Genomic DNA, 57,671 nt, shown 5'->3' with positions numbered 1-57,671 from the left:
TCCTGACGAGAGCTTTCACCTTGTATTTGTAAAGCCCAACCTCGTTTGATGAAATCTGAAGATAAAGCTTCCGCGACTTGGTTCATTTGCCAGTAAGAAGAGAATAATACCAAATTGGCTTTATTGTCTTCTAAGTACTTAGGCAAAATTTCAATAAGATATTCAGTAAACTGCGGAGCTGATGGCTCATACTTCATTGCTGGAATGAGTAGTTCCGCTTGGTTCTGATAATCAAATGGAGAAGCCAGTGCAAGAAACTGAGTCCCTGACTCTGGTTTACTGTCTATGCCTGCTTGATGACAAAAGTAGTGGAAAGAGTTTAGAGCTCTAATCGTCGCAGAAACCAGCACGGCACCGATACAGCGGCTCCAGATTTGTTGATCAAGCTGCCAGCCAATTTCTAAAGGGGAGACACTTACAATAAAGTCTCCCTCACGATCTGGATGTTTTTCCAACCATCTCGCAAGTGGCGCTCCTTTTTCGCGTGCTGGTTCCGCCATTAGATTCCAGACTTGAGCGAGATTTTCTAATCGCTGAATATAAAACCCCAACTCTGCTAAAGCTGGTTCGGCTAATCTTGCTGCCAATTCGCCATCTTTCACACGCTCTGCGATAAGATCGGCTATTTTCGCAACACTTTGATTCGCTTTCTTGCTTGCTTGTTTTAGCTCTTTAGATTGATTTTCTAACCAGGATGGCAATTCGCCATGTTCAAAACGATATATCCCTTCTTCAAAGTGCGCCGGGTCGAACTGCTTAGTTAACTGGCTAAGCTCTGGAATCAACGTTTGAACTGACTCCTGTAGATCATTACGGAATCTAGCCACTCGCTTTTCATCAGCTAACGAAGAGAACTTACTAATGGATTGATTTAACTTCTCTAGCCACGCCGCAGCACCTTTCAAGCTAGCCGATGCTGAGGCATGATCGCGGGCAACGTGAGGAAGATGATGCGCCTCGTCGAAGACATAAATGGTGTTTTCCGGCTCAGGCAGGATCACGCCACCACCTAAGTCGGCATCGGCCATGACCAGCGAGTGGTTAGCAATAATCACGTCGTTCTTATCGAGCTCAGAACGGGCTTTCTGAAATGGACATCCGCGATGTCCCGGTAAACTGTTATTGCAACTGTGCTTATCGCTTACGATCAATTGCCACAGTTGGTCATCGATAGGCTTTGGCCATGAGTCGCGGTCACCATCCCACTTTCCTTGAGCAAGAGAGCGGTACATCGTCTCTAATAACTCAATATCTTTCTTTTTAGGCTTAGTTTCAAACATCGCCAACTGGCCGCCATCGACTCCGCTGGCCGTTGCAAGCTTTTCTGCGCAGCAGTAGCGCTGCCGACCTTTCGCCAGAATAAACGAAAACTCTCTATCCGTAATACGACGAAACAGTGGTAAGTCCTTGCTAATGAGCTGCTCTTGTAAGGCCACCGTAGCAGTAGAGATTACCACTTTTCTATTATTGAAAATGGCGACTGGAATCACTGCCATAAGGTAGGAGAGGGACTTCCCGATTCCGGTGCCAGCTTCAGCTACGAGCATTCGATTGGACTTATGATATTGACCACAAAGCGTCTTGGCTATTTCTGCAACGAGATAGTTTTGGGCTCGTCTTGGTACAAAGTTATCAAGCTGAGTCTGCAGGTTTTGATAGCTATTGCGAATCGATTTTTGAATGTTACTGGTCAGCATACGGGCCTCAAGTGCGTTGGAGGCGAATAGTAGCACACATCACTACCTGTAAGTTAGTTCACAAAATGGAATGCTTTTCTTTTGAATATCGATCTTCTTCACAAAAAAATATTGAACCTAAACCAAATGAAATTAATTTCATTATATGAAAAATATAAAACTCCAAAATAGCTGTATGTTTAGTGTTTTATCTTGAATGTTGGTCTGTTTTTTAATCAAATCATTCCAGTTGTTTTTGTTGTTAAGGAATATGTAAATTGAAAAAATTCAAGGCGATTGCTTAGAAGTTGATCGAATAATTGAAATTAAACAAATCAACACATTGAATTTAAAGAATATTTTTATTTTTTTACATTTGGATTTATAAAATTTGACAGGCAGAATAATCTTTTGCACTCTTAGGCACAGATTTTGGGAATGCATTGCGTAACAGCTAGTTATCGCTTTTTCCCAAAAAATATAAAAAAAGGGAATCGGAAAAGGATATCCCAAACTAAGAAAAGGCAGTGGATTAACTATGAAAAAGACTCTTTTAGCATTAGCAGTAGCAACTATTTCTACTTCTGCGCTTGCAGCAGGCAACATCTACGATGACGGCACAACTTCATTCAACGTTAAAGGTGAAATCGATACTTACCTAAGTGCTGCTGAAACAACAGTAACTGACGCTGGTGTAAAGACGAAATCTAAAGCTGATGTTGACGTAGACCTATGGGCAAAAATCCAGATTGATGCACAACACAAGTTGAACGAAACGGTAACTGCATTCGGCTCTTTCGAAATCGAAAACGGTAACGGTTTCAATGGTTGGGAAGGCAAGTTGGATGACGATCAGTCAATGAAAACTGACGACCTTTACTTCGGTGCGTACATCGGTGAAAACTTTGGTATTGCTGTTGGTGAAGTGGGTGATTTCGGTGATTCTCTAGATGCAATCACTATCGATAACACTAACGAAGGCTTCGGTTACATGGATGACTTTGTTAACTCTCTTGAGTCTGCTGGTCACGCAGTTTCAATGAAGTACACAACTGGCGGTCTTAAGTTAATTGCTGACTCTTACCTATCTTCTAATGAAGATGAAGATGTAGCATACGGTTTTTCTGCTCAATACGAAATCAACGAAATGTTCACTGTAGGCGCAACTTACCAAGATCAAGGCAACCGCGGTCTAGGTGATGACCACCAAATCATGGGTGCAGCAGCACGTTTGAACGTAGCTAACTTCGGTGCAGCAGTGAACTACGTATTCGAAGACATCGATGGCGCTACAGACCTAGAAACAGTTTCTGCTGCTCTAGACTACCAAATCGAAAAAGCACGTCTTTACACTTCATTCGGTTTCACTGACGGTGACAACGACGAAGAAATCACTTACTACACTGTAGGTGCAGACTACGCAGTTTCTAGCAACATCGCAGCGTTCATCGAGTACTCTGATTACGAAAACAAAGTAGACAGCGACAACAAAGTTGAAGCTGACGGTGCTGTAGCAGGTATCTACTACACATTCTAATAACTTGGCATCAAGTTGAATGTAATCCAAAGGTCGCATTTATGCGGCCTTTTTGATTATATAGGGAAGTTGTAAGCGTTATACCCAACTGAGCTTAAATTGCATGGTGATATCAAAGCTTCGAGATTATTTGGGTATAAAACTTAATGATAAAAAAGGGTTAAATCATGAAACGTACAATTTGGACTTCGATTTTAATGGCGCTTTCCGCGTTGAGTGTCCCTAATGCGTATGCTAATACCAATTCATTGACGGAACTGGATGCGGCTCAGGGGATTGAGGTGCTATTTATCAATAGCCAAGATGCAAAACAGATGGATAAACCGTTTATGCTTGCGACGGGGCCGAATCAAATCGTATTGCGTATGAATACAATGTTAGGCCGAGGTGAAAAGCGTGGTAACTTCACTTCAGCGCCTTATATTCTTACTTTGGATGTCAATGGTGGCGAATTGGAAATCGATGGCCCGCAACTGAACGAGCTAGTTCAAGCAAAAAAAGTGTTTGATGGCGATAAGATTGATTGGAATGTTAGCCTTAATGACAGCGATATAGACTACGACCAAGTCAAAATGGTGGGAAAAAAGGGCACGTTCCCTTATTCAAACCTTGACGAGCAACTTGCTATTTATAATGCAGCCAACGGTATTACTTTTGCGGGCAGTGCAATCGCACCAGTTGCCGATGCGAGTCTCGTAAACGGTACGCAGCAGGCAGCGAAGTCTGCTGGCCAAGATAGCCTAGAAATGCAAAGAGCAAAAATGCAGTATTTGAAATTGTCGCCAAACGAGCGTAAAGCCTTCCGTAAGTGGTTGGTTGACCAGCAGTAATCGCACTCACTCAACGTAGATGACTGCTTTTAGAAAGCCAGTAGCTAGAGCCGCTGGCTTTTTTCATCAAAGTGGTTAAATCTCTATCTCTTTCCACTCTCCCGGCTGTAGATCACTTAGCTCGATACTCCCCATAGAAAAACGTACTAAGCGTAGAGTAGGGAAGCCAATATGGGCGGTCATACGCCTAACTTGGCGGTTTCTACCCTCTATAATGGTAATTGCCAGCCATGTGGTCGGAATATTTGCGCGAAAACGCACTGGTGGTGTTCTTTCCCAAATTTCTGGTGCTGCCATGACTTCAACTTTTGCTGGCAGTGTCATACCGTCTTTTAGCTCAACACCTTTACGTAATTTATCCAGATCTTCTTCTTTAGGCTCGCCATCGACTTGTACCCAGTAAGTCTTGGGAGATTTAGACGTAGGCTGTGTTAATTTTGCCTGCAAAATACCGTCATTGGTAAGCACCATGAGGCCTTCACTGTCACGATCTAAGCGGCCTGCCGAATAAACATCTTTCACTGGAATATAATCGGCGAGTGTTTTACGTCCCTCACCGTCGGTAAACTGGCTTAGTGTGTCATATGGCTTATTAAAGATGATGACTTTACGATCTTTAAGGTCTATGCGTGGCTTTTGAGTTTGTGTTGCACGGGTAGGGCGGCGTCTTTTAGCTTGCTCTTGTGTAGGGTTTGGCTTTCCTGAACGTTTAAAATGTCCCGCTTTAGATTGATTACTACGACGACCTTTTTCATAACCTGTACGAGATGACATGTTAACTACCCTACAAAAATGTAAATGAACTGTGTTTGAAAGTTTTAAGTTTTATTATGATCAGATATCATTTGCGCGCCTAAATTTAATAAACGCGCACAGAATGATAGACTATTTCGTGTTATTTGTTTAATTATATCAGTGCACTCATGGATTCAGAGCCAAGCGCTTCAAACTATAACAAAGAGTGCACACCGCATGTTGCGTTACGAGGAGAATCTAACTTCTAAAACGTGGCTGTGAGTCAAATAAACCAACTCAGATCTTGAGTTGATCAACCAACAAGTTGATTAAAAAATAGGGAAATTTCATGCCTACAGAAAAGCCAACAATTATCTACACCATCACTGATGAAGCACCGGCGCTAGCAACTTATTCATTACTGCCAATCATCCAATCGTTTACTGCGTCGTCTGGCATCAATGTAGATACTCGTGATATTTCGCTAGCAGGTCGAATTATCGCTAACTTCCCAGAGCATTTAAAAGAAGACCAACGTATTGGTGATGCGTTGACAGAGCTTGGCGCTCTAGCGCAGACACCAGAAGCTAACATTATCAAACTGCCAAACATTTCGGCTTCTGTCCCTCAGTTGAAAGCAGCAATCAAAGAGCTTCAAGGTAAAGGATACGATCTACCGAACTACCCAGAAGAACCAGCAACTTACGAAGAAGAAGCGATTAAAGCTGCGTATGACAAGATTAAAGGTAGTGCGGTAAACCCAGTTCTACGTGAAGGTAACTCAGACCGCCGTGCTCCGCTTTCTGTTAAGAACTATGCGAAGAAAAACCCTCATTCAATGGGTGCATGGTCTGCAGACTCTAAATCACATGTAGCAAGCATGTCTGGTGATGACTTCTTTGGCAGTGAAAAGTCGACTACGATTTCAGGCGCAACAGATGTAAAAATCGAATTCGTCGGCGTTGACGGTGCAGTTAAAGTGCTAAAAGCAGCGTTTCCACTATTAGACAAAGAAGTGATCGACAGCTCAGTACTGAAGAAGAAAGCACTCGTTGAATTCTTCGAAAAAGAGATCGCTGAAGCGAAAGCGCAAGATGTATTGCTATCTCTACATATGAAAGCGACCATGATGAAGGTTTCTGACCCTGTTATCTTCGGTCACGCAGTAAAAGTCTACTATAAAGACGTATTTGCTAAGTACGGCAAGCTATTCGAAGAGCTTGGCGTTGATGTAAATAACGGTCTTGGTGACGTTTACGCAAAAATTGAATCCTTGCCTGCAGCGCAAAAAGAAGAGATCGAAGCGGCAATTCAAGCGGTTTACCAAACTCAGCCTGAGCTAGCAATGGTGGACTCTGACCGCGGTATCACTAACCTACACGTACCAAGTGACATCATTGTTGACGCATCTATGCCAGCAATGCTTCGCTCTTCTGGTCAAATGTGGGGACCAGACGGTAAACAGAAAGATACTAAAGCATTGATCCCTGATCGTTGCTACGCAGGTATTTACCAAGCAGTAATCGATTTCTGCAAAGAGCACGGTGCATTTGATCCAACAACAATGGGCAGTGTGCCAAACGTTGGTCTAATGGCTCAAAAAGCAGAAGAGTACGGCTCCCACGATAAGACATTCATCCTAGATGCAGCAGGTACGGTGCGTGTTGTTGATTCAGCGGGTCAGGTTCTTCTTGAGCAAGCGGTAGAGGAAGGCGATATCTTCCGTATGTGTCAGGTGAAAGATGCGCCTATTCAAGATTGGGTGAAACTAGCAGTGACTCGTGCTCGTGCAACTGGTGTTCCAGCAGTGTTCTGGCTAGATGAAAACCGTGCACACGACGCTGAACTGATCAAAAAGGTGAATGCATACCTGCCTGAGCACGACACTGACGGTCTAGAAATCAAGATCCTATCTCCAGTAGACGCTTGTAAGTATTCGCTTGAGCGCATTAAGGCGGGTCTAGATACGATTTCTGTAACAGGTAACGTACTACGTGATTACCTAACGGACTTGTTCCCAATTCTAGAACTAGGTACATCTGCGAAAATGCTATCGATTGTACCGCTGATGAATGGCGGTGGCCTGTTTGAAACAGGTGCAGGTGGCTCGGCTCCGAAACACGTTCAGCAAGTTGAAAAAGAGAACCACCTTCGTTGGGACTCTCTAGGTGAGTTCCTGGCGCTGGCGGCATCACTTGAGCACCTAAGTGTAGTTACGGGTAACGCTAAAGCACAGGTTCTTGCTGATACTCTGGATAAAGCGACAGGTGAATTCCTGGATAAAAACAAGTCTCCTTCTCGCAAAGTAGGTGAGCTGGACAACCGCGGCAGCCATTTCTACCTGGCTTCATACTGGGCGAAAGCATTGGCGGAGCAAACAGCAGATGCTGATCTTGCTGCTGAGTTTGCGCCGATTGCTAAAGCGCTGTCAGAAAATGAAGAAGAGATTGTTGCTGAACTGAACAACGCACAAGGTGTTAAAGGCGAGCTAGGTGGTTACTACCTACTTGACGATGCATTGACATCTCAGTTAATGCGTCCAAGTGCGATTCTGAACTCAATCATCGACAAGTAATATCGGATAGACACACCATTCGTGGTGTGTTTTTCAGATAATAAAAAACCCGCTCACTTGGCGGGTTTAATTTTCTCTACGCAAAGACAAATAGCCATTACGAGAGTAAAGGTTTTTTCTACAGCGCTCTAATTTATTTCGCTTGGTCTCCGATCGGCACTACGCTGCTTGCGTGACAGCCTTTCGGACCTTTTTCGATCTCGTATGAGACTTGTTGGCCTGCTTTCAGTGTACGATAACCGTCCATCTGGATAGTTGAGTAGTGGGCAAAGATATCTCCTTCTTCTTCGTCTGAACAGATAAACCCAAATCCTTTGGCATTGTTAAACCACTTAACTGTACCTGTAGCCATGCTTTTACATCCCTCATGCATTTTTTACTGATGTTGTTACTATCACCAAGTTATACCTTTAACTTGGTACTACTATTTACGACTGCTAACAAACGACTTTCTCAATGTTTGTCTCGCCGATGTAAACCTTCCTCTCGGCGCTACTGTGTCATGAGTTAGCCAAGATGAGGATTTATGCATCAACACATTCCACTGTAGTCAATGAATCCATACAGTCAATAGTGCATTGCAACAAACAGAAACATTATTGAAAACAAATCACTTTTGAGATTAACAATTTTGCAAACATTTTAGCTGCTGTACGCCGATGTTTAGATATTTTGGCTAAAAAAGGCAGGGGTTGTAGAAAAGCTATACTGCATGCTTTGCATGTAACAGTGAATTCGTCTAATTGAATAAAAAATGATGTTTTCGTGATAAATATCGGATTATGCGGAACGAAATGCGATCTGAAACGGGCAATAATTTTGTAATGGTCTAGCAGATTTGAGAGTAAAAATGTTTTAGAGAATGTGTAAATGATTTGAGTAAAAGCTCATGACATGACGATAAGCATCTTTTATTTGCGCGGCCGCTAGAGGTGCATTAGTCTCTATATAATAAGGTAGCAACTTTTATCGATCAAAGTTCTATTTCGGTGTCACTTCTCACTACACCGCTCGGCATGCTTGTGGTAGATTGTTTTTATAGGTCGAAAACATCAACCCTTTGATACGATATCTTTAAAAGTGCCATGAGTAAAAATTTTGAATGGGTCACTCCGGACTCTGATCTTCTGGAGCGAGAAAGTACAAAAATTCAGCCACCTAAGCTGTATAACGTTGTACTCAACAATGATGATTATACACCTATGGATTTCGTCATAGAGGTACTTGAGCGATTCTTTTCTCACGATATTGATAAAGCGACTCAAATAATGCTCAAGGTACACTATGAAGGAAAGGCAGTCTGCGGAACTTACAGCGCAGAAATTGCCGAGACAAAAGTAGCGCAAGTTACGATGTACGCAAGGGAAAATGAACATCCGTTACTTTGCACTATGGAGCAAGCGTAAAAGAAGACTTGCTCGAACAACCCAAGTTGTCTTTTCGGGAGGTACTTATGCTAAACAAAGAACTAGAGTCAAGCCTTAACAGTGCATTTGCTCGTGCGCGAGACAAACGTCACGAGTTTATGACTGTCGAACACCTCCTACTCGCATTGTTGGAGAATGACGCAGCTAAGGAAGCACTTATCGCCTGCAAAGCAGATCTTGATGCTTTGCGTAACGAGCTCGATATTTTTATCGACCAAACTACGCCGCTCATTCCTGAAAGTGATGAGACGCGCGAAACCCAGCCAACTTTAAGTTTTCAACGAGTACTGCAACGAGCAGTGTTTCATGTTCAATCGTCCGGAAGAAATGAGGTAACGGGTGCTAACGTACTTGTTGCAATTTTTAGTGAGCAGGAATCTCACGCAGCATATCTTCTTAAGAAAAATGACATTTCACGTTTAGATATCGTTAATTTCATCTCACATGGTATTACTAAAGCCTCAGGCGCAAGCGAGGATTCTTCATCATCAGATTCTTTTAGCTCAGACAGTGTTGAGGATTCTAATTCCGACGAACGTTTAGAGAGTTTCGCAACAAACCTCAACCAAGTCGCGAAAGAAGGTAATATCGATCCGCTTATCGGTCGAGATAAAGAACTTGAGCGAACTATCCAGGTACTATGCCGTCGTCGCAAAAATAACCCGTTATTAGTGGGTGAAGCTGGGGTAGGTAAAACAGCAATTGCAGAGGGCCTTGCTTGGAGAATCGTTGAAGGCCAAGTTCCTGAAGTTATTGAAAATAGTGTGATTTACTCTCTTGATATCGGTTCGTTGCTTGCGGGTACCAAATACCGCGGTGACTTCGAGAAGCGTTTCAAAACCATTTTGAGACAACTTGAGAAAGAAAAAGATGCGATTCTTTTCATTGATGAAATTCATACCATCATCGGTGCTGGCGCTGCTTCTGGTGGTCAAGTCGATGCTGCGAATTTGATTAAACCTCTGTTGAGCAGTGGTAAACTCCGCTGTATAGGTTCGACTACGTACCAAGAGTACAGCAATATCTTTGAGAAAGAACGAGCGCTTTCTCGTCGCTTCCAGAAGATTGATGTTGTTGAGCCATCTCTTGATGATACAACCAAGATTCTGATGGGTCTGAAGCCCAAATATGAAGCGCACCACGAAGTTCGTTACACGAACAAAGCTCTGCGAGCGGCAGTTGAGTTGTCCGCCAAGTACATTAATGAACGCCACCTACCAGATAAAGCGATCGATGTTATTGATGAAGCGGGTGCGTGTAGTCGTCTAGCTCCTGCTAGTCGTCGTAAGAAGACAGTGGGCGTTGCCGAGATCGAAGCCATGGTCGCCAAAATGGCACGAATTCCAGAGAAATCAGTGTCCTCTTCAGATAAAGATATCCTGAAGAATCTGGACAAGAAAATGAAGATGCTGGTATTCGGTCAGAACAACGCAATAGATGCGCTGTCCGAAGCAATTAAACTCACGAGAGCGGGTTTAGGTGTAGATAACAAACCTGTTGGCTCTTTCTTGTTTGCAGGGCCTACTGGTGTCGGTAAAACCGAAGTTACTGTTCAGTTGTCTAAGCTACTTGGAATCGAGTTACTACGCTTTGATATGTCTGAATATGGTGAACGTCATTCGGTCAGCCGATTAATCGGTGCTCCTCCGGGTTATGTAGGTTATGACCAAGGTGGTTTGCTTACTGATGCCGTTATCAAACATCCACACTCTGTGGTTTTGTTGGATGAAATCGAAAAAGCGCACCCAGACATCTTTAACTTGTTATTACAAGTGATGGATAACGGGACGCTGACAGATAACAACGGCCGTAAAGCAGATTTTCGTAATGTGATATTAGTGATGACAACTAACGCTGGTGTTGCGGAAACGGAAAGAAAATCGATTGGTTTGATTCAGCAAGACAATAGCTTCGATGCTATGGCGGAGATTAAAAAAGTCTTTACGCCTGAGTTCCGAAACCGTCTTGATAATATTATTTGGTTTAATAGCCTTGATGAGACTGTTATCCATCAAGTCGTCGATAAATTTATCGTTGAACTACAAGTACAGTTAGATGCTCGTGGCGTTTCAATGGAAGTATCGCAAGATGCTCGCCATTGGTTAGCTATCAAGGGTTACGACAAGGCTATGGGTGCTCGTCCGATGAGCCGTGTAATCCAAGAACAGCTTAAGAAACCTTTGGCTAACGAACTATTGTTTGGTTCTTTAGTTGACGGTGGTACCGTGAAGGTCACACTTGTTAACGATGCGCTTGAGTTTGAATACTTAAGTGAAAAAGAAGCAGCGATGCACTAGTTTCAAGCTCACTGATACGACAAAAAGGATGCGATTATTCGCATCCTTTTTTGTTGAGCTACCAAAAGTTTATGGTTCAGTAACGATAACCAAGCGATAAACGGCGTGCTCTGAAAAGACAAATAGCAATATTTCGATCACAAATAAAAAACGGAGCAATGTGCTCCGCTTTTTATTTGCATTCGAAAATCAAAGATTAACGAGCACGGAAGACGATGCGGCCTTTAGATAGGTCGTATGGAGTCATCTCTACAGTTACTTTGTCACCCGTAAGGATACGGATGTAGTTCTTACGCATCTTGCCAGAGATATGAGCAGTCACAACGTGGCCGTTTTCAAGTTCAACACGGAACATAGTGTTTGGTAGAGTGTCAAGGACAGTGCCTTGCATCTCGATTACGTCTTCTTTAGCCATTTAATCCTCTTTAGAAATTAGGCAAATATTAGCGGGCGCTATTGTGCCGCTAAATAGTAATTATGTAAAGTTGGGGCGTATTCTACCCTTGCCAACGCTGATTTACTAGCCTTTGGTGGCGTTGAAAACGTGTTTTATAGTTCATTGCCGGACATTCATCAATCTGATAACCCAAGTATAGCCATTGTTGTTGGTTTTCTTGGCAATATTGGATTTGATACAGTACTGCCAATGTTCCGATGGACAATGGATAGTCTGGGTCGAAGAAAGTATAAAACGCACTGGAGCACTGTTTCATCACGTCAGTCACGCCAACCGCAATCAATTTTTCTGACTCATCATAGACATGTAAGAATAGGGTAGTGAGCCAGTTTGTCTGAGCAAAACGAGCAAACTCATCGCGTTTCGGAGGATACATTGTCCCGCTCTGATGCCTTTTAGAAATATACCTGCTGTATAGGTCAAACCATTCAAAGTCCATTTCAGGTTTCATTTCCCAGCGGAAATGCTGTGCTTTTTTGAGCAATCGTTTCTGACTTTTCGATGGGGCAAAATCGTTAATTGCGATACGTATTGGCTGGCACGAATTACAATGCTCGCAATGCGGTTTGTATATTGTATCTCCGCTGCGACGAAAGCCATTCGCCATCAGGATTTGATAGTTTTGTTCCGTATGTAATTCGTCATCAAGTGCCACGGCAACGCGCTCTTGCCGCTCTGGTAGATAACTACACGGGTGATTATTGGTTAAGCCAATACGAATGTGTTGTAGATCCGAGCTCATGATATTGAATTCCGCAAAATTTGTGGCTCAAAAGTGCCTAAAGCTGTTTGTTTTTCTCTTAAAGATAGTAGCTTTTGCATGAACTCGTCTCGATCAAGCTCAAATGCTCCGAGTGATGCTAAGTGTGGGTTCATCACCTGACAATCAATCAGTTGGCCTTCCTTTGCTTTCAAATGATTACATAAATACCACAAGGCAATCTTTGATGCGTTATCCTTTAAGCTAAACATAGATTCACCGCAAAAAAGTTGACCAATACTTAAACCGTATAAGCCGCCAATTAATTCACCGTCATCCCATACTTCTATTGAATGGCAATGACCGAGTTTAGAAAGCTTTACATATGCTGCTTGCATGTCTTCGTTTAACCAGGTTTCACTTGCAGGACGGGTTGATGAACAGAGTCTGATTACCAGTTCCGTCGCGTAGTTGAGGGTAACCTGGTAGTTATGTTTGCGTTGAAATTTTTTCAGGCTTTTTGAAGGCTTAAAAGTTTGAGGATCAAAGACAGCCCTTGGAGAAGGACTCCACCAGAGTATAGGTTCACCGGGGCCGTACCATGGAAAAATTCCCAGGTGATAACCTTTAAGTATTCTCATGGGAGCCAAGTCGCCACCAAAGGCCAGTAAACCATTAGGGTCGCGAAGCGCCTTATATGGGGATGGAAAAGTGAAGGTGTTATCAAGTTCAGTTAAATAGATTGCCATACAGAATTCATTACCTACATTTGAACCAGAGGAGATTGTGATGTCCCGAACACGAAATACAGTGAAAGCATGGCTTTGGATCATACTGCTTTTGCCATTATTCGCCAATGCAGCTTACGAAAGAAATGTTGCAAAGCCAGTTAATAAAGTGATTTATGGAACCGTCGATTCCGTTCGCTACATCACTCAACAGGAAGTTGTTCAGTCTAAAAGTAATGGTTGGAAAACGTTACTTGGCGCGACGATTGGAGGTTTAATCGGGAATCAATTTGGGGGTGGAACGGGAAGGGAGGTTGCAACGGCGGTCGGTGCATTAACAGGGGCGGCTGTCGCACAAAATCAAGCTAACTACCAATACACAGTAGAATCGAAGTTAGTTGAGCTCTTAATTAAGGTAGACAACGACAAACTTATCAATGTGATTCAAGACGTAGATAAGAACATGCTGTTTAGCCGTGGTGATGAGGTTCGAATCTTGTATTTTGATGATGGTGTACGTGTCGATATTGCCTATTGAAACCATGTTTTCTTACAAAATGGCCAGCTGATTAATTATTCATAAATTAGCGTAGATTTGCTCTGGTTTTGTATTGGTTTTTTCGTTAGTCTGAATCCACGAAGAATTGTTCAGCTCTCATCAAATCGTGAAATGAGAGCACAAAGGATTATCAACTTTCAATGGAAAGCCTAACGTTACAACCAATCAATAAAATCCAAGGGGAAGTAAACCTTCCTGGCTCAAAAAGTGTTTCTAACCGAGCGCTTTTGCTTGCGGCTTTAGCCAAAGGTACCACTCGCCTGACCAACCTTCTTGATAGTGACGATATTCGTCATATGCTTAATGCTCTTACCACGCTTGGTGTTCAGTATCAGTTGTCTGAAGACAAGACTGAGTGTGTTGTTGAAGGGCTTGGCCATCCGTTTTCTGTGTCTGAGCCTGTAGAGCTGTTTTTGGGCAACGCCGGAACGGCAATGCGTCCTCTAGCTGCTGCGCTTTGCCTGGGTGAGGGGGAATACGTATTGACTGGTGAGCCGCGCATGAAAGAGCGTCCAATCGGTCACCTTGTCACCGCGTTACAGCAAGCTGGTGCCAACATCGAGTATCTGGAAAACGAAAACTACCCACCATTAAAAATTGTGGGCACTGGCCTAAAATCGGGTACGGTGTCGATTGATGGTTCCATTTCAAGTCAATTTTTAACCGCTTTCTTGATGTCTGCTCCACTTGCTGAAGGTGAAGTGCGTATTAAGATCGAAGGTGAATTGGTATCCAAGCCATACATTGATATTACTCTTCATATAATGAAGCAGTTTGGTGTAAATGTCGTAAACAATGACTACCAAGAATTTGTCATTCCTGCTGGTCAGCATTACGTTGCGCCTGGTGATTTCCTGGTAGAAGGGGACGCTTCTTCAGCTTCTTACTTCCTTGCTGCTGCTGCAATTAAAGGTGGCGAAGTTAAAGTAACAGGGATTGGTAAAAATAGTATTCAGGGCGATATTCGATTTGCTGATGCGTTAGAGAAAATGGGCGCAGAAATTGAGTGGGGCGAAGATTACGTAATTGCACGTGCGGGTAAGCTAAAAGGGATTGATATGGATTACAACCATATCCCTGACGCAGCAATGACGATTGCTACCACCGCTTTATTTGCTGAAGGCACGACAGCCATTCGCAATGTTTACAACTGGCGCGTAAAAGAAACTGATCGCTTGTCTGCGATGGCAACTGAACTTCGTAAAGTCGGCGCAGAAGTCGAAGAGGGTGAGGATTACATCATCGTTAAGCCGGTTCCTCACCTAAAACATGCGGCGATTGATACTTATGATGATCATCGAATGGCGATGTGTTTTTCATTGGTTGCCTTGAGCGATACACCTGTGACAATTAATGACCCTAAGTGTACATCGAAGACATTCCCAGATTACTTCGACAAGCTTAAGTCACTGAGTTGTTAACTGTTTTTCGAATAATAAAAAAACCAGAGCGGCATGCTCTGGTTTTTTTATTTCACAACGTATTGGCTATTTGTTTAGCGTAAATTCTTTTGAAAGGTGATGTGCCAGATATTTAAACATGTTGAAAACGGCCGTTGTGTTCATTGTTGGCATCCCTTTTTCATCAAGAAAATACTCGCCTTTAAATACTAGAACGTCGTCTTTTTCTTCTACGCTTGTAGCGCGCATACCCTCAATGTAATCATCGTGTTCCTGGATGATTTGGTTAGCGATTAAAAGAAGGTCGAACTCTTCAATAAACTTTCTATCAGACATAACGTTCCCGTCATTCATTACAAATTTAGTACTAAGAAGTATACCTACATTCAACATGGTCTTACAGACCAAATCCACTATGGTTTTCAATGGCAAGCTTGGTTTTGTAGGCTGAAGGTAGAGATTACTTGGCGAATGCGCTTTCGTCATGAGAGCAACCTAAGGTTACGCTCTGTATATAAAAAATATTTTGTGATGGATAACAAAATTTCCTGAATTCGATTAGCAGTAGTAAAGTTTGCCTGCTTAGATATGCCGCTCAAGACCTTTCAGAGACCTGTCTTTTTGAAGTATAAAGACGATGAATTGTCAACCAATCGGATCTGAATTTCAAAAAAGCAGTTGATCTTCTTTTCATCTCGCACAATAGTAAAAAAAGAAGCAATGAAATAGAACATTATGCGGGTGGGCCTCAAGTAGGGGTTGTACCCGCATTATTATGAAGGACGTTAGAGTCAGTTATGGGTAAATCACTCGTTATAGTGGAGTCACCAGCCAAGGCAAAGACAATAAATAAGTACCTTGGAAAAGACTTTGTTGTGAAGTCTAGTGTTGGTCATGTGCGTGATCTGCCTACGGCTGGTCAAAGCACTGGTGAGAAAGCTGCTGCCATTTCTACAAAAGGGATGAGTGCTGAAGAAAAAGCACAAATCAAAAAAGAGAAAGATCGCAAAGCGCTGATCAAAAAAATGGGGATTAACCCATATCATGACTGGGAAGCGAACTATCAGATTCTTCCTGGCAAAGAAAAAGTTGTCAGTGAACTACAAAAATTAGCTAAAGACGCTGATTATGTTTATCTCGCAACCGATTTGGACCGCGAGGGGGAAGCAATCGCATGGCACCTTCGTGAGATCATCGGCGGCGATGAAGAGCGATATAAACGAGTAGTCTTTAACGAAATTACCAAAAATGCTATTCAGCAAGCTTTCCAGACTCCTGGTGAGCTGAATATGGATGGTGTAAACGCGCAACAAGCACGTCGATTCATGGACCGCGTGGTTGGTTTCATGGTTTCTCCACTGCTATGGAAGAAAGTCGCACGTGGTTTGTCTGCAGGTCGTGTTCAGTCGGTAGCGGTTAAGTTACTGGTAGAACGTGAACGTGAAATCAATGCCTTTGTACCGGAAGAGTTTTGGGATATTCACGCGAATACTAAGACCAAAGACAAGTCTGATTTCAAACTGCTAGTTGCACAGAAAGACGGTGTTGCGTTTAAGCCGGTCAATGAGACAGAAGCGAAAGCGGCAGTTTCTGTGCTGGAAAATGCAAGCTACGAAGTGTGTAAACGCGAAGACCGTCCGACGAAAAGTAAACCGTCAGCGCCTTTCATTACGTCAACACTGCAGCAGGCGGCGAGTACGCGTCTAGGCTATGGCGTTAAGAAAACCATGATGCTAGCGCAGCGTTTGTATGAAGCAGGTTACATCACTTACATGCGTACTGACTCGACTAACTTGAGTACAGAAGCGGTTGATGCCGTTCGCGACTACATCGGTTCTGAATTTGGTGACAAGTACCTACCTTCGAAACCATTGACGTACGGCAGTAAAGAAGGCGCGCAAGAAGCTCACGAGGCGATTCGTCCTTCAGATGTGTCTGTGAAGGCAGAAGATCTACAAGGTGTTGATGCTGACGCTCACAAACTTTATTCGTTGATCTGGAATCAGTTCGTTGCGTGTCAAATGACGCCAGCAGAGTATGATTCTACGACCATCAGCGTTAAGGCGGCTGAATACACGCTTAAAGCGAAAGGTCGTATTCTTAAGTTTGACGGCTGGACTCGCGTACAACGTCCAATGGGCAAAAACGAAGACACGATTCTTCCTGCAGTTCAACTTGGTGACAAACTCGATCTTGAATCTCTTGATCCAAAGCAACACTTTACCAAGCCGCCAGCACGTTTCACGGAAGCAGCATTGGTTAAAGAGCTGGAGAAGCGTGGTATTGGTCGTCCGTCTACGTACGCATCCATCATTTCTACGATTCAAGATCGTGGTTACGTAAAGGTTGATCAGCGTCGCTTCTACGCCGAAAAAATGGGCGAAATCGTTACAGACCGTTTAGATGACAGTTTCAACGATTTGATGAACTACGACTTTACTGCTCGCATGGAACAGAAACTGGACCAAATCGCAGAAGGTGAAGTGAACTGGAAATCGGTACTAGATAACTTCTTCGCTGACTTCACCGGCGATCTGGAAAAAGCGGATCTTGATGAGTCAGAAGGTGGTATGAAACTGAACCACATCGTGATGACCGACATCGCGTGTCCGACTTGTGGTCGACCAATGGGGATCCGCACGGCATCTACCGGCGTGTTCCTGGGATGTTCTGGCTACGCGCTTCCACCGAAAGAGCGTTGCAAAACTACGATTAACCTGGGTGATGAAGAGGGCATCATCAATGTCTTAGAAGAAGACGTTGAAACCGCAGCTCTTCGTGCCAAGAAGCGTTGTCCGATTTGCGAAACGGCCATGGATGCTTACCTTATTGACGATAAGCGCAAGATGCATGTTTGTGGTAATAACCCGAACTGTGAAGGCTACATCGTTGAATACGGCGAGTTTAAAGTTAAAGGCTACGATGGCCCGGTTGTTGAGTGTGACAAGTGTGGTTCTGACATGGTGCTTAAGAATGGCCGCTTCGGTAAATACATGGACTGTACGAGTGAAAGTTGTAAAAACACCCGTAAGATTCTTAAAAATGGTGAAGTGGCTCCACCAAAAGAAGAACCGGTACACTTCCCTGAGTTACCTTGTGAAAACTCGGATGCTTATTTTGTACTGCGTGACGGAGCGTCTGGTCTGTTTATGGCCGCGAGTAACTTCCCGAAATCTCGTGAAACCCGAGCACCGCTTGTTGCTGAGTTAGCCCGTTTCGTAGAGCGTTTGCCAGAGAAGTTCAAGTACCTAACAACCGCACCACAGGAAGACCCTGATGGTCGTCCGGCAGTGGTACGTTTCAGCCGTAAAACGAAAGAGAACTACGTTCGCACGGAAGATGACGGCAAGCCTAGCGGTTGGACAGCACTGTATGTCGATGGTAAATGGGAAGTCACCGACAAACGCAAAAAAGCGAAAGCAGAAAGCTAATTTGTAATGGGTATTAGGGCAGCGTATTCGCTGCCCTATTTTTTTATTCAGTTTCGCCCCTGTACCACTTTCACTTCAAATTTTCGGTAACTTAATTTCGGTTTTTTTGAATCTCATTTCTTTAAGTGTCCCGATTTCATTTTATAGTCACATGTATGTCGTAGTCTTAAACGCTGCGCGATTCCATCTTTAGACAAGCAGTCTATCTCGCTGAGCAAGTTTAGAGACGGCATACAGAGCTAAATAAATTAGACGCTATTGTGTAGTTATTCAGTTCGTAAATTGTTTTCAGAATGTAATCCATTACTTGGCCTTGTGTGATCTATATACCGTATTGGGTAACTGGTACCTGTCTTGTACACAGAATGGCGTATTTAAAATTGTAATTAAGATTCTGGTTAGATAATTTACTACATGATAAATGCAACCATATGCATTTTTTAGCGGCGAAAATTAAGAACGATTTTAGGGTGTGTTGATCTGTCATTCAATTAACTGATAAGCCGATCACGATTTAGAATCATCAACTATGTATGGCTCAAAGGAAGCTCGCTGAGTACATATACTGAAAATGTGTTCACTACTTTGATAGTAGGGTAAGTCAGAGAGTACAAGGTTTTCCCTTCACCGAAAAAAGCCTTTGCCTGTATTACCCACGTCAGAAACACGTTGACTGCGAATTACAAAAGTAAGCACACCCTAGATGTTGGGCATAGAGAGAAATGCCATATCTATTATATCCGCACGACAAACGCTCAAAGAAGCTGGTTGCGGATTAAAATGATGTCCACTTGATACCCCAGGTTACATTCAATCAGGTGGACATCCATTCCAAGCTATAACGACATGGAGAACAACAATGGCTGGTGTTTTGGGAATGATTCTTGCTGGCGGTGAAGGCTCTCGTTTGAGACCTTTAACTGAATCACGTAGTAAACCTGCGGTACCGTTTGGCGGTAGCTACCGACTGATTGACTTTGCGCTGAACAACTTCGTGAATGCGGATTTGATGCGCATTTATGTGCTCACTCAATTTAAATCTCAATCTCTGTTTTACCACTTAAAAAAAGGTTGGAATATTAGTGGGATTACGGATCGCTTCATTGATCCAATCCCGGCGCAAATGCGCACTGGTAAGCGCTGGTATGAAGGTACAGCGGATGCCATTTATCAAAATCTACGTTTTATGGAATTATCTGAACCAGACCAGGTATGTATATTCGGTTCTGATCACATTTACAAAATGGACATAAAACAGATGCTGAACTTCCATACGGAGAAGGGCGCCTCTCTTACGGTTTCTGCTTTGCGTATGCCGTTGAGTGAAGCATCTCAGTTTGGTGTTATTGAGGTCGACAGTGAAGGTCGCATGATCGGATTCGAGGAGAAGCCGGCCAACCCAAAATCGATACCAGGAGAACCTGACTTCGCGCTGGTGTCTATGGGGAACTATGTATTTGAAGCCCAGATTCTGTTTTCTGAGCTGATAGAAGATGCGGATAATGAAGACTCTTCTCATGATTTCGGCAAAGATATTATCCCTAAAATGTTCCCTCGCGGAGATGTGTTTGTTTATGACTTCAGCACAAACCACATTACTGGTGAGAAAGAAGAAGTTTATTGGCGTGATGTCGGTACAATTGACTCGTACTGGCAAGCCCATATGGACTTATTAGCAAAAGATGCTCCGTTCTCGCTATATAACCGTAAATGGCCGCTACATACCTATTACCCACCGTTGCCACCTGCAACGTTCACAGATTCCGACAACGGGCGAGTGCAGATTATCAATAGCTTGGTGTGCAGTGGCAGCTATGTTCGAGGCTCTAGAATAGAAAAATCTGTGCTTGGTTTCAGAAGTAATATTGCATCTGCTTGCGATATCAGCGAATGTGTACTCCTTGGTGACGTTAAAATCGGTGAAGGCTGTGTTTTACGTCGAGTAATCGTGGACAAAAACGCTGATATTGCACCTGGCACACAGATTGGGGTGAATCTTCAAGAGGATAAGAAGTTATTCCATGTGTCAGATGACGGTATTGTCGTCATTCCTAAAGGAGCAAGAGTTGGCTACTAACAACTTATCTATTCTGTTTGTAGCGTCTGAAGTCGAAGGATTGATCAAAAGTGGTGGCTTGGCAGACGTTGCCAAGGCACTGCCTGAAGCTCTTCACAAACTTCAGCAAGATGTACGAATTACCATTCCAGCTTACAATGGTATTAAAAATTTGGCTGATGCTGAGGTCATGTTAGAGACGCAACTAACATCGTGGCCGCATACAGAATATCGAGTATTGAGGCTTTTTCTGGGTGATGTGCCGGTTTATTTGATAGATTGCCAGCCATATTTTAACCGTCCATCTATGTATGCGGAAAATAATCAAGCCTATCCAGACAACGGAGAGCGTTTTGCTTTCTTTAGTGCTGCGTGCTTGGATATGTTACCAAAACTGGATTTTAGGCCAGATATCGTGCATGCCAACGACTGGCATACGGGGCTCGTTCCGTTTTTGTTGAAACACCGATATGGTTCAGATCCGTATTTCGTGAATACACACAGTGTGATTTCTATCCATAACGCAGTATTCAAAGGCGTATTCAGCTATGACGATGTGCAATGCCTCCCAGAGTTCCAGAGCCGAAGGGTTCATGACGCAGCAGTAAGTGAAACTCACATCTCAATGTTGAAAGCCGGTGTGATGAATGCAGATAAAATAAACGCCGTTAGCCCTACCTATGCTGAAGAGTTGAAAACAGAGTTAGGTAGTCACGGGATGTCTTGGGAGTTCCAACAGCGAGCGCACGACTTAGTCGGTATTCTCAATGGTTGTGATTACTCGGCGTGGCATCCTGACACAGATACTTATCTGCCTGCAAACTACCAAGCAAATTATGACAGCATGGTGGAAGGAAAAGCAGCTTGTAAAAAAGCACTGCAACAACGGTTAAATCTAGCAGAATCAGATTGTGCGATGTTTGGTATGGTTTGTCGCCTTACTATGCAAAAAGGGCTTCACTATTTGCTGCCTGCATTGGCGGATTTCCTTAAACATGACGTGCAATTGGTGTTGGTCGGCACGGGGGATCCTTCTCTGGCGGCTCAGGTGCATGACGTTGCTGCTGAGTTTCCTAACAAGTTTGTATTTGTCGAAGCCTATGATAATGAGCTTGCTCATTTAGTTGAAGCTGGGTCAGATTTCTTTTTGATGCCTTCTGAATTTGAGCCGTGTGGTTTAAATCAAATTTATAGCATGGCTTATGGTACCTTACCTATCGTACGAGGTGTGGGTGGCCTGAAAGACAGTGTGAATGACTATGATGCCGACCCATCTAATGCTACGGGGTTTGTGTTCTATGAACCAACACCTCAAGCACTGCTGTTAGCCATGCTAAGGGCTCTACTGCTTTATGTTCAAGAAAATGCCGAGTTGAAGCGAGTGCAGTTACATGCGATGCAACAAGACTTCTGCTGGCGAAAGGCAGCTGAAGAATATTTGCAGCTTTACCACTCAGCGTTAAAGCTTTTTATTCCGCATTGATGCCATATAAGCTAACCTAAAAATGTAACAAAAGGCACCAGTTCAGGTGCCTTAGTTATCTAGAGTGGGCGGAGTGTGGTAGGATTGTCTCCCTCAATTGATAAACTTGTTTTTTACTTTGGTATATGACTCAGCCACTACTTTTCCATAAAACCTATTTGCACCCTACCAGTAATGAGTGGGTCGTTTTCGTGCATGGTGCTGGTGGCAGCTCTTCGATTTGGTTTAAGCAAATTAAAGCTTATAAGCAGCACTTTAATTTGTTGTTGATTGATTTAAGAGGGCACGGTAAATCAAACCAGTTGTTAAAAGAGCTGATGACGAGTCGTTATACGTTTACTGAAGTCACACAAGACATTTTAAAAGTATTGGATCATCTGAAAATTCAATCGGCTCACTTTGTCGGGATGTCGTTAGGCACGATCATCGTCCGAAATATTGCAGAGTTGGCATCGGAGCGGGTTAATTCAATGGTATTGGGTGGGGCGGTGACTCGTCTCAACACTCGCTCACAAATACTGGTAAAGCTGGGTAACTTTGGCAAACATATCTTGCCGTACATGTGGTTGTATAAACTGTTCGCCTATATCGTGATGCCACAGCGTAATCAGCGTGAGTCTCGTCACTTGTTTATTCGAGAAGCTAAAAAGCTTTGTCAAAAGGAATTTAAGCGCTGGTTTATTTTGGCGGCAGATGTAAACCCGTTGATGAAGTACTTTAAAGACCGGGAATTAGATATTCCAACGCTCTACCTGATGGGGGACAGGGATTATATGTTCATCCAGCCAGTTAAAGAGATGGTAGCGGCACATAAACTTAGTGTATTGCATGAAATCCCAAACTGCGGTCACGTTTGTAATGTCGAGCGTCCGGAAGACTTCAATCAGCATTCGATTGAGTTCATCAAGCAACAAAGTTTAGTGGTGTAATTTATAAGGTTCTAGGACCTAGGACCTAACCCCTTAATTACTTAGGACCTTTCGTCTATTCGATACCCACATTGCCAGCAAGCGCCAAATTGCCCCTCATTCATCTCTGAACATTCAGGACACTGCCAATCTTGGTAAGTATTTGGCTGAGCCTGTGTTTGGTAAGCCGCAACAATAGCCATTGCTTTGATTTGTTGCTCTGAGTCGAATAGCCAGACATACGGGTCAGTATCATCACTAAATGGCAGTTCTCCTTTTAGACCGAAAATGCCTTCTCCCCTAACTTCGCAATGTATTTGCTCCATTTTAAGTAGCTCACAAACGATATGCGCTTCAGCAGGGTTGTTCGCGATAAATATTTTCATCAAGAACTTCCATTATGTTGAGTGTCTGTGGGTCTTACTTTCTTCATCACCCATTTGGCAATGATAGGAAACAGACCCAGCAAAGCAAATGAAGCTAAAACACTAGGAGAGACGATATCTGATACACTTTCAATGTTTGCCAATTGTGTACCTGCATTGAGATAAACGGCTGTCCCAGGGAGCATACCAATTTGGCTAGTGAGATAAAAACGGCCAACGGTCATCGGAGTTAATCCCATCAATAAATTGATCAGGAAAAAAGGAAAGACGGGAATCAAACGTAATGAGAGCAGATAGGACGAGCCATCTTTTTCGACACCTTCGTTGATCGCAGTGAGCTTTTTTCCGAACTTGGTTTGTACCCAGTCTCTTAATAGGTATCGGCTACTCAGGAAAGCAAGGGTAGCTCCGATTGTACTGGCAAAAGAGACCAAAACTAAGCTTGTCCAAAAACCGAATAGGGCAGCACCTAATAGAGTAACGACTGCTGCACCGGGAATAGAGAACGCTGCGACAGCGATGTAAGCGAAGAAATAGAGGGTCGTTGCAATAATAAAATTTTGTTCGATATAGGCATTCAGTGCCTCTTGTTGAGCTTTAGCGTTCTCCAACGTTAGGTGCTGGCTAAAATTAACGGCTAATAGAGTTACCGTTAAGAGCAGTATTAACCCAAAAATTAGCTTTTTGTTCATGTGCGCACTCCAGTTGGGCTACCCCTAGTTAAAAGTCTTAACAGATGTTCAGGAAAATGTGGTTTTTAATTTGTAGTTAATGGTTGTTGTTCAGACTAATAGACAGGCTATGACCTAAAAATATTTCAAAAAAAAACCGCAGGCTAGGCTTGCGGTTTTTAGAATAATATTTGAATACTTGTTAAGAAAGCGCGTTTTTCAGTTCTTCTCTTCGAGATTGAGGTACGACGCTCCAGTGAGTGCCGTTAATTGCGCCCTCTAAGGCCCAAAGAAGCTCAATACTTACCTTAGCTGAGTGGGAATCACGTATCGCTTTATAAGCGCTTAGTGCTCCTTCCTCTTCTAGCTGTTCTACTGATTCAATACCAGCTTTTTTTAGCATTCGTTCAGTAGCCAGCCTTAGGTTAGGCAAATCTTTCAATCTGTTAGGTTTACTACTGGCTTGTTGCTTTTTTTCTAATTTGGCTTGTGCTAACGACTGCTTTGCTACTTCTATCAAACGCTCGTTTGATTCCCATAAATCGTTGGAAATCGCGTAGTATTTAGTAACGACCGGAAACCCTCGCTTTTTATAAACGTAGGGTTTGAGTCCTTGCGTCTCGAAATTAGATGAAGTTTGTTGGTCTGCTCGTATATGAAGTTGATCATTCACAACTAGTGCAAACATCGTCTCATCAGCGAAAAGTCCAAAGCCACCAAACATTGAGCGCGACTTGATTGTACCAAGTGCCTCAAATAGCTTCATAGAATCTTTGAGTATCGGTTTATCCATGATGTGTTATCTCGGTGTAATTAACATTACGCCACCAAAAGTCAGGTCCGAGAGAATAGCAAATACATGCAGAAACAATGTCATTATAGGGTAAACTCATCATATGCATATTTGCCATCGGTAACCCCGCTACCTTCCATTTAATCAAATGGTTCAGGCCGGAAGCTTTGCGTCCCACCCTTTCGGATGGTTTGCCCTGTGCGTGACATGTCGAGAATACTTCGTCTCTTGAATTAACATCACATTTTAGCTAATAAAGTGTGATATTGGTTCAGGAAAATTCATTAAAATTATGCGTCGTGATGCATTTGTGAGGCAAGGGTTTTTTAATGAAAGGTATGGTTGTAAGAAAAGTATTACGCACAAATAAAACAGCAACTTACCTAATATTTAACTTTTTGATCGCTGATGATATTGAGTATAAGGCTTATGTTGAGACGAAAAATAAGCGCTCCGGAGAGCGCTTAATGTCAATTAATTGAGTTTCTTCACTGTATTTCGAACGACCAGTTCTGGCTGCATTTCAAAAATGCGTTTTTCGTGTTCTTTGTCTTTAATTCGTTCCAGTAGAATTTCGAATGCATTTTTACCGACACGACGTTTCGGTTGGTGAATCGTCGTGAGTGGTGGAGAAAAGTATTCGGCCAACTCGATATTGTCGTAACCAATCACGGAAACATCGTCGGGGATCTTAATGCCATTTTGTTGTAATCGGCTCATTAAGCCCAATGCCATTGTGTCATTGAAACAGAATACTGCTGTTGGACGTTGTTCCATTGCTGTAATTTTGTCTGCAACGAGAACAGCCGTATCGCACTCAAAGTTACCTTCAAGAATCCAATCTTCGTTTACAGGTATGTTCGCTTCTGCCATTGCACGGCGGAAGCCCATAATACGTTCTTGGCACGCTAGCTTTTCAAAGTGACCACTTAAGCAGGCAATATCAGTATGACCGTTGTCAATCAGATACTTGGTTGCGATATAGCCACCTTCTTCTGAGTTATCCATGATTTTGTCTGCTTGAGAGCTTTCTGGACCCCAATCCATGACTACTTTTGGAATGTCAGCGTGACGGTCAAGCATCTCTTTTAGCTCTTCCGTTAGGTCTGAACACATAACCAGGATGCCATCAACACGCTTTTCAGCCAGCATGCGAATGTAATCTCTTTGCTTTTCGTAGATACCGCCGGTATTACATAAAATAAGAGTGTAACCTTGACGATAACAGTAGCTTTCAACACCATCGATGACTTCTGAGAAGAATAGGTTAGTAGATTGAGTTACCAACATACCGATGGTACGAGTTGAGTTACATTTCAAACTACGAGCAACTGCACTCGGCGCGTAATTAAGCTCATCAACAGCTTTCATTACTTTTTCTTGAGTTGCTTCTGCAACAAAACGTGTTTTGTTGATAACGTGCGAGACTGTAGTAGTAGAAACGCCGGCTAATCGAGCAACGTCTTTTATAGTGGCCATAAATGGTGTCCTGTATCGAGCTACTAATATACCGTGGAGTATAAAACCTTTTGCTGAATGCTTTTTGTAAACTTAGCGCAACTAAAACGTTGATGCTGAGTATGATTAGCAGTGATAGCTCCGAAATCGGTAGAAGGTTTGTAGCAATACGGTTGAGTTGTCCTACCTTTTTCGACTGCACGAAGAAGAGATCGTCAACCTATTAAGAAAACACAAAAACCGCTTTATTTCAGCGGTTTACATAAAAATCATATTTAATCGTTTGCGTTCACATTTTAGCCCTATGTAGACTGGCTGGCAATAATTTCAGCAGCAGTTTTGTGTCTTTGAAGTCACATTTTGATTGCAAAAAAAAGCAAGCGATTGGAACTAGATTAGGGGCAAACGAATAAAAATGGGGAGCCTAAAAACAGGCTCCCAATAATTGGCGGCAATTATTCACCAAGAAGGTAAGTACTGTCCAGTTTACAAAATGCAATTAATAGTTGCGCGACGTTCGCGTAGAAGCCGAAATCATCCAGCTGCTTACATTTCGCTGCGAATTGTGGCAGCCACGATAAGAGTTGATGCACAATGAAGTCATTTTGTTTTGAGAAAGCTTCTTCCATATGCTTTTCCTGTTCAAACTCGTTGGAACGGATGATCATGTTTCCTAAAAAATCGAGTTCTACTGCTAAGTGATCGGCAGGTTCGTTGAGTTTGTCGTCCACTTGTACACCGAACTCAGCCATCAACTTCTCCATTTCCTCCGCTGGCTTATCATTAAGCAAACCGGTTTCACCAATGTACATAGAAGCGTAAGGCAGAGCGCCATACTTTTCTGTTTTTAAGAACAGTTCACAAAAGTCAGCAGCGAGTTCGAGCTGAGCGTCTTCACGATCTTGCAAGCGGTTCAGTGCATCTACCAGGGCATCAACGGAAGGTTTTAGCGATTCATTTTCACCTAAGCCAGCTAAAAAGCTACGAATTTCAACACTGTGGTAAGCTTCCAGTTCTTTGTCTGTCAGTTCTTTGGCGAACAAGCTAGAAAACCACCAGTAAATTTCGGCGCGTTTTTCATTAAAAGCTTTCACTTCTTGCATTTTAGGCTCCTGAATGATGCTTTATGTATAGCATCATAAAATCAATAACGGATGTCCTTTAAGTGTAATCAATTAAAATGAACAGCAATAACTACAACTATTATGTTTTATGGCCAAATGTGTCTGTTTATTAACAGTGTTCAGCAAGCTTGTTTTGAATCAACAAAAGCGTGAAATCTTGCTTTTTAATGTGCCAGTGACTAGAAATGTTAATAGTTATGAATAGAATACATCTCGGATAATAAAATGACAGAAAGTGGCGTAAATGAGCTATCACGTATTAGTCGTAGAAGATGATGTTGTAACGCGTAGTAAGCTTGCGGGATATTTCCAAAACGAAGGTTACACAGTGAGTGAAGCAGAGAGTGGCGCAGAAATGCGTGAAGTGCTGCAAGCTGGTGATGTTGACCTTATCATGCTGGATATTAACTTGCCGGGTGAAGATGGCCTGATGCTTACACGTGAATTACGTAGCCAATCGGATATTGGCATCATATTAGTCACAGGACGCACGGATAGCATCGACAAAATTGTTGGCCTGGAAATGGGGGCGGACGATTATGTCACGAAACCTTTTGAGCTCAGAGAGTTATTGGTTCGCGTTAAAAACCTGCTGTGGCGTATTTCAACCGCGCGCAATGGTTCGAGTAAATCGACAAGCGAGACGAATCAACAACACATTGTTCGTTTTGGTGAGTGGACATTTGATATTCAACGTCGCGCCCTAAGCCGCAATGGTGAGCCAGTCAAACTAACCAAAGCTGAGTATGAACTCTTGGTTGCGTTGTCCTCTTACCCGAATCAGGTCCTAAGTCGTGAACGTATTTTGAATATGATTAGTCATCGAGTGGATGCGCCTAACGACCGTACCATTGATGTCTTGATTCGACGTATGCGCGCCAAGATGGAGTTTGATCCCAAGAACCCACAAATTTTTGTCACGGTTCACGGTGAAGGCTACATGTTTGCTGGTGATTAAAACCCAAAAAACAGACTCAAGAAAAAGGAGAGCAGTTGCTCTCCTTTTTTGTTCCGTTAAATTACCTTAAGTAATGCACTCTGCGCATTTAGTTATTGAGGCTCTACCATTGGTGTCTCGCCAACCGTGTCTCTCAGGCGTTGCCAGATACTGCCAAGATACTCATGCCAGAAGAGCTCGGTTTGCTCTAAGTAACGAGCCTTTGGTGAGTATTTTTCCCAAGCTTGATTCACTTCTTCAATCGCCAGGAAGTTTGTAGGGGCTGGGATCGGTCTAATACCTGCTGCATTAAATTCATACAGTGCGCGGCTCATATGGCTGGCAGAGGTAACCAAAACGATTTCCTTTTGCTGGACAAACGCCGCAGCCTGACGTGCCTCTTCCCAGGTATCTTTCGCATCTTCCAATAAAATAATGTCGGATTTCGCAACACCAAGCGCCAGAGCAACGTTCGCCATCATACGCGCATGACTGATTTCGGAACCACCGTCATAGCCAGATAAAATCAACTTTGCGCCAGGGTACATTCGTAAGATACGAATACCTTCGCTTAGACGCATCAGTGCGGCACGACTTAACTGAGAAGTCGGTGGAATTTCGTCATCGATAACGTGGCCATTTCCCAATACCATGACGTAATCGATTGTGCCAGAAACTGGCAGAAATGCTTTGTGCTCACGCTCTAATGGCATAAGAAGCTTGGTTGAAACGGGTTGGAAGGCAACAAGGAAAATGCCAACTAGAGAGAATAATACAACGAAGCAGCCAGTTTTACGTTTAGTGGTAAAACTAATGAGAGCAAGGCCCAAGAAGCCTATCAGCAACAGTGCTGGTAGGGGCATCAGCAAGGCTGACATTACTTTTTTCAGCTCAAACATACACAAATAGTCCGAAAAAACATCAATTGATAATAAAAATGAGGGTACCCCTCTTTATTCCTGCTTTCCTTGTGCCAGAATAGCGGCACAATCCGTTATGATAACTCAGCAGAAGTGACAGAAGACCGCAATTTCGACGATATCGCCCACAAATTTGCAAAAAATATATACGGCTCCGATAAAGGAGAGATCCGCCAAATCATTGTGTGGGAAGATTTTCTACAGATTCTAAGTGAATTAGACGCTGAGCAGCAACCCCTTGAAGTATTGGATGCGGGTGGTGGTTTAGCACAAATGTCTCAAAAGCTTGCTAAGCTCGGACATCGTGTAGCTTTATGTGATCTATCTTCGGAAATGCTGCAACTAGCCAAACAGGATATTGAAAATAATGGTTTGCTTGAGCAGTATCGCCTGATTCATTCACCTGTACAGTCCATTGGCGAGCACATGGAAAGACAGGTGGATCTTGTTATGTTTCATGCCGTGATGGAGTGGCTGGTCGATCCTAAGATCGCACTCGAAACGGTATTGGAACAAGTTAAACCGGGGGGTATTGCATCAGTGATGTTCTACAACCACCATGGTTTAGTCTATAAAAACGTGGTGTGTGGCAACATTCCTCATATTTTGGACGGCATGCCTCACCGAAAAAGATTTAAACTACAGCCGCAAAAAGGATTGAAGCCAGAAGAAGTCTATCAATGGATAGAAGATGCTGGTTTCAGTATTTGTGGAAAGTCTGGTATTCGCTCATTCAGTGATTACATCGGGAATGTGCAAAATATGGGTGATTATCAGTTTGAAGATGTGTTGGCGCTAGAAAAACAACTTTGTAGACAAGAGCCATACCTCTCATTAGGCCGCTATATTCACGTGTGGGCCAAAAAGAAAGAACAACAGGAATAACAATGAGTGAGATGACTCTCAATGCTGCAGAACAACCTATTGATGAATTGGTTGGCTGGGTAAAGCAGCAAGATTTCTCGTTGAACCTGACCACAGAGCGACTGGCGTTTTTGATTGCCATCGCGGTATTAAGTAATGAAAGGTTTGACGATGAATTGGGTGAAGGTGAATTGCACGATGCATTCACTATCGTCACTCGATTTTTTGATGAGACGGGCGAAGCCTCTGCTTTTCGTGCAAACAATGCTATTAACGAGATGGTTAAGCAGCGTCTTATCAGCCGTTTTGTCAGCGAAGTGACCGACGGCGCGAGTATCTATCGTTTGTCTCCTTTAGCGATAGGCATTACTGATTATTACGTACGTCACCGTGAGTTTTCTAAGCTGCGCCTTTCTATTCAGCTATCGATGGTTGCTGACGAAATGGCAAAAGCGATTGAAGCGGCACAAAAAGGTGGCACGCCGGGTCACTGGAAGAAAAACGTGTATGGGGTACTTAAGTATTCTGTCGGCGAAATCTTCGACCAGATTGACCTTAACCAACGTGTTATGGATGAGCAGCAGCAATCTGTGAAACAGCAAATTGCCGATCTGCTCAACAAGGACTGGCGTGAAGCGATTAATAACTGTGAAGCGTTATTGTCCGAAACGTCCAGTACGTTGCGTGAACTTCAAGATACACTGCAAGCGGCCAGTGATGAGCTGCAAACTCAGATCTTAGACATTCAGGAGATTGTCTATGGCGATCCTGAGCTTGAGTTTATTGAAGAAGCACTGTTTGGTCTGCAAATGAAGCTGGACCGAATCACGAGCTGGGGCCAGCAAGCGATCGACCTCTGGATTGGCTACGACCGACACGTACACAAGTTTATCCGTACCGCTATCGATATGGATAAGAACCGTGCGTTCAGTTCTCGTTTGCGTCAATCCATCAAAGATTACTTTGATATGCCTTGGTATCTGACTTATGCAGATGCTGAGCGATTATCCGACCTTCGTGATGAAGCCTTGGTACTACGTGATGACGAAGTAACCGGCCAAGTTCCGATGGAAGTGGAATACGAAGAGTTTCAACAAGTCAATGATGAGTTATCAGAACGTATTGGTGAGATGCTAAAGGCTCATAAAGAGCAGGGCACACCAATCGACTTGAGCGTGGTGCTGAGAGATTACCTAGCACAACATCCATTTACTCATCACTTTGATTTGGCTCGAATTATTGTTGATCAGGCTGTACGTCTTGGCTATTCAGAATCGGATTATCAAGCGATTCAACCAGACTGGAAATCAATCAACGAATTTGGGGCAAAGGTACAAGCGAATGTCATCGACCGATACTAATGAATACATGCCAGATAAACTGGCAAAAGCAATTTCTAACCCTCTGTTCCCAGCGCTAGACAGCATGCTTCGAGCAGGGCGTCATATCTCAAGTGAAGATCTAGACAACCACGCATTGCTGTGTGATTTCGAAGTTGAGTTGTCTTCTTTCTATCAGCGTTACAACACCGAACTGGTGAAAGCGCCTGAAGGTTTCTTCTACCTTCGTCCACGTTCCACTTCTCTGATTGGCCGTAGTGTCCTGTCTGAGCTGGACATGCTGGTGGGTAAGGTATTGTGTTTCCTATACCTCAGTCCGGAACGCCTGGCGCATGAAGGCATCTTCACCAATCAGGAACTTTACGACGAGATGCTTGCACTCGCGGATGAGAAGAAGCTGATGAAGCTGGTGACCAACCGGGCAACAGGCTCAGATCTAGATAAAGAGAAGTTATTCGAAAAAGTTCGTACCTCGCTGCGCCGTCTGCGCCGCCTTGGCATGATCATCAATATTGGTGAAACCGGTAAATTTAGTATCAGTGAAGCCGTATTTCGTTTCGGTGCTGACGTCCGTGTTGGTGATGATATGCGTGAAGCGCAGTTGCGTCTGATCCGTGATGGTGAAGCTGTGGTTCATACCAAAGAGCCAAGTCAGGGTAGCCTGCTGTCTGAAGAAGACCAAGAAGATCAAACTGAAGAAGAAATGACAGAAGAGGGCGAAGCATGAGCATGATTGAACGCGGTAAATATCAATCGCTGACCATGGTCAACTGGAACGGCTTCTTTGCCCGTACGTTTGATATCGATGGTCTGGTTACCACGCTTTCTGGTGGTAACGGTGCAGGTAAATCAACCACAATGGCGGCATTTATCACCGCTCTGATTCCTGACCAAACACTACTTCATTTCCGTAACACCACAGAAGCGGGCAGTAGCCAATCGTCTCGCGACAAAGGTCTTTACGGTAAGTTGCAACCGGGCGCGTGTTACGCTGCGCTGGATGTGGTGAACTCTCGTAACCAACGTCTGCTGTTTGTGGTAAAACTGCAGCAGGTTGCTGGCCGTGATAAAAAAGTCGATATCAAACCGTTCGTTATCCAAGGTCTTCCAAGTCATGTAAAACCAACGGATGTGCTTGTTGAAAGCGTCTCTGCGACACAAGCCCGCGTGCGTCAGATCAACGAAGTTAAAGACGTTATCTCTGAATTGGAAGGCGTACAATTTAAAGCCTTCCCATCGATCGTCGATTATCACGCACAAATGTTTGAGTTCGGTATGATTCCGAAGAAACTGCGTAATTCAGGTGACCGTTCTAAATTCTACCGTTTGATTGAAGCATCACTTTACGGTGGTATCTCAAGTGCGATTACCCGCTCTCTACGTGACTACCTTCTGCCACAAAACGGTGGCGTGAAGAAAGCCTTCCAGGATATGGAATCCGCACTGCGCGAAAACCGTATGACGCTGGAAGCCATCAAAACCACGCAGGCAGACCGTGATTTGTTCAAACACTTGATCACCGAGTCAACCAACTACGTGGCAGCCGACTACATGCGTCACGCGAACGATCGCCGTAACAAGCTAGAGCAAACGCTGTCGCTGCGTTCTGAGCTATTTGGCTCTCGCGAGACCTTGATTGAGCAAAACAATCTGCTCAACAGAGTACAAGAAGAGCTTGAGCTGCTGATTGAATCTGAATCAGCGTTAGAGCAAGACTACCAAGCGGCTTCGGATCACTTGCAACTGGTGCAAAACGCACTGCGCCAACAAGAGAAGATTGAACGTTACCAAGAAGATCTTGAAGAACTCAGCGAGCGTCTTGAAGAACAAATGATGGTCGTTGAAGAAGCGCAAGAACGCGTGATGACGGCCGAAGAACAGGCGACGGTTTCTGAAGAAGAGGTCGACAGCCTTAAGACGCAGCTTGCCGATTACCAGCAGGCGCTGGATGTTCAGCAAACTCGAGCCCTTCAGTACCAGCAAGCGGTTCAGGCACTTGATAAAGCGAAACAGTTACTCGGTGATGACACTCTGACAGCAGAATCCGCGCAAGCGCTGGTGTCTGAACTGAAGAACAAAGAGTCTGAAAGTACCAACGCACTGTTGTCTGTTAAGCATAAGCTGGACATGTCGTCTGCGGCGGCTGAGCAATTTGAAACGGCATTGAAGCTGGTTCAAAGCATCGTCGGACAGGTTGAGCGTAAAGACGCTTCTGAACAGGCGAAAACGGCGATGACTAAAGCGCGCGAGTCACAGCAAATTGCTCAGAATGAGCAGCAGTGGCGAGCACAGCATCGTGATCTTGAGCGCAGCCTAAACCAACAGCGTCAGGCTCGCGAACAGGTAAACGAATACCAAAAGCAGTTCCATGTTGAGCTAACGGACGAAATCACTTTCGAGCAGGAACGTGAACGTCACGCGATGCAGATTGAATCGCTGGAAATGACGCAGGAAGAAGTGCGTGAACAACGCAGCGAACAGCGTCGTTTAGAGCAAGATGCAGCAGCGGAAATTAACAAACTTGAAGCGATTGCCCCAAGCTGGATTGCGGCAAACGATGCGTTAGAAAAACTGCGTGAGCAAAGCGGCGCAGAATTAGAAGATCGCCATGCTGTGATGAGCCACATGCAAGTGGTTCTTGAGCAAGAGAAAGAACTGTCTCTGGCTAAAGACAAACTGGCAGAACGTCGCACCCAACTGGAAAGCGAAATTGAACGTCTGGCATCGCCGGGTGGTTCAAATGATCCACGTCTGAAAGGCCTTGCGGACACGCTGGGCGGTGTATTGCTATCAGAAATCTACGACGATATCACCATCGATGACGCGCCATACTTCAGTGCGATGTACGGGCCGGCTCGACATGCGATCGTGGTTTCTGATCTGACTGGCATCGAAGAAAAGTTGGTTGAGCTGGATGACTGTCCTGAAGATTTGTACATCATTGAAGGTGACATTGATGCCTTTGATGACAGCTCATTCAATGCGGAAGAACTGGAAGGCGCAGTATGCGTTCGCATGAATGATCGTCAAATGCGTTACTCGCGCTTGCCAGAAATTCCATTGTTTGGCCGTGCGGCGAGAGAACAACGTTTAGAACTGCTACGCAATGAGCGTGAAGAAGTGGTTGAGAAGCACGCGAAAGCGGCATTTGACTCACAAAAAATGCAGCGTCTGTACCAGGCGTTTAACCAGTTTGTAGCTCACCACATTCAAGTGGCGTTTGAAGCAGATCCAGAACAGGCGCTGGCAAACGTGCGTGAAAAACGCAACCAAACTGCGCGTGTACTGGCTGATTTGGAAGCGAAAGAACAGCAACATCGTTCACAGCTGCAAGCCAGCAAGCAAGCTTTATCGTCACTCGACAAGCTTGCTCCAAACATGGCATTGATTGAAGATGATACACTGCAAGCGCGTTTTGATGAGTTGGAAGAGAAAATCGCCCAACTGTCAGAAGCGAAAGCGTTTCTGACCAATCATGCGAAAGCTGTGGCGGAACTTGAAAAGATTGCTTCAGCACTGGATGCGGATCCAGAGCAGTTCGACGCACTAGAAGCCGAGTACAAAGCAGCAGATGAGCAACTGCAAGAGCTTAAGAAGCAAATTTTTGCTTTGGCTGACCTGGTGGAACGTCGACACTACTTTACGTACTCAGATTCGGTGGATCTGCTGAACCAGAGCAGTGAATTAAGTGAGCAGCTTAAATCTAAGTTGGTTCAGGCGGAGCAAATGCGTTCTCGCTCTCGTGAAGAACTGAAACAAGCGCAAGGTCAGATGAACCAATACAACCAGGTATTGGCGTCTCTGAAAAGTTCACACCAAGCGAAACTGGAAACGGTTCAGGAGTTCAAACAAGAGCTGCAAGAGTTCGGTGTTAACGCGGATGAAGGTGCAGAAGAACGCGCAATGCGTCGCCGTGATGAACTGCACGAACGTCTGCACACGTCTCGCAGCCGTAAGAGCGAATACGAACGTACGATCACTGCTACTGACCTGGAGATGAAAGGCTTAGCGAAACGTCTGAAGAAAGTTCAGAAAGACTACGTAGAGCTTCGTACCTTTGTGGTCGCTGCAAAAGCAGGCTGGTGCTCAGTACTTCGTCTTGCACGTGAAAACGATGTTGAGCGTCGTCTTCATAAGCGTGAGCTGGCGTACATGTCTGCAGATGAACTGCGTTCGATGTCGGATAAATCATTGGGTGCGCTGCGTTTAGCGGTTGCGAACAATGATGATCTGCGTGACGCACTGCGCCTGTCGGAAGATAACTCTCGTCCTGAGCGTAAGGTTCTGTTCTACATTGCTGTTTACCAGCACCTGCGTGAGCGTATTCGTCAGGACATTATCCGTACTGATGACCCGGTGGAAGCGATCGAAGAGATGGAAGTGGAGCTGGCGCGTCTGACAGAAGAGCTGACTCAACGCGAAAACCGTCTGGCAATCAGTTCTGAGTCGGCTGCAAGCATCATCAAGAAAACGATTCAACGTGAACAAAACCGTATTCGTATGCTGAACCAAGGTTTGTCGAACATTTCGTTTGGTCAGGTTAAAGGTGTGCGTCTGAATGTGAAAATCCGTGAAAGCCATGAAGTGCTACTGCACGGTTTGTCTGCTCAGCAGGAACAACACAAAGACTTGTTTGAGTCTACACGCTTTACCTTCTCAGAAGCGATGGCGAAGCTGTTCCAGCGTGTGAACCCACATATCGACATGGGCCAACGTTCTCCTCAGGTTCTGGGTGAAGAGCTACTGGATTACCGTAACTACTTAGAACTGAGCGTAGAAGTAAATCGTGGTTCTGATGGTTGGTTGCAAGCGGAATCCGGCGCGCTATCAACAGGTGAGGCGATCGGTACTGGTCAGTCAATCCTACTGATGGTCGTTCAAAGCTGGGAAGAAGAGTCGCGTCGTCTGCGTAGTAAAGACATTATTCCATGTCGTCTGTTGTTCCTTGATGAAGCGGCACGTTTGGATGCGAAATCTATCTCGACGCTATTCGAATTGTGTGACCGTCTGGACATGCAACTTCTGATTGCCGCACCAGAGAACATCAGCCCAGAGAAAGGTACAACCTACAAACTGGTACGTAAGGTGTTTAAAGATCACGAACACGTACATGTTGTAGGCCTGCGTGGTTTTGGCCAAAGCAAGAAAGCAAAGAGCGAAGCTCAGGAAATGGTTGAAGAGCTGGAATCCTAATTTCTAAAACAGACAAACGCCCACTAACTTTAGTGGGCGTTTTTTTAGTGTTGGATTTACCTTCAGTTTAAATCATAGAGCTTTCTGTCGATTTTGTTTGGCGGTATTGCCTTGGTGAACAGCCACTCCACTTGCGAAATGCGTGACGAAAGTTTGCACTGTCCGAAAAGCCAACCCGTTCGGAAATTTCCTCAATACTAATCTGGGTTGAAGCAAGATAATGGCGCGCTAAGCGAAAACGTACCTGATCGAGAATCTGCTGATAGCTGGTACCTTCTGACTTGAGGTGACGGCTTAACGTTCTCGAGGACATTCCCAGCTCTGCCGATAAAGATTCAATAGACGGGTAGCACCCCAGACGTTCGACAAGTATCTGAGTTATCTTGTCTTTTAAGCTGACGCTGCCACTGACTTTCGCCAGCATCTCATCACAAGATTTCAGGCACAGTTGTAACGTAATAGGATTCGCTGCCGGTAGTGGCTCGTATATGCTTTTTGCGTCAAATTGCCACTCAAGACGCTCACTATTGAATTCAATCTCACAGTGAAACACCTCTTTATACAAGTCACCGTATTCCGGCTCGGGATAAGGGAAACGAATGACCGTCGAAGGGAAGGGATGCTGCATCACTTCTTCACACAAGTTCTGAATGACAGAAAACCAGTATTCACAGCAAAAAGGCAACAGAGACTGAAGGTCAATTAACTGCTCAGCACGGAAATATCCCAAGTTATCCTCAACCCACATTTTCTTTTTCAGAACAGGGCCTGCGAGACGCAGATACTTAAATCCCATCACTAAGGCATCAAGTAAGGTGTTGCTACTTAAAACCGCATAGCCAAGTACGCCGAAATCACTGAATTTTGCCTGTTGCCCTACCTTAAGCCCTAATCCAGGCTCTTTTGCGTGGGCAAGCGCGTTATTAAAAATGACCAGCTTTTGAGTGAGGGTGATATGGGTATCCGGTGCGTAGAGCTGAGAGGCATTGATGCCACTACTATCGAGTAATGCCTCAACACTTACATTAGGCTCTAAATATCGTTTAAGCAGTTGTAAATCTAAAATGCCAAAAGCCTGTTTGTCTGGCTCGTACACTGCGGTGTATTCCATCGTGTTCCCCTCTCACATTCTGCATCATCCTAACGCTTATTAGAGCGATGTTCTGTCACTACCTTCTCAAAGTTGTCCGAATATCACCGGTTTTTGTCAGTTTGTAACCTGTGTTTAATGTTATCAATATGTTGTAATTTAATAAATTGTACATTGGGAGACAGATATGAGTGTATTGGAATCGCACGCAGATGAAATCGTGTGCAACCAAAACATAGAGGCGGAATCCGTTCCGGCAACGAGTGAACTTGCTACTTGGTTTGCTGAGCTGCAATCAGCCTATCAGGCGGAACCATTAGCAACGCTGGAAGTTCGAAAGCAACGTTTGCTGGCACTTAAAAAACAGCTTTCTCGCTATCAGGATCGGTTAGCGGAAGCGATGAGTGCGGACTTCGGTGGTCGCAGCCATACTGAGTCGCTAATGGCAGACGTACTCGCCCCGATTCTCGATATCAATCACGTCTTGCGCCATTTAAAGGGTTGGATGAAACCGAGCAAAAGACCAACCGAGTGGTTATTCAAAGGCAACAAACTGGAAGTAAGGTACCAACCGAAAGGGGTGGTTGGCATCATCTGTCCCTGGAATTTCCCAGTCTACCTTTCCATTGGCCCTCTGATCACATCTTTGGCCGCAGGGAATCGCTGCATGATAAAAATGCCACCTAATTGTCCCGCTACGACAATTCAACTGCGCCAAATGTTAGCGGAGATCTACTCGGAGAATCTGGTTCGTGTGGTTGATGGTTGTCACCCTGAAGCGATGGAAATATCCCATCTCCCATTTGATCATCTGATCTTTACTGGTTCGCCCAAAAGTGGCAGAACCATCATGGCGAATGCTGCGGCAAACTTAACCCCCGTGACGCTTGAGCTTGGTGGTAAATCTCCGGCTATTGTGTTTGAAGACTACGACATTAATAAAGCTGCGGAGAGTATCGCACATGGTAAGGGGATGAACTCAGGCCAGATATGCATCGCACCGGATTACGCCTTTGTGCCAGAAAGTAAGCAGCAGGCTTTTGTGGATGCATTGCAGAAAGCCCATCAAGCTATGTATAAGAAAATCGTTTTGAACAAGGATTACACTGCTTTGGTGGATGAGGCGCAGCACAAGCGTTTTCATGCTTTGCTTGATGACGCACGTAATAAGGGCGCTGTCATTACTCAATGTCTGGATGCGGGGGAAGGGCGTAAAACACCGCTCTATATTGCCACCAAACTGACACCTGATATGCGAATTTGCCGAGAAGAGATTTTTGGTCCTTTGTTGCCAGTTCATACCTACTGCTCAGTGGATGAGGTGATCGGATATATCAATGACAGGCCTCGTCCGCTCGCTTGCTACCTGTATAGCAACAACGACGTTCAACGTGAGACCGTGCTTACGCAAACTCATAGCGGCGGAGTCACAATCAATGACTGGGGGTGGCATGTTCTGAATCACTCTGCGCCTTTTGGCGGTGTGGGGAATTCAGGAATAGGCAACTACCACGGTGAAGAAGGTTTCAGAGAATTGAGCCACGCTCGCACTGTCCTGAAAGTACGTAACTGGTTCCCAACTCGGCTTTTCGCCCCTCCTTACGGAAGTTTGGTGCAAAAACTGATCTTACGATTTTTTGTCGGTAAGCCAGATCCTCAATTAAAAAATCAAAACTAATTACGCAACGCATCTTTGTTGCCAGGGAAGACGTCTGCTCATTACATCTGGAGCTGAGGCCTTCTTCCCTTTGATTGTCGCCACGGCGCATGTTGTCGCGTCGTACTAATGCTTACCATATTGATTCAAAGGATGAAAAATGACGAAGTCAGCGAAAGGAACACGCATTCACACGTCATATGTTTTTTCGAATGGCGCTACGGGCGGGTGCAAGTGGAATGAGATAAAGAATAGAGCGTTATCTTGGGGAGACGTTGATGGAAAGCTATGATTATATTGTCGTGGGTGGTGGCTCTGCAGGTTGTGTTCTAGCCTCCCGTTTATCAGAAGATCCGAATGTTTCCGTTTGTTTGCTCGAAGCTGGTGGTAAGGACAATAGTGCCTTCATTCATACACCTATCGGCACCGTTGCAATGATGCCGACCAAATTACATAACTGGGGATTCGAAACGGTACCCCAGCCCGGATTAAATGGTCGAAAAGGCTATCAGCCAAGAGGTAAGACGTTAGGCGGGTCGAGTTCTATAAACGCCATGATGTACTCAAGAGGGCACCGCTTTGACTATGATTTATGGGCAAGTCTTGGCAATACCGGATGGAGCTATGACGAATGCTTGCCTTACTTCAAAAAAGCGGAAAATAACGAGGTTCACTACAATGAATATCACGGTCAGGGTGGGCCTTTGAATGTTGCGGACTTGCGCTCTCCGAGTAAGCTTCTCGAACGATATCTATCAGCTTGTGAATCTATCGGCGTGCCGCGTAGTGATGATATCAATGGCGCACAGCAGTTGGGAGCGACTTACACTCAAGTGACTCAACGTGACGGGGAGAGATACAGTGCTGCGAAAGCCTATCTGACACCACATTTGAGCCGGGCAAACCTGACCGTGTTGACTAAAGCCACCACGCACAAAATTTTGTTTGAAGGGAAACGTGCCATTGGGGTCGAATACGGTTTTAAAGGAAAGCGTTTCCAGATCAGATGTAATCGGGAAGTGATTCTCTCCGCGGGAGCCTTTGGTTCACCTCAAATCTTGCTTTTGTCCGGAGTCGGAGCGAAACAAGACTTGGATAAGCATGGGATTAAGCAAGTGCATGAGTTGCCAGGTGTTGGTGAAAATTTGCAAGACCATATTGATTTGGTACACAGCTATAAATGCATGGATAAGAGAGAGACCTTTGGTGTGTCGTTACAGATGGTTGCCGAAATCGGTAAAGCACTGCCCCAGTGGATGAAGGATCGTAGCGGTAAAATAAGCAGTAACTTCGCCGAGGGCATCGGCTTTCTATGCTCTGATGATAATGTCGATGTACCTGACCTTGAATTTGTCTTTGTGGTTGCTGCTGTTGATGACCACGCCCGCAAGCTTCACGTCAGTCATGGTTATAGCTCTCATGTCACGTTACTAAGACCAAAGAGTGTTGGTACAGTAAAACTCAACAGTGCTGATCCGTACGATTGTCCGCGTATTGACCCCGCATTCTTTAGTCATCCAGACGATATGGGAGTCATGATCAAAGCGTGGAAGAAACAACATCAAATGATGGAAAGTCAGGCATTCGATGATATTCGCGGTGAAAACTTCTATCCGGTCGATGCGAGCGATGATAAGGCAATAGAGCAGGACATTCGTAACCGCGCCGATACCCAATACCATCCTGTAGGCACATGTAAAATGGGGACTGCAGATGATCCGTTTGCTGTGGTGGACAGCGATTTGGCTGTCCACGGCTTAGAAGGGCTCAGAGTGGTTGACGCGTCGATAATGCCGATGTTGATAGGCGGGAATACCAATGCACCAACCATTATGATTGCGGAAAAAATCGCTGACCGCATTAAATCGGAGTACGCACTTTATGTTTATGCTGAACCGGAATCTGTAGCCTCTTCAGTTGTGTAATCAACGTATCTCCCGTATCGCGAATTCTTCCCCCAAGAAAAAGCCGAGACTGTAGGACGACAGCCTCGGCTTTTGCGCGCTAAGATGAAGCTAAAGTGCTATTCCTCTGAAACGTCTTTTGTAACTTCGATCATTTCAGCTAGCTCTTCAAGTGCTTGGATAGAGATCTCAGACAGACGCTGTAAATGCTGATCTAGGGTCTCGTTATCTACAAGCGATGGTTCTTTATTTTTTATTTCTTTTGTTAACATTTCTCAACCTCATAAGTTGAGTAAGGGGAGCCCTAATGATACTCAAAAGATTGAGTATAAATAAAACCATTGGTGCTTAATTGTTAGGCAGATCATCGAATTCGACAAGATTAGGGCAGGTTTACTTAGCAAATGTGGGATTGTCCCCAAATATGAAAACTAAGCTAGCAATCACGGGAATGAATGCTAGCTAGAGGTTATTTGGGCATATTTAGAACAGAGGTTTAACGCCGAATTTCTCTGCTGCGTAAGCAACTCGTTCATGTGGTTTAGGGTATTCTGCCGGAGTGCCAAGACTCTCGATATGTTTTAAGCGAGGAAGCAGACCCGCGCCATTGGCAATTTGGATTGCCAGACCCGGACGAGCATTGAGCTCCAATACCATTGGGCCTTCATCTTTATCCAGCACCATGTCTGTACCCATATAGCCTAACCCAGTCATTTCCCATGCACTGGAAGCCAGTTCCAGCAGGCGTTGCCAATGGGGAACCTGTAGCGTTGAAAGGTCTTTTCCTGTATCTGGATGATGAGTGACAGGCTGGTCGAATTGCACAGCGCGAATCGCTTTACCCGTGGCAATATCAATGCCTACTCCCACCGCACCTTGGTGAAGGTTCGCTTTACCATCAGAAGCGGCCGTTGAACAACGCATCATCGCCATAACAGGGTAGCCTTTGAACACGATGATACGGACATCTGGCACACCTTCGTAGCTAAAGCCATCGAAGCAATCATCAAACTTAATAAGGTTCTCAACAACAGCCACATCGTTTTTCCCACCCAAAGAAAACAGGCCGGCAAGTGCGTTACTGATATGACGTTCGACTTCTTCTTTGCCTATGGTTGCGCCCGAAGGTTTGGTGTATACCCCATTTTTGTGAGAGGTGATAACCAAGATACCCTTGCCACCACTGCCTTGAGCTGGCTTTATCACAAAGCCAGGCCAGTCAATGACCATATCGTGGATAGTTTTAACTTCAGCTTGGTTATGAATAACACCGATTAGGGCAGGAACGGTTGCCCCTGCAGCTTGTGCGATGATTTTTGTTTTCAGCTTGTCATCAACCAACGGGTATTTAGAACGATCATTGTAACGACCAATATAGCTGTGGTTACGTTTGTTCATTCCCATAATGCCTTTATGGCGAAGTTTTGCTGGCGTAGTATAACGTTCGAACATCGTTTAATCCTCCGCTAGCGGTTTGAAACGACGAAGCTCTGTCAAGCGGTAGCCAGTGTAAGTACCGAGTAGGAGAATCCCTGCCAGTACGATTAACTGCAGACCGATAAAATTAAACGTCAGGTGCTGGATGTACGAGTTGGTCATTGCCAGATAAACCAACACTGCTGTTAGTAGCGAGCCGCCACCTTGAAGCGCCACTTCTTTTGCACCTTCTTCTTCCCATAGAATCGACATACGTTCGATGGTCCATGACAAGATGATCATCGGGAAGAAGGTGATTGTCAGGCCTTCCGTCAGACCGATCTTGAATGCAACAACGGTAAATACCGAGATAATCATAATTACAGTGATAATTACCGCGGATATCCTCGCAATCAGTAGTAAGTTAAGTCGCGATAGATAGCTTCTGATAATCAATCCGGTACCGACAATAAGCAAGAAGCCGATAATACCCGTGACGAGTTGTGTTTGTACGAAAGCTACCGCAATCAGGACTGGCATGAAGGTACCTGACGTTTTAAGACCGATGATCACACGCAGGAACACAACAATCAGTGCACCAATTGGGATCAGCATGATGGTCTTAAACATAGCTTGCTCTTCAAGTGGCAAACTATGAATAGAAATATTCATCAGACCATCCGCTTCTATTTTATTGTTGGTTGCTTGCTGAGGCGTCATCTCTTGTTTGATCATCGAGAAATGAACCTGGCTATTTTTACCACCGACCAAATCTAGCAGCGATACGTTAGATTCATCCCATACCAGAAGGTTAGGCTGCACCGCTTGTCGTTCAGAATTCGGTGAGAACAGAACCCAATCTTTACCCGACCAAACTTGTACCATGGGCTGAATCGCTTGACGTCGACGTCCGTCTTCAAGTTCGATAACACCTACGATTTTGCTTTGTACATTAGCTGTCAGGAGAATGTTGTGTAATGCATCGGTGCGATCAAAGTCGTTCAATAACAGCGCAGAGTTTTGGCTGTCTGGATCGTTTAATGCCTTGATCAGTTCTCGTGCAAAGGTCTCGTTATCCGCTGAACGACTCATTGCGTGCTCGATCAATGCGTTTGCCGCAGCTTGTTGTGGAGCAGACAGTGTCGGAGGCGTGATTTCATCAGTTGGTGGGGTAGGCGTTACCTGTGCGTGAGGGTCCACCAGGAATTGTGCTTTGTAGTAGATGGTTTGCGGTCCGCGAGCTTGGCGGATTGACCACTCTGCGCGACGTCCAGAGTCTGTATTGATGTAAGAGACGCCGTAACCTGAAGAAGAAGCGGATTCGCCGATAAGAGTGTAGCCGCTTTGAGTATGGGGAGCTGCCAGTGAAGCTTTGACTTCATTACCGTTCGCACTAAATTCAATACGAGCTTCTACATCCCATACCTGACGTGTCTCACCTGGTGTCCATGACACGCCATAATTTTGGTGTCGAAAAACACTCAAAGCAATGCCCGCAACCACTAACAAGATGACTGAAAGGTAAAACGGTATTTTTGACGTCATAATCTACCTTATTATTTTTAATTTTCTTCTGTTTGGATATATGTACGGCTAACATCAACTAACGCGATGTCGCGCATAAATTCTCTACCTAGTAAAATAGGATGGTTCATGTGGGAACGATCTGCCAACGTAAATTGCGCTTTTTCATGGATTTTCCCAACTTTGACCCAAAGCTCAACGACTGCACGACGATCAAGTTCTTCATTCGCTGTTTGACGAATTTTCACGTAACGTAGTACCGGAGCTTCAATCCATATATTTTTCTCTTCTTCGGACTTGGTGTTGTCCGCAAGGTGGAAGCGAACCCAGTCCTTACCGTTTCGCTCAAACTCTTTGATGTCGATGGCATTTAAAGAAGAGGTGGCTGCGCCAGTATCGACACGGGCATCAAAGCTTTGTTTGATGGAATCGATAGTGACTTTCTCAATTGAGCCCAGAACGATGTCATGAGTGGGTGTAGGTTCAACAGGAGGTGGCGCCTGAACAATAATAGGCTCTTTTGGTTTTTGCACTTCGGCCATCACTTCATCACGAAAAATGAGCAGTTCACCCTTTAGTTTATCGACCTGGCCTTCAAGGTTATCAATATGGTTTGATTGATTATTAAGCTGCTGTTCCAGAGTGGCGATTCGATTATTGACATTCGCTTCTGATGAGTGGATAGCAGCTAACGTTTCTTGGTGGTACTGTTCGCCTTTGGTAAGTGTACATCCAGATAACAAGACGATAGCCACAACCGGAGTCAATCGTAATAACATTGAAGACCTTGGAATGGATTAAGTTGTTTGATTTTTTAAGAGTTTAGCTTAGATCGACAAACCCTCACAAGTAAGAATCTTTCTCTATCTCTTATAGAGTGAGGAATAGTGACGAAAAGCTTAGAATCAAGGATGCGAAGCACACGCACCCTTGATGAGAACAGAAGAAAGGGTAATGTCTTAAGAGAGGCAGTAAGTTAAGACAATGTCAGAAATCTCAGTTAATTAAGGTTTGCGAGCAACGAGTACGGCACGGCGTGGTGCTGGATAACCTTCAACGGTTTTACTTGGGTCGTTCGGGTCTAAATAGTCAGGCAATGAATTGTGCGTCATCCAATCTGTTGAGCGCTGCTCACCGACTGAAGTGACGTTCTCATCAACGATACGGACATCTTCAAATCCAACCAATTCCAGCCACACTTTTAGTGCCTTCGCTGATGGGAAGAAATACACGTTACGCATCTGAGCATAGCGAGATGTCGGCACCAGTACGGCATTTTCATCGCCTTCGATCACCAAAGTTTCTAACAAAAGCTCACCACCCGAAACCAACTGGTCTTTCAGTTGAATCAGGTGATCCAGCGGAGAACGACGGTGATACAGTACTCCCATGCTGAATACCGTATCGAACGCTTCTAGTTTTGGAAGCTGTTCAATACCCAATGGCAATAGGTGCGCACGTTGGTCGCCACCCATCAGTTTACGAATGGCTTCAAACTGAATCAGGAACAGGTGAGAAGGATCTATACCGACACAAAGACGCGCCCCTTCACCTAACATACGCCACATGTGGTAGCCATTACCGCAGCCAACATCTAGCACACTGCGGTTTTTTAATGGTGAAATATGCGGAAGTACGCGATCCCACTTCCAGTCACTTCGCCACTCGGTATCAATGTGAATACCGTGAACCGTATATGGACCTTTTCGCCAAGGATGGAAAGTGCGCAGCAAGTTCTCTAACTTTTTCAGCTCACCTTCATGGAATGGAGTGTCATTGCTGATGGTGACAGAGTTCTTAATATCTACCTGATTCGGAGACCCTTCCGGAATTTTATTCAGTGCTTTCAACCAGCGACCAAAGTCACCGTGCTCTGCATTTTGCCAGTCCGTTAGCTGTTGTGGTAACACGTTGAGCCACGGTTGTAGACGGGTGTCTTGGGCAATTAATTGATAGAAATTTGCAAAGTTAAACATAATTAGTTAATCACTGAATAGTTAGTTAATCGCTGAGTTGATGGTGTAAAAGTAAAATTTATCTGAGCTCGAATGGCTGCTGAATCGCAAACCTTATTTGATTGCGAACATAGAGCCAAAGTTGAAGCACTGGAACCAGACGTCGTAGCTCGAGAAACCAATTTTTGCGAAGCGCTCTTTATGGTCTTTCTTGGAATCTGGGCGCATCACATTTTCAATGGCACTGCGTTTCTGACTGATTTCAAGCTCGCTGTAGCCATTCGCTCTTTTGAAGTCGTGGTGGAGGTCAATCAGTAGCTCGTTAGACACTTCATCTTCAAACACGAATTTTTCTGAAAGAATCAGGATGCCACCCGGACGCAGGCCTGCGTAGATCTTCTCTAATAACGCGTAACGATCTTCAGGAGAAAGGAACTGCAAGGTGAAGTTCAGTACGACAACGGATGCGTTGTTAATTTCGATATCACGAATGTCCGCTTCAACAACATCCACAGGCGTATCGCTGCGATAAGCATTTACATGCAACTTACAGCGTTCAACCATCGCTGGTGAGTTATCGACAGCAATAATTTTGCAGCCTTCATACTTGATATGGCGGCGCATCGACAGCGTAGCCGCACCCAAAGAACAGCCGAGGTCATAAATATTGGTATGAGGCTTAACAAAGCGTTCGGCCAGCATGCCAATCGCAGAAATGATATTGCTGTAACCCGGCACTGAACGCTGAATCATGTCAGGAAAAACTTCCGCTACGCGTTCATCAAACGTGAAATCCCCAATTTTATCGATTGGAGCCGAAAAAATAGTATCTGGATTGCTCTTAGGGTTCATAACCAAATCTCTGCATACAAGCTGACTCAAAACGTCAGGCATCAAAAAAGGCGCGTATTTTATGAGAAATTAGCGCTTCTGTCATGCATTGCTTTATATTGCATCAGAACATCTGCAACTGGGCGTTGCCATCATTGGCAGGGAAGGAAGCCAAACCCGGGAGTGGAACACGCTTTTGCAAGTTCTTGTACAGGTTTGCTGCCAGTTCCGGCGCAATAATATTGTCAGCAGTATGGATCATCACATAAGGCTGTTTACCTTCTGCAATCCATTGTGGCAGTTTACTCAGCCAAGGCGTAAAAAAGTCATAGTTTTGCTGCTCTTCTGGATGCCCAATAAAACGGACCATAGGATGAGAGGCGGTGGCAATGGCGTGTACCGGGACTTTCGGCTTTTTCATTTGCGCATCGATGATCGCTTCATTATCCGGTTTGGCGGCGCTCGTCTTAGCTGAGAACAGGGGTCGGCTGTCCATAATGATCCGGTCGATACTATTTTCAATTAACCACTGGTTTAGCGCTCGCTCTTCTTCTCCTTTTGAGAAAAAAGCCATATGGCGTACTTCCACACCAAGTGGGAAATTTGGCGGAAAGCTGGCACAAAACTTCTTCAAACGTTCAAGGTATTCTGGGCCAAAAGCGGCAGGTAACTGAATGGTCCATAGGCCTACTCGTTCATGAAGAGGCTCCATGACCTTCATAAAATCACGCAGTTGCTCGTCACAGCCTCTTAGCATTTGCTCATGAGTGATGGCTTTAGGTAGCTTAAAGGTAAACTTAAAATTATCGTGTGTCGCTGCTTTCCAGTTTTGCACCGTATTGAGCGAAGGCGTCGCATAAAAAGTGGTGTTGCCTTCTACGGTATGGAACACCTGAGCGTACTTCTCTAAACGCTCTGCTGGCTTTGTGCCACTACCATAAAAGCTTTGTTGCCACGGGTTATGTGACCACATCGTTAATCCAAGTCGAAGGGGTAACTTATCCATTATTCTTCTTTACATTTATTCCTGCGTTCACTTTACGAGAGTTTTGCTGAAATAGGTAATTTCAAGTTATAATCAGCGCCAATTTTTCGCTTTGGTGCGCTTTTGCACAGTTGTTGTACTAAAAAGCACCAAGGAATGATAAAACACACTTAATTGTACGTTGAGTAGTCGATTTTAATAGACTTTCAGCGTATAACGGAATCTTTACTCTGCTTAGCAATGAAGCTGACAGAGCGTAGTCAATAATTTTTGAGAGATTGGGAATTTCATTATGCGTACCCATTACTGTGGTCACCTGAACAAGTCCCTTGCAGGACAAACTGTAGAACTTTGCGGCTGGGTTAACCGTCGCCGTGATTTAGGCGGTCTTATTTTTATCGATATGCGAGATCGTGAAGGCATCGTTCAGGTAGTTGTAGATCCAGATATGGCAGATGCGTATGAAGTGGCTAACACACTTCGTAATGAATTCTGTATCAAGCTAACTGGTGAAGTTCGCGCTCGTCCAGAAAGCCAAATCAACAAAGACATGGCGACTGGTGAAGTTGAGATCCTTGCAAAAGGTCTTGAGATCATCAACCGTTCTGACGTTCTGCCTCTAGACTTCAACCAAAAGAACACGGAAGAGCAACGTCTGAAGTACCGTTACCTTGACCTACGTCGTCCAGAAATGAGCGACCGCATCAAGCTACGTGCTAAAGCGTCTAGCTTCGTTCGTCGCTTCTTAGACAATAACGGCTTCCTGGACATCGAAACGCCAGTACTAACGAAAGCGACGCCAGAAGGTGCACGTGACTACCTGGTACCAAGCCGTGTACACAAAGGCAGCTTCTACGCACTACCTCAGTCTCCGCAGCTATTCAAACAGCTGCTGATGATGTCTGGTTTTGACCGTTACTACCAAATCGTTAAGTGTTTCCGTGACGAAGACTTACGTGCTGACCGTCAGCCTGAATTCACTCAGATCGATATCGAAACGTCATTCATGACGGCTGATCAAGTACGTGAAGTAACTGAGAACATGGTTCGCGATATGTGGCAAGAGCTACTAAGCGTAGACCTAGGCCAGTTCCCAGTAATGCCATTTAGCGAAGCAATCCGTCGTTTCGGTTCAGACAAGCCAGACCTACGTAACCCACTAGAGCTAGTCGATGTTGCTGACCTGGTAAAAGACGTAGACTTTAAAGTTTTCTCTGGTCCGGCAAACGATGAGAAAGGCCGTGTTGCAGTTATCCGTGTACCAGGTGGCGCATCTCTGACTCGTAAGCAAATCGATGCGTACGCTGAGTTCGTAGGTATCTACGGTGCGAAAGGTCTGGCTTGGATGAAGGTTAACGACCGTGCTGCAGGCGTGGAAGGTATCCAGTCTCCTGTTGCTAAGTTCCTGAACGAAGACGTGATCAACGGCATCCTTGACCGTACACAAGCTGAATCTGGCGATATCATCCTATTTGGTGCTGATAAAGCGGGTATTGTTGCAGAAGCACTAGGCGCACTGCGTCTGAAGCTAGGTAAAGACCTAGAGCTAACGGACGAATCTGCATGGGCTCCTCTGTGGGTTGTTGACTTCCCAATGTTCGAAGAAGATGACGAAGGCAACCTGCACGCAATGCATCACCCATTCACGGCACCTCTTGGTGTGAATGCTGAAGAGCTAAAAGTGAACCCAGCAGCAGCTAACTCTAACGCTTACGATATGGTTCTAAACGGCTACGAAGTAGGTGGCGGTTCTGTTCGTATCCACAACGCAGATATGCAAGCAGCAGTATTCGATATCCTAGGTATCGATGCAGACGAGCAACGACTAAAATTCGGCTTCCTATTGGACGCTTTGAAATTCGGTACGCCTCCACACGCTGGTCTTGCGTTCGGTCTTGACCGTCTGGTTATGCTGCTATGTGGTACAGAGAATATCCGTGATGTTATCGCGTTCCCTAAAACAACAGCAGCAGCGTGTCTACTGACTGATGCACCAAGCCTTGCAAACCCAGCTGCTCTAGAAGAGCTGGCGATTGCAGTGACTGCGGCGAAACAAAAAGACGCTGAATAAGCGCACAACAATTGAAGAAAACTCCCGCACATGCGGGAGTTTTTGTTTTAATGAAATATATTCTAATAAGTTTAATGAGCTGTTGATTAGGAAACTTAATGTCAATTATTTTGGGCATTGACCCAGGCTCTCGTATTACTGGTTACGGTGTCATTCGCCAACAAGGTCGCCATTTACAATATCTTGGTAGTGGCTGTATCCGAACTTCAGAAAAAGAGCTGCCGGGGCGACTCAGACAAATTTATGCAGGTGTCACTGAAATCATTACTCAGTTTCAGCCAGACGTATTCGCAATAGAACAAGTTTTTATGGCGAAGAATGCCGATTCCGCGCTGAAACTCGGTCAGGCACGCGGCAGTGCTATCGTGGCTGCTGTGAACGCGGACTTACCGGTTTATGAATACGCTGCACGTCTTATTAAGCAGGCGGTCGTTGGGACTGGCGGTGCAGATAAAACTCAGGTTCAGCATATGGTTCAACATATGTTAAAGCTGCCAGCAAAACCGCAAGCCGATGCGGCAGATGCATTGGGTGTGGCAATTTGTCATGCCAATACCAACAAAACTCTAGTCGCTTTGGCCGGAAAGGCGACCAGCGCACGAAAAGGGCGCTACCGCTAAAATTAACTGGATGTCTATCCAGTTCTTTATTATCCTGTCGCAAATTCATTTCCAAAGAGTATTTATCGTGATTGGACGTCTTCGCGGCATCTTGCTTGAAAAGCAACCACCTGAAGTTTTAATAGAAGTTAATGGCATTGGCTATGAAGTTCAGATGCCAATGAGCTGTTTTTACGAGCTGCCAAACCTCGGCGAAGAAGCCATCATTTATACTCATTTTGTTGTCCGCGAAGATGCTCAACTGCTTTATGGTTTTAACACCGTAAAAGAGCGTGCGCTGTTCCGTGAAGTGATCAAAGCGAACGGTGTCGGCCCTAAATTGGGTTTGGGCATTCTCTCTGGCATGACAGCAAGTCAGTTTGTCACTTGTGTAGAGCGCGAAGATGTTTCTACTCTCGTTAAGTTACCGGGCGTTGGTAAAAAAACTGCGGAACGCTTGGTTGTGGAAATGAAAGACCGTTTGAAAGGGTGGGGTGCTGGCGACCTATTTACTCCATTTACAGATGCAGCGCCGGTAGATTCAGGTTCTGCTGCTTCTAGTAACGCAGAAGAAGAAGCAATCAGTGCGCTACTTGCTCTGGGTTACAAGCCTACGCAAGCCTCCAAAGTGGTTTCTCAAATTGCTAAACCGGATATGAGCAGTGAGCAACTGATCCGTGAAGCTCTAAAATCAATGGTATAACGCTTAACCCAAGGTAACTATTTTCTCAAGGTAACAACATGATTGAAGCCGATCGCCTAATCGCTCCAGAAAATCCGGCGTTTCGTGACGAAGAGGTCATTGACCGAGCAATTCGTCCTAAAAAGCTGGAAGATTACCAAGGTCAGGATCACGTGCGTGATCAGATGGAAATCTTCATTAAAGCTGCGCAGTTACGTAATGAAGCGCTAGATCACCTCCTTATCTTTGGACCGCCAGGCTTGGGTAAAACCACGCTCGCCAACATCGTTGCTAACGAAATGGAAGTGAATATTCGCACCACCTCTGGCCCGGTGCTGGAAAAAGCGGGTGACTTAGCGGCGCTACTGACAAATCTGGAAGAAAACGACGTTCTCTTTATCGATGAGATTCACCGTTTAAGCCCAATGGTGGAAGAAGTGCTTTATCCAGCGATGGAAGATTACCAACTGGATATCATGATTGGTGAAGGCCCTGCCGCTCGTTCAATTAAAATCGATTTGCCGCCGTTTACATTGATTGGTGCGACAACACGTGCAGGTTCCTTGACGTCACCGTTGCGTGACCGTTTTGGTATTACGCAGCGTCTTGAGTTTTATAAAGTGAAAGACTTGCAGGACATCGTCCAGCGTAGTGCGAATTGTTTAGGCCTCTCTATGGAGCCTGAAGGTGCGTTAGAAATTGCACGTCGTGCTCGTGGTACTCCGCGTATAGCAAACCGTTTACTGCGTCGTGTGCGTGATTACGCTGAAGTGAAAGGCAATGGCCATATCTGTGCTGAAGTCGCAGATAAGGCTCTTAACATGCTTGATGTTGATGCACAGGGCTTCGACTACATGGACCGTAAGCTTCTTCTGGCAATTATGGAGAAGTTTGGAGGTGGTCCGGTTGGTTTAGACAATATGGCCGCGGCGATTGGTGAAGAAAAAGACACCATTGAAGATGTGCTAGAGCCTTACCTCATTCAGCAGGGGTATTTACAGCGTACCCCGCGCGGTCGAATTGCAACAGATCGTGCTTATCTCCACTTTGGTATTGAAAAGTAGAAAGCAAAAGAAGCTTTAATGCTGCTCGCTTAACAGCGAGTAGCATCTTCAACTCATCCCCGTCATTCTGGACCGCGAGGTTCGAGCGTGATTCAGAATCTACTCACCGGGCACTTTGCTGCCATATTCGTACCTTATACCTCTCAGTACTTTTGTCGTAGATTCCTAGTCTCGCTTAGGCTCTCTGGAATGACGGCGTTGGGTAAAAAACAGATCACACTCATTCTGTAAGTATCTTTAGGCGAATAACATTAGGGCAAAAACGCGAAGCATTTTTATTGTGTGATCTAAATCTCATTTATTTAATTTCTTCAATTTCTTTTTAGTTAATAGAAATGCGCTATTTGTTGCATCAATGTTTGCCTGTGGCCCGATAAATTCGTCTGCGATTACCCAGTATTAACATTTACGTCAGCTATTGTTTGATTTGCGTCAAGGTGATGGATTTTTGTCCAGGTTCTGTGCATAAATATTGATGTGTATCAAAGCGCATTCTGGCTATAAATCTTTTGAAACAACGTGTTTTTACAAGTAATATTAGCCGCAGCTATATTAGCTGATGCTTAACAATTAACTAACCAACGAAGTACATTTTCGCAACAAAAAGTTGTGACAATTCAACATATTTCATGTGTGAATAACACATGATTATGGATTGCAATATGTAGAGAGTGTCATTCAGCCGACACATAGGAGTTATCATGATTGACGTAGTTGATCTATCGCGGTTGCAGTTTGCACTGACAGCGATGTATCACTTCCTATTCGTACCACTGACCCTTGGTATGGCCTTCTTACTGGCCATTATGGAGTCGTTGTACGTAATGACGAACAAGCAGATCTATAAGGACATGACCAAGTTCTGGGGTAAGCTGTTTGGTATTAACTTTGCACTTGGTGTGGCAACCGGCCTTACCATGGAATTCCAGTTTGGTACGAACTGGTCGTATTACTCCCACTATGTCGGTGACATCTTTGGTGCACCACTAGCGATAGAAGCACTTGTCGCGTTCTTCCTGGAGTCAACTTTTGTTGGTCTATTCTTCTTCGGGTGGGATCGTCTATCTAAACGCCAACACTTAGCAGTAACCTGGTTGGTGGCTTTGGGTTCAAACTTCTCAGCACTGTGGATTCTGATTGCCAACGGTTGGATGCAAAACCCTGTGGGTGCAGAGTTCAACTTTGAAACCATGCGAATGGAAATGGTGAGCTTCGCTGAAGTTGTATTTAACCCAGTAGCTCAGGTTAAATTCGTTCACACAGTAGCTTCTGGCTACACTTGTGGCGCAATGTTTGTTCTAGGCATCAGTTCATACTACCTATTGAAAGGTCGTGATGTTGCGTTCGCTCGTCGTTCATTTGCTATTGCTGCTTCTTTCGGTATGGCGGCAATCCTTTCTACTATCGTTCTTGGTGACGAATCAGGCTATGAGCTTGGTGAAGTTCAAAAGGTGAAACTGGCAGCAGTAGAAGCGGAATGGCACACAGAGCCTGCCCCAGCTGCATTTACTCTTTTTGGTATTCCTAACCAGGATGACATGCATACTGACTATGCGATTAAGATCCCTTACGTGATGGGTATTATTGCAACTCGCTCTATCGATAAGGAAGTAACGGGTTTACGTGATCTGCACGAACAACACTTAGAACGTATCCGTACCGGTATGTACGCGTACGAGCTTCTAGAGAAGCTTCGTGCGGGTGATAAATCTGAAGAGAATATGGCAGCGTTCGATGAAGTGAAAGGTGACCTTGGTTACGGTCTACTTCTAAAACGCTACACAGACAACGTTGTTGATGCAACAGAAGAACAGATTCAAGCTGCAGCAGATGACTCTATCCCAACGGTTTGGCCTCTATTCTTGTCATTCCGTATCATGGTTGCTTGTGGCTTCATCATGCTATTGGTCTTTGGCTTGTCTTTCATCCAAACATGTCGTCAGAAAATTACTCAAAAACGATGGTTGCTTAAAGCGGCGCTATTCAGCATTCCACTTCCTTGGATCGCTATCGAAGCAGGTTGGTTTGTAGCGGAATTTGGTCGCCAGCCATGGGCGGTGGGTGAAATCCTACCAGTACATGTAGCAGCTTCAGCTCTAAGCGCTGGCGAAATCTTAACTTCACTATTCGCAATTCTGGCGCTTTACTCTGCATTCCTGATTGCAGAAGTTTACCTGATGGTGAAATTCGCTCGTAAGGGTCCAAGTAGCCTGAAAACTGGCCGCTACCACTTTGAGCAAAACGCTGACTCTGTTGCAGACAAAGTTAGTCGCCAAGTAGAAGCGTAAGACAAGGAGATAACAAGATGTTTGATTACGAAATCTTGCGATTCATCTGGTGGGTACTGATCGGTGTTCTACTAGTTGGTTTTGCAGTGACAGATGGATTCGATATGGGTGTAGGCGCGCTTGTACCTATTATCGGTAAAAGCGACACACAACGTCGTGTAATGATTAACTCAATTGCCCCTCACTGGGATGGTAACCAAGTTTGGCTTATCACTGCTGGTGGTGCATTGTTCGCGGCATGGCCTTTAGTTTACGCAACTTCATTCTCTGGGTTCTACCTGGCGATGATTCTGACGCTTGCTGCTCTATGGCTGCGTCCACTAGGTCTGGATTACCGTTCAAAGATTGAAGATCCAAAATGGCGCAAAAATTGGGACATTTGTATCTCAATCAGTGGCTTTGTTCCGCCAATTATCTTTGGTGTAGCGTTTGGTAACCTTCTGCAAGGTGTGCCATTCCAGTTAAGCGATTTCCTTATGCCAACGTACCATGGTTCATTCTTTGGTCTGCTAAACCCATTTGCTCTGCTATGTGGTCTGGTAAGCCTGTTTATGATCCTTATGCAAGGTTCAAGCTGGCTACAGATGAAAACCACAGGTGAAGTACATACTCGTGCGCGTAACATCGCACAGTTAACTGGTCTGTTAACCGTGGTTACTTTTGTAGTTGCTGGTTTCTGGGTTCAGAACATCGAAGGCTATGTCATTGTCGGTGGCATTGACACTAATGCGGCTTCTAACCCTCTAAACAAAGAGGTGATTCGTGAAGCAGGTGCGTGGATGAAGAACTTTGAAAACTACCCACTGCTATGGGCTGCGCCAGTACTAGGTGTTGCGATGCCGCTTCTTACTGTATTGGCTTCACGCCTTGAAAAGTGTGCGACTTCATTCATCACTTCAAGTCTTGGTGTCGCAGGTATTATCTTTACTGCTGGCTTTGCGATGTTCCCATTCATCATGCCATCAGACCTAATGCCTAACCACAGCTTGACGATGTGGGATGCGACTTCATCTGAACTGACTCTGAACCTAATGACAGGTGTGGCATTTGTTATGGTTCCAATCATCCTTGGTTACACGTCTTGGACCTACTACAAGATGTTCGGTCGCTTGGATGATAAGTACATTGAAGACAACAAAAACTCACTTTACTAAGGAGCTATTACTATGTGGTATTTCGCATGGATTCTAGGTGTACTACTTGCGTGTGCATTCGGTATCATTAATGCTCTTTGGTTAGAGCACACAGAAATGATGGATAAAGACAGTGAGTGATCTCGCTGATAAGGTAGCGAAGTTACACGAACCAACCGATAAGACTCTGTTGAGAGTCTTATCTCTCATCCTCGGCTTTATGCATGTAGGATTGGTGATGTGGGATCCGGAAGCGTATCACCAAGCTATTGGTGGTTTTAACGCAGTGATCGCGCCAGCACTTATTTGGGCAGTATGCTCGAGTATGGTCTTTGGCGTTGGATTCAAACCGAGAAGCTGGTACTGGCAACTGTTGTTCAGCCCATACTTCTCTCTCGCTATCTTGCTTTACTTAACCGCTCGTTATTTCATGTAGCTTGAAATAACTTGAAATGAAGTCGGTTATTAAATCATCGAGTAAAAGCCAGGCAAGTTGCCCTGTCTTTTATACAGAAGTCCCTCACATGATGTGAGGGATTTTTTTGAACTAAATTCTTACTTCACGATCAGATCTTTAACGGACTTAGTTGAGGATTCCTGAGATGATAAAAAGCAATAATGATTGGGCTGAAGAACAATTTGGGCATGCTAAACTGGGAGACCCAAGAAGAACGGCTAGACTCGTAAAAATGGCTTCAGACTTAGCGCAACATCCAGGTAAATCGGTAGTAAAATCATCCCCCTCACCAGCAAGCATGGAAGGAGCTTATCGATTTATTCGCAACGATAATGTTTCGTCAGGCGATATTGCCGAAGCCGGTTTTAATGCAACAGCTAATCAAGTTCACCATTACCCCCTCCTTCTCGCTATAGAAGATACAACCACCTTAAGCTACAAGCATCGCTCTATTCGAGCTGATTTAGGGCATGTGAACCAAGGTAACCGTTATCGTGGTCTGCTTGCTCATAGTATTTTGTTGTTTGCTCCTGAAACTCTTGACGTTGTTGGTCTGATTGAACAACAGAGATGGACGAGAGACATCAAGACTCGCGGTATCCGTTCCCAGCACCTCAAGCGACCTTATGAAGAAAAAGAAGGTTATAAGTGGGAAAGAGCTTCTCGTAATATGGCAGCTCGTTTAGGAGATGCCATGACCAACGTGATATCGGTTTGCGATCGTGAAGCTGACATCTACGACTATCTCATTTATAAAATGGCAAACCAGCAACGTTTTGTTGTGCGGTCAATGATGAGTCGCCACATAGAAGAAGGGCCAGATAAGCTTTATCAATTTGCCTCTGAACTTAAAAGTGTTAAACAACGACAAATCCAGATAGCTCAAAGAGGTGGTCGTAAATCTCGTGAAGTCATACTGGATGTGAAATATGCGGCGGTGACATTGACGCCCCCCTCGAATAAAACAGGTGAATCTATTTCCCTGAATTATGTGGGTTGCTCTGAGGCCGGAGATGAAGACAAGAAACTGAACTGGCACATTCTGACGAATGAACCCGTAAACAGTGCGGAAGAGGCGTTAAAAATCATCTCCTACTACGAGAAGCGTTGGCTCATTGAGGAATATCACAAGGTCTGGAAAAGTGAAGGGACCGGAGTTGAAGAGCTTCGAGTACAGAGTAAAGATAACTTAGATAGATTAGCGACCATTTATGCTTTTTTAGCCGTAAGGATCTTCCAGTTGAAATTTGCCAATGAGCAAGTTGAAGATATTAGTTGTGAAAAAATCTTGTCCCCAAGAGCCTGGAAGTTACTTTGGGTGAAAAGAATAAAGACGCGACTTCCAGAGGAAATACCAACTGCAAAATGGGCTTATGAACATCTCGCACGACTTGGCGGTTGGAAAGACAGTAAAAGAAATGGAAGAGCGTCAGTTAAAACGCTCTGGGAAGGATGGCTAAAACTACAAGCCATCCTTGAAGGCTACGAACTCGCTCTGTCTCTTGAACAGGACTTGTGATCAAGAGACAG

The 57,671-nt window shown here is 44.6% G+C and carries 48 protein-coding genes and 1 riboswitch (1 of these 49 running past the window's edge); of the genes, 27 read left to right on the top strand and 21 right to left on the bottom strand.

From position 1 onward, the window contains the following. Positions 1-1,697 carry the 5' portion of an ATP-dependent DNA helicase DinG gene (gene dinG, locus WJM94_RS18785; RefSeq protein ID WP_444495720.1) on the bottom strand. The gene continues 379 nt to the left of window position 1, outside the view, so only the first 1,697 of its 2,076 coding nucleotides appear in the window; its start codon is at positions 1,695-1,697; its stop codon lies off the left edge, out of view. Between the two features lie 517 nt (positions 1,698-2,214). Here dinG and WJM94_RS18780 point away from each other — a divergent pair. Both WJM94_RS18780 and WJM94_RS18775 read left to right on the top strand, forming a co-directional pair. After that, the gene (locus WJM94_RS18780) at positions 2,215-3,213 is read left to right on the top strand and encodes a porin (protein WP_444495719.1); all 999 of its coding nucleotides are present in this window, start codon (positions 2,215-2,217) and stop codon (positions 3,211-3,213) included. 167 nt (positions 3,214-3,380) lie between these two features. Then, positions 3,381-4,043, top strand: a complete 663-nt coding sequence (locus tag WJM94_RS18775; protein ID WP_444495718.1) for a DUF2057 family protein — start codon at positions 3,381-3,383, stop codon at positions 4,041-4,043. A gap of 75 nt (positions 4,044-4,118) precedes the next feature. Here the strand turns inward: WJM94_RS18775 and WJM94_RS18770 are convergent, their stop codons facing one another. After that, a complete protein-coding gene (locus WJM94_RS18770) occupies positions 4,119-4,817 on the bottom strand; it encodes a pseudouridine synthase (protein ID WP_444495717.1) in 699 nt (232 codons plus the stop codon). A 310-nt stretch (positions 4,818-5,127) separates the two neighbouring features. On the opposite strand from WJM94_RS18770, the gene WJM94_RS18765 reads away from it, so the two are divergent. Then, positions 5,128-7,353 carry an NADP-dependent isocitrate dehydrogenase gene (locus tag WJM94_RS18765; protein WP_444495716.1) on the top strand — a complete coding sequence of 742 codons (2,226 nt, stop codon included), beginning with the start codon at positions 5,128-5,130 and terminating at the stop codon, positions 7,351-7,353. Between the two features lie 133 nt (positions 7,354-7,486). Here the strand turns inward: WJM94_RS18765 and cspD are convergent, their stop codons facing one another. Continuing rightward, complete coding sequence (gene cspD, locus WJM94_RS18760; protein WP_444495715.1) at positions 7,487-7,705, bottom strand: cold shock domain-containing protein CspD; 219 nt, start codon at positions 7,703-7,705, stop codon at positions 7,487-7,489. A 733-nt stretch (positions 7,706-8,438) separates the two neighbouring features. Here cspD and clpS point away from each other — a divergent pair. Both clpS and clpA read left to right on the top strand, forming a co-directional pair. Beyond that, on the top strand, positions 8,439-8,759 hold the full coding sequence (clpS, locus tag WJM94_RS18755) for an ATP-dependent Clp protease adapter ClpS (RefSeq protein ID WP_029828370.1): 321 nt from the start codon (positions 8,439-8,441) through the stop codon (positions 8,757-8,759). Positions 8,760-8,806: 47 nt separating this feature from the next. Next, positions 8,807-11,077: an ATP-dependent Clp protease ATP-binding subunit ClpA gene (clpA, locus tag WJM94_RS18750; RefSeq protein ID WP_444495714.1), complete on the top strand. Its 2,271-nt coding sequence runs from the start codon at positions 8,807-8,809 to the stop codon at positions 11,075-11,077. A gap of 196 nt (positions 11,078-11,273) precedes the next feature. On the opposite strand, the gene infA is transcribed toward clpA, so the two are convergent. The 3 genes from infA to aat all read right to left on the bottom strand — a co-directional run bounded on the left by infA (position 11,274) and on the right by aat (position 12,983). Then, positions 11,274-11,492 carry a translation initiation factor IF-1 gene (gene infA / locus WJM94_RS18745; RefSeq protein ID WP_001040192.1) on the bottom strand — a complete coding sequence of 73 codons (219 nt, stop codon included), beginning with the start codon at positions 11,490-11,492 and terminating at the stop codon, positions 11,274-11,276. Between the two features lie 82 nt (positions 11,493-11,574). Then, on the bottom strand, positions 11,575-12,276 hold the full coding sequence (locus WJM94_RS18740; protein WP_444495713.1) for an arginyltransferase: 702 nt from the start codon (positions 12,274-12,276) through the stop codon (positions 11,575-11,577). Beyond that, on the bottom strand, positions 12,273-12,983 hold the full coding sequence (gene aat / locus WJM94_RS18735; protein ID WP_444495712.1) for a leucyl/phenylalanyl-tRNA--protein transferase: 711 nt from the start codon (positions 12,981-12,983) through the stop codon (positions 12,273-12,275). The genes WJM94_RS18740 and aat overlap by 4 nt, the downstream gene beginning before the upstream one ends. Positions 12,984-13,023: 40 nt before the next feature. Here aat and WJM94_RS18730 point away from each other — a divergent pair, with 40 nt between their 5' ends. Both WJM94_RS18730 and aroA read left to right on the top strand, forming a co-directional pair. Next, the gene (locus tag WJM94_RS18730; RefSeq protein ID WP_444495711.1) at positions 13,024-13,500 is read left to right on the top strand and encodes a glycine zipper 2TM domain-containing protein; all 477 of its coding nucleotides are present in this window, start codon (positions 13,024-13,026) and stop codon (positions 13,498-13,500) included. A 161-nt stretch (positions 13,501-13,661) separates the two neighbouring features. Further along, positions 13,662-14,942 carry a 3-phosphoshikimate 1-carboxyvinyltransferase gene (aroA, locus tag WJM94_RS18725; RefSeq protein WP_444495710.1) on the top strand — a complete coding sequence of 427 codons (1,281 nt, stop codon included), beginning with the start codon at positions 13,662-13,664 and terminating at the stop codon, positions 14,940-14,942. Positions 14,943-15,008: 66 nt separating this feature from the next. On the opposite strand, the gene WJM94_RS18720 is transcribed toward aroA, so the two are convergent. After that, entirely contained in the window at positions 15,009-15,257 is a 249-nt protein-coding gene (locus WJM94_RS18720) for a YciN family protein (RefSeq protein ID WP_444495798.1), read from the bottom strand. Between the two features lie 461 nt (positions 15,258-15,718). On the opposite strand from WJM94_RS18720, the gene topA reads away from it, so the two are divergent. The 4 genes from topA to WJM94_RS18700 all read left to right on the top strand — a co-directional run bounded on the left by topA (position 15,719) and on the right by WJM94_RS18700 (position 22,820). Further along, a complete protein-coding gene (gene topA / locus WJM94_RS18715; RefSeq protein WP_444495709.1) occupies positions 15,719-18,352 on the top strand; it encodes a type I DNA topoisomerase in 2,634 nt (877 codons plus the stop codon). A gap of 859 nt (positions 18,353-19,211) precedes the next feature. Next, complete coding sequence (glgC, locus tag WJM94_RS18710) at positions 19,212-20,429, top strand: glucose-1-phosphate adenylyltransferase (protein ID WP_444495708.1); 1,218 nt, start codon at positions 19,212-19,214, stop codon at positions 20,427-20,429. Continuing rightward, positions 20,419-21,891, top strand: coding sequence for a glycogen synthase GlgA (gene glgA / locus WJM94_RS18705; RefSeq protein WP_444495797.1), 1,473 nt, complete (start codon positions 20,419-20,421; stop codon positions 21,889-21,891). Before glgC ends, glgA begins: the two co-directional genes overlap by 11 nt. A gap of 125 nt (positions 21,892-22,016) precedes the next feature. Next, positions 22,017-22,820, top strand: a complete 804-nt coding sequence (locus tag WJM94_RS18700) for an alpha/beta fold hydrolase (RefSeq protein WP_444495707.1) — start codon at positions 22,017-22,019, stop codon at positions 22,818-22,820. Between the two features lie 41 nt (positions 22,821-22,861). Here the strand turns inward: WJM94_RS18700 and WJM94_RS18695 are convergent, their stop codons facing one another. The 5 genes from WJM94_RS18695 to torD form a co-directional block, all read right to left on the bottom strand. After that, positions 22,862-23,185 carry a putative signal transducing protein gene (locus WJM94_RS18695; RefSeq protein ID WP_444495706.1) on the bottom strand — a complete coding sequence of 108 codons (324 nt, stop codon included), beginning with the start codon at positions 23,183-23,185 and terminating at the stop codon, positions 22,862-22,864. After that, positions 23,185-23,877, bottom strand: a complete 693-nt coding sequence (locus WJM94_RS18690; RefSeq protein WP_444495705.1) for a TVP38/TMEM64 family protein — start codon at positions 23,875-23,877, stop codon at positions 23,185-23,187. The genes WJM94_RS18695 and WJM94_RS18690 overlap by 1 nt, the downstream gene beginning before the upstream one ends. A 181-nt stretch (positions 23,878-24,058) precedes the next feature. Further along, on the bottom strand, positions 24,059-24,649 hold the full coding sequence (locus WJM94_RS18685; protein WP_444495704.1) for a TfoX/Sxy family DNA transformation protein: 591 nt from the start codon (positions 24,647-24,649) through the stop codon (positions 24,059-24,061). Positions 24,650-24,765: 116 nt separating this feature from the next. Then, positions 24,766-24,855: riboswitch (cyclic di-GMP riboswitch) on the bottom strand. Between the two features lie 268 nt (positions 24,856-25,123). Next, positions 25,124-26,128 (bottom strand): HTH-type transcriptional repressor PurR, encoded by a 1,005-nt coding sequence (gene purR / locus WJM94_RS18680; protein ID WP_444495703.1) that lies wholly within the window; start codon positions 26,126-26,128, stop codon positions 25,124-25,126. Positions 26,129-26,562: 434 nt separating this feature from the next. Then, positions 26,563-27,210, bottom strand: a complete 648-nt coding sequence (gene torD / locus WJM94_RS18675) for a molecular chaperone TorD (protein ID WP_444495702.1) — start codon at positions 27,208-27,210, stop codon at positions 26,563-26,565. Between the two features lie 265 nt (positions 27,211-27,475). Between torD and torR the strand changes: the two genes are divergently transcribed. Next, the gene (gene torR, locus WJM94_RS18670) at positions 27,476-28,189 is read left to right on the top strand and encodes a two-component system response regulator TorR (RefSeq protein WP_444495701.1); all 714 of its coding nucleotides are present in this window, start codon (positions 27,476-27,478) and stop codon (positions 28,187-28,189) included. Between the two features lie 92 nt (positions 28,190-28,281). Here torR and elyC read toward each other — a convergent pair whose 3' ends face one another. Then, positions 28,282-29,067, bottom strand: coding sequence for an envelope biogenesis factor ElyC (gene elyC, locus WJM94_RS18665; protein ID WP_444495700.1), 786 nt, complete (start codon positions 29,065-29,067; stop codon positions 28,282-28,284). Positions 29,068-29,181: 114 nt separating this feature from the next. Here elyC and cmoM point away from each other — a divergent pair, with 114 nt between their 5' ends. The 4 genes from cmoM to mukB are packed head-to-tail and all read left to right on the top strand — an operon-like array spanning position 29,182 to position 36,485. Next, entirely contained in the window at positions 29,182-29,973 is a 792-nt protein-coding gene (gene cmoM / locus WJM94_RS18660; protein ID WP_444495699.1) for a tRNA uridine 5-oxyacetic acid(34) methyltransferase CmoM, read from the top strand. Between the two features lie 2 nt (positions 29,974-29,975). After that, a complete protein-coding gene (gene mukF / locus WJM94_RS18655) occupies positions 29,976-31,313 on the top strand; it encodes a chromosome partition protein MukF (protein ID WP_444495698.1) in 1,338 nt (445 codons plus the stop codon). After that, entirely contained in the window at positions 31,294-32,019 is a 726-nt protein-coding gene (mukE, locus tag WJM94_RS18650; RefSeq protein WP_444495697.1) for a chromosome partition protein MukE, read from the top strand. The genes mukF and mukE overlap by 20 nt, the downstream gene beginning before the upstream one ends. Positions 32,020-32,021: 2 nt before the next feature. Further along, on the top strand, positions 32,022-36,485 hold the full coding sequence (mukB, locus tag WJM94_RS18645) for a chromosome partition protein MukB (protein ID WP_444495796.1): 4,464 nt from the start codon (positions 32,022-32,024) through the stop codon (positions 36,483-36,485). Positions 36,486-36,552: 67 nt separating this feature from the next. Here the strand turns inward: mukB and WJM94_RS18640 are convergent, their stop codons facing one another. Next, positions 36,553-37,596, bottom strand: coding sequence for an AraC family transcriptional regulator (locus tag WJM94_RS18640; protein WP_444495696.1), 1,044 nt, complete (start codon positions 37,594-37,596; stop codon positions 36,553-36,555). A 166-nt stretch (positions 37,597-37,762) separates the two neighbouring features. Between WJM94_RS18640 and WJM94_RS18635 the strand changes: the two genes are divergently transcribed. Beyond that, positions 37,763-39,253 (top strand): coniferyl aldehyde dehydrogenase, encoded by a 1,491-nt coding sequence (locus tag WJM94_RS18635; protein ID WP_444495695.1) that lies wholly within the window; start codon positions 37,763-37,765, stop codon positions 39,251-39,253. Between the two features lie 257 nt (positions 39,254-39,510). Continuing rightward, positions 39,511-41,157, top strand: a complete 1,647-nt coding sequence (locus WJM94_RS18630; protein ID WP_444495694.1) for a GMC family oxidoreductase — start codon at positions 39,511-39,513, stop codon at positions 41,155-41,157. A gap of 98 nt (positions 41,158-41,255) precedes the next feature. On the opposite strand, the gene WJM94_RS18625 is transcribed toward WJM94_RS18630, so the two are convergent. The 7 genes from WJM94_RS18625 to WJM94_RS18595 form a co-directional block, all read right to left on the bottom strand. Beyond that, the gene (locus WJM94_RS18625) at positions 41,256-41,408 is read right to left on the bottom strand and encodes a hypothetical protein (RefSeq protein ID WP_444495693.1); all 153 of its coding nucleotides are present in this window, start codon (positions 41,406-41,408) and stop codon (positions 41,256-41,258) included. Positions 41,409-41,619: 211 nt separating this feature from the next. Beyond that, a complete protein-coding gene (locus WJM94_RS18620) occupies positions 41,620-42,588 on the bottom strand; it encodes an alpha-L-glutamate ligase-like protein (protein WP_444495692.1) in 969 nt (322 codons plus the stop codon). A 3-nt stretch (positions 42,589-42,591) separates the two neighbouring features. Beyond that, on the bottom strand, positions 42,592-44,097 hold the full coding sequence (locus WJM94_RS18615; RefSeq protein WP_444495691.1) for an inactive transglutaminase family protein: 1,506 nt from the start codon (positions 44,095-44,097) through the stop codon (positions 42,592-42,594). Between the two features lie 17 nt (positions 44,098-44,114). After that, complete coding sequence (locus tag WJM94_RS18610) at positions 44,115-44,855, bottom strand: ATP-dependent zinc protease family protein (RefSeq protein ID WP_444495690.1); 741 nt, start codon at positions 44,853-44,855, stop codon at positions 44,115-44,117. 225 nt (positions 44,856-45,080) lie between these two features. Continuing rightward, on the bottom strand, positions 45,081-46,052 hold the full coding sequence (gene cmoB / locus WJM94_RS18605; RefSeq protein ID WP_444495689.1) for a tRNA 5-methoxyuridine(34)/uridine 5-oxyacetic acid(34) synthase CmoB: 972 nt from the start codon (positions 46,050-46,052) through the stop codon (positions 45,081-45,083). A 93-nt stretch (positions 46,053-46,145) separates the two neighbouring features. After that, positions 46,146-46,883, bottom strand: coding sequence for a carboxy-S-adenosyl-L-methionine synthase CmoA (gene cmoA / locus WJM94_RS18600; RefSeq protein WP_444495688.1), 738 nt, complete (start codon positions 46,881-46,883; stop codon positions 46,146-46,148). A 103-nt stretch (positions 46,884-46,986) separates the two neighbouring features. Next, positions 46,987-47,868, bottom strand: coding sequence for a DUF72 domain-containing protein (locus WJM94_RS18595; protein WP_444495687.1), 882 nt, complete (start codon positions 47,866-47,868; stop codon positions 46,987-46,989). A gap of 271 nt (positions 47,869-48,139) precedes the next feature. On the opposite strand from WJM94_RS18595, the gene aspS reads away from it, so the two are divergent. From aspS to WJM94_RS18550, 9 genes are all read left to right on the top strand, one after another. After that, positions 48,140-49,918 carry an aspartate--tRNA ligase gene (gene aspS / locus WJM94_RS18590; RefSeq protein WP_444495686.1) on the top strand — a complete coding sequence of 593 codons (1,779 nt, stop codon included), beginning with the start codon at positions 48,140-48,142 and terminating at the stop codon, positions 49,916-49,918. 98 nt (positions 49,919-50,016) lie between these two features. Then, positions 50,017-50,538, top strand: a complete 522-nt coding sequence (ruvC, locus tag WJM94_RS18585; protein ID WP_444495685.1) for a crossover junction endodeoxyribonuclease RuvC — start codon at positions 50,017-50,019, stop codon at positions 50,536-50,538. Between the two features lie 67 nt (positions 50,539-50,605). Beyond that, positions 50,606-51,220: a Holliday junction branch migration protein RuvA gene (ruvA, locus tag WJM94_RS18580; protein WP_444495684.1), complete on the top strand. Its 615-nt coding sequence runs from the start codon at positions 50,606-50,608 to the stop codon at positions 51,218-51,220. A 38-nt stretch (positions 51,221-51,258) separates the two neighbouring features. Next, a complete protein-coding gene (ruvB, locus tag WJM94_RS18575) occupies positions 51,259-52,263 on the top strand; it encodes a Holliday junction branch migration DNA helicase RuvB (protein WP_444495683.1) in 1,005 nt (334 codons plus the stop codon). Between the two features lie 701 nt (positions 52,264-52,964). Next, positions 52,965-54,551: a cytochrome ubiquinol oxidase subunit I gene (cydA, locus tag WJM94_RS18570; protein ID WP_444495682.1), complete on the top strand. Its 1,587-nt coding sequence runs from the start codon at positions 52,965-52,967 to the stop codon at positions 54,549-54,551. A gap of 17 nt (positions 54,552-54,568) precedes the next feature. Continuing rightward, positions 54,569-55,705: a cytochrome d ubiquinol oxidase subunit II gene (gene cydB / locus WJM94_RS18565; RefSeq protein ID WP_444495681.1), complete on the top strand. Its 1,137-nt coding sequence runs from the start codon at positions 54,569-54,571 to the stop codon at positions 55,703-55,705. Positions 55,706-55,717: 12 nt separating this feature from the next. After that, positions 55,718-55,825: a cytochrome bd-I oxidase subunit CydX gene (gene cydX, locus WJM94_RS18560; RefSeq protein WP_000270285.1), complete on the top strand. Its 108-nt coding sequence runs from the start codon at positions 55,718-55,720 to the stop codon at positions 55,823-55,825. Then, positions 55,818-56,120: a cyd operon protein YbgE gene (gene ybgE / locus WJM94_RS18555; protein ID WP_444495680.1), complete on the top strand. Its 303-nt coding sequence runs from the start codon at positions 55,818-55,820 to the stop codon at positions 56,118-56,120. The genes cydX and ybgE overlap by 8 nt, the downstream gene beginning before the upstream one ends. Before the next feature lie 166 nt (positions 56,121-56,286). Then, a complete protein-coding gene (locus tag WJM94_RS18550; RefSeq protein WP_444495679.1) occupies positions 56,287-57,660 on the top strand; it encodes an IS4 family transposase in 1,374 nt (457 codons plus the stop codon). Positions 57,661-57,671: the final 11 nt, after the last annotated feature.

The sequence above is a fragment of the Vibrio sp. YIC-376 genome (genome assembly GCF_052353105.1).
Lineage (GTDB): Bacteria > Pseudomonadota > Gammaproteobacteria > Enterobacterales > Vibrionaceae > Vibrio.
The sequence above is the reverse complement of the archived record's forward strand: the minus strand, read 5'-3'. Positions and strand labels throughout refer to the sequence as shown.

What these genes read in the sequence shown, in the direction of transcription:
- WJM94_RS18780 (WP_444495719.1), top strand. Translation starts at nt 2,215, where the DNA reads ATGAAAAAGACTCTTTTAGCATTAGCAGTAGCAACTATTTCTACTTCT.
- WJM94_RS18775 (WP_444495718.1), top strand. Translation starts at nt 3,381, where the DNA reads ATGAAACGTACAATTTGGACTTCGATTTTAATGGCGCTTTCCGCGTTG.
- WJM94_RS18770 (WP_444495717.1), bottom strand. Translation starts at nt 4,817, where the DNA reads ATGTCATCTCGTACAGGTTATGAAAAAGGTCGTCGTAGTAATCAATCT.
- WJM94_RS18765 (WP_444495716.1), top strand. Translation starts at nt 5,128, where the DNA reads ATGCCTACAGAAAAGCCAACAATTATCTACACCATCACTGATGAAGCA.
- cspD (WP_444495715.1), bottom strand. Translation starts at nt 7,705, where the DNA reads ATGGCTACAGGTACAGTTAAGTGGTTTAACAATGCCAAAGGATTTGGG.
- clpS (WP_029828370.1), top strand. Translation starts at nt 8,439, where the DNA reads ATGAGTAAAAATTTTGAATGGGTCACTCCGGACTCTGATCTTCTGGAG.
- clpA (WP_444495714.1), top strand. Translation starts at nt 8,807, where the DNA reads ATGCTAAACAAAGAACTAGAGTCAAGCCTTAACAGTGCATTTGCTCGT.
- infA (WP_001040192.1), bottom strand. Translation starts at nt 11,492, where the DNA reads ATGGCTAAAGAAGACGTAATCGAGATGCAAGGCACTGTCCTTGACACT.
- WJM94_RS18740 (WP_444495713.1), bottom strand. Translation starts at nt 12,276, where the DNA reads ATGAGCTCGGATCTACAACACATTCGTATTGGCTTAACCAATAATCAC.
- aat (WP_444495712.1), bottom strand. Translation starts at nt 12,983, where the DNA reads ATGGCAATCTATTTAACTGAACTTGATAACACCTTCACTTTTCCATCC.
- WJM94_RS18730 (WP_444495711.1), top strand. Translation starts at nt 13,024, where the DNA reads ATGTCCCGAACACGAAATACAGTGAAAGCATGGCTTTGGATCATACTG.
- aroA (WP_444495710.1), top strand. Translation starts at nt 13,662, where the DNA reads ATGGAAAGCCTAACGTTACAACCAATCAATAAAATCCAAGGGGAAGTA.
- WJM94_RS18720 (WP_444495798.1), bottom strand. Translation starts at nt 15,257, where the DNA reads ATGTCTGATAGAAAGTTTATTGAAGAGTTCGACCTTCTTTTAATCGCT.
- topA (WP_444495709.1), top strand. Translation starts at nt 15,719, where the DNA reads ATGGGTAAATCACTCGTTATAGTGGAGTCACCAGCCAAGGCAAAGACA.
- glgC (WP_444495708.1), top strand. Translation starts at nt 19,212, where the DNA reads ATGGCTGGTGTTTTGGGAATGATTCTTGCTGGCGGTGAAGGCTCTCGT.
- WJM94_RS18700 (WP_444495707.1), top strand. Translation starts at nt 22,017, where the DNA reads ATGACTCAGCCACTACTTTTCCATAAAACCTATTTGCACCCTACCAGT.
- WJM94_RS18695 (WP_444495706.1), bottom strand. Translation starts at nt 23,185, where the DNA reads ATGAAAATATTTATCGCGAACAACCCTGCTGAAGCGCATATCGTTTGT.
- WJM94_RS18690 (WP_444495705.1), bottom strand. Translation starts at nt 23,877, where the DNA reads ATGAACAAAAAGCTAATTTTTGGGTTAATACTGCTCTTAACGGTAACT.
- WJM94_RS18685 (WP_444495704.1), bottom strand. Translation starts at nt 24,649, where the DNA reads ATGGATAAACCGATACTCAAAGATTCTATGAAGCTATTTGAGGCACTT.
- purR (WP_444495703.1), bottom strand. Translation starts at nt 26,128, where the DNA reads ATGGCCACTATAAAAGACGTTGCTCGATTAGCCGGCGTTTCTACTACT.
- torD (WP_444495702.1), bottom strand. Translation starts at nt 27,210, where the DNA reads ATGCAAGAAGTGAAAGCTTTTAATGAAAAACGCGCCGAAATTTACTGG.
- torR (WP_444495701.1), top strand. Translation starts at nt 27,476, where the DNA reads ATGAGCTATCACGTATTAGTCGTAGAAGATGATGTTGTAACGCGTAGT.
- elyC (WP_444495700.1), bottom strand. Translation starts at nt 29,067, where the DNA reads ATGTTTGAGCTGAAAAAAGTAATGTCAGCCTTGCTGATGCCCCTACCA.
- mukF (WP_444495698.1), top strand. Translation starts at nt 29,976, where the DNA reads ATGAGTGAGATGACTCTCAATGCTGCAGAACAACCTATTGATGAATTG.
- mukE (WP_444495697.1), top strand. Translation starts at nt 31,294, where the DNA reads ATGTCATCGACCGATACTAATGAATACATGCCAGATAAACTGGCAAAA.
- mukB (WP_444495796.1), top strand. Translation starts at nt 32,022, where the DNA reads ATGATTGAACGCGGTAAATATCAATCGCTGACCATGGTCAACTGGAAC.
- WJM94_RS18640 (WP_444495696.1), bottom strand. Translation starts at nt 37,596, where the DNA reads ATGGAATACACCGCAGTGTACGAGCCAGACAAACAGGCTTTTGGCATT.
- WJM94_RS18635 (WP_444495695.1), top strand. Translation starts at nt 37,763, where the DNA reads ATGAGTGTATTGGAATCGCACGCAGATGAAATCGTGTGCAACCAAAAC.
- WJM94_RS18630 (WP_444495694.1), top strand. Translation starts at nt 39,511, where the DNA reads ATGGAAAGCTATGATTATATTGTCGTGGGTGGTGGCTCTGCAGGTTGT.
- WJM94_RS18625 (WP_444495693.1), bottom strand. Translation starts at nt 41,408, where the DNA reads ATGTTAACAAAAGAAATAAAAAATAAAGAACCATCGCTTGTAGATAAC.
- WJM94_RS18620 (WP_444495692.1), bottom strand. Translation starts at nt 42,588, where the DNA reads ATGTTCGAACGTTATACTACGCCAGCAAAACTTCGCCATAAAGGCATT.
- WJM94_RS18615 (WP_444495691.1), bottom strand. Translation starts at nt 44,097, where the DNA reads ATGACGTCAAAAATACCGTTTTACCTTTCAGTCATCTTGTTAGTGGTT.
- WJM94_RS18610 (WP_444495690.1), bottom strand. Translation starts at nt 44,855, where the DNA reads ATGTTATTACGATTGACTCCGGTTGTGGCTATCGTCTTGTTATCTGGA.
- cmoB (WP_444495689.1), bottom strand. Translation starts at nt 46,052, where the DNA reads ATGTTTAACTTTGCAAATTTCTATCAATTAATTGCCCAAGACACCCGT.
- cmoA (WP_444495688.1), bottom strand. Translation starts at nt 46,883, where the DNA reads ATGAACCCTAAGAGCAATCCAGATACTATTTTTTCGGCTCCAATCGAT.
- WJM94_RS18595 (WP_444495687.1), bottom strand. Translation starts at nt 47,868, where the DNA reads ATGGATAAGTTACCCCTTCGACTTGGATTAACGATGTGGTCACATAAC.
- aspS (WP_444495686.1), top strand. Translation starts at nt 48,140, where the DNA reads ATGCGTACCCATTACTGTGGTCACCTGAACAAGTCCCTTGCAGGACAA.
- ruvC (WP_444495685.1), top strand. Translation starts at nt 50,017, where the DNA reads ATGTCAATTATTTTGGGCATTGACCCAGGCTCTCGTATTACTGGTTAC.
- ruvB (WP_444495683.1), top strand. Translation starts at nt 51,259, where the DNA reads ATGATTGAAGCCGATCGCCTAATCGCTCCAGAAAATCCGGCGTTTCGT.
- cydA (WP_444495682.1), top strand. Translation starts at nt 52,965, where the DNA reads ATGATTGACGTAGTTGATCTATCGCGGTTGCAGTTTGCACTGACAGCG.
- cydB (WP_444495681.1), top strand. Translation starts at nt 54,569, where the DNA reads ATGTTTGATTACGAAATCTTGCGATTCATCTGGTGGGTACTGATCGGT.
- cydX (WP_000270285.1), top strand. Translation starts at nt 55,718, where the DNA reads ATGTGGTATTTCGCATGGATTCTAGGTGTACTACTTGCGTGTGCATTC.
- WJM94_RS18550 (WP_444495679.1), top strand. Translation starts at nt 56,287, where the DNA reads ATGATAAAAAGCAATAATGATTGGGCTGAAGAACAATTTGGGCATGCT.